The sequence below is a fragment of the Nocardioides sp. AX2bis genome (assembly GCF_902506435.1).
Taxonomy (GTDB): Bacteria; Actinomycetota; Actinomycetes; order Propionibacteriales; family Nocardioidaceae; genus Nocardioides.
Genome location: NZ_LR733215.1, coordinates 1 through 50,131 on the forward strand (window position 1 = coordinate 1; position 50,131 = coordinate 50,131).

The 50,131-nt window shown below is 74.4% G+C and carries 47 protein-coding genes and 1 pseudogene; 29 read left to right on the forward strand and 19 right to left on the reverse strand.

Features of this window, described 5'->3' with window-relative positions:
• Positions 1 to 216: 216 nt before the first annotated feature.
• The 8 genes from rpmH (at position 217) to GV155_RS00040 (ending at position 5,686) form a co-directional block, all read left to right on the forward strand.
• Positions 217 to 354: a 50S ribosomal protein L34 gene (rpmH, locus tag GV155_RS00005; RefSeq protein WP_160004090.1), complete on the forward strand. Its 138-nt coding sequence runs from the start codon at positions 217 to 219 to the stop codon at positions 352 to 354.
• 31 nt (positions 355 to 385) lie between these two features.
• Positions 386 to 751, forward strand: a complete 366-nt coding sequence (rnpA, locus tag GV155_RS00010; RefSeq protein ID WP_160004092.1) for a ribonuclease P protein component — start codon at positions 386 to 388, stop codon at positions 749 to 751.
• Positions 748 to 1,041, forward strand: a complete 294-nt coding sequence (yidD, locus tag GV155_RS00015; RefSeq protein ID WP_160004094.1) for a membrane protein insertion efficiency factor YidD — start codon at positions 748 to 750, stop codon at positions 1,039 to 1,041. The genes rnpA and yidD overlap by 4 nt, the downstream gene beginning before the upstream one ends.
• A gap of 6 nt (positions 1,042 to 1,047) precedes the next feature.
• Positions 1,048 to 2,121, forward strand: coding sequence for a membrane protein insertase YidC (gene yidC / locus GV155_RS00020; protein ID WP_160004096.1), 1,074 nt, complete (start codon positions 1,048 to 1,050; stop codon positions 2,119 to 2,121).
• On the forward strand, positions 2,118 to 2,720 hold the full coding sequence (locus tag GV155_RS00025; protein ID WP_201299994.1) for a Jag family protein: 603 nt from the start codon (positions 2,118 to 2,120) through the stop codon (positions 2,718 to 2,720). The genes yidC and GV155_RS00025 overlap by 4 nt, the downstream gene beginning before the upstream one ends.
• Before the next feature lie 47 nt (positions 2,721 to 2,767).
• On the forward strand, positions 2,768 to 3,508 hold the full coding sequence (rsmG, locus tag GV155_RS00030; protein ID WP_236553733.1) for a 16S rRNA (guanine(527)-N(7))-methyltransferase RsmG: 741 nt from the start codon (positions 2,768 to 2,770) through the stop codon (positions 3,506 to 3,508).
• Between the two features lie 199 nt (positions 3,509 to 3,707).
• Positions 3,708 to 4,646, forward strand: coding sequence for a ParA family protein (locus GV155_RS00035; RefSeq protein WP_160004100.1), 939 nt, complete (start codon positions 3,708 to 3,710; stop codon positions 4,644 to 4,646).
• Positions 4,643 to 5,686 carry a ParB/RepB/Spo0J family partition protein gene (locus GV155_RS00040; protein WP_160004102.1) on the forward strand — a complete coding sequence of 348 codons (1,044 nt, stop codon included), beginning with the start codon at positions 4,643 to 4,645 and terminating at the stop codon, positions 5,684 to 5,686. The genes GV155_RS00035 and GV155_RS00040 overlap by 4 nt, the downstream gene beginning before the upstream one ends.
• A 399-nt stretch (positions 5,687 to 6,085) precedes the next feature.
• Here GV155_RS00040 and GV155_RS00045 read toward each other — a convergent pair whose 3' ends face one another.
• Together GV155_RS00045 and GV155_RS00050 are read right to left on the reverse strand one after the other, a co-directional pair.
• The gene (locus tag GV155_RS00045; protein ID WP_160004104.1) at positions 6,086 to 6,850 is read right to left on the reverse strand and encodes a lysophospholipid acyltransferase family protein; all 765 of its coding nucleotides are present in this window, start codon (positions 6,848 to 6,850) and stop codon (positions 6,086 to 6,088) included.
• Between the two features lie 60 nt (positions 6,851 to 6,910).
• Entirely contained in the window at positions 6,911 to 8,125 is a 1,215-nt protein-coding gene (locus GV155_RS00050) for a pyridoxal phosphate-dependent aminotransferase (protein ID WP_160004106.1), read from the reverse strand.
• A 47-nt stretch (positions 8,126 to 8,172) separates the two neighbouring features.
• On the opposite strand from GV155_RS00050, the gene GV155_RS00055 reads away from it, so the two are divergent.
• Positions 8,173 to 8,859, forward strand: a complete 687-nt coding sequence (locus tag GV155_RS00055; protein WP_160004108.1) for a GNAT family N-acetyltransferase — start codon at positions 8,173 to 8,175, stop codon at positions 8,857 to 8,859.
• A gap of 18 nt (positions 8,860 to 8,877) precedes the next feature.
• Here GV155_RS00055 and trxA read toward each other — a convergent pair whose 3' ends face one another.
• The 6 genes from trxA to GV155_RS00085 form a co-directional block, all read right to left on the reverse strand.
• Positions 8,878 to 9,195, reverse strand: coding sequence for a thioredoxin (trxA, locus tag GV155_RS00060; protein ID WP_160010568.1), 318 nt, complete (start codon positions 9,193 to 9,195; stop codon positions 8,878 to 8,880).
• 121 nt (positions 9,196 to 9,316) lie between these two features.
• Positions 9,317 to 10,324 (reverse strand): thioredoxin-disulfide reductase, encoded by a 1,008-nt coding sequence (gene trxB, locus GV155_RS00065; protein WP_160004110.1) that lies wholly within the window; start codon positions 10,322 to 10,324, stop codon positions 9,317 to 9,319.
• A gap of 121 nt (positions 10,325 to 10,445) precedes the next feature.
• Positions 10,446 to 11,279, reverse strand: a complete 834-nt coding sequence (locus GV155_RS00070; protein WP_160004112.1) for a hypothetical protein — start codon at positions 11,277 to 11,279, stop codon at positions 10,446 to 10,448.
• Positions 11,266 to 12,327 carry a protein kinase family protein gene (locus GV155_RS00075; protein WP_160004114.1) on the reverse strand — a complete coding sequence of 354 codons (1,062 nt, stop codon included), beginning with the start codon at positions 12,325 to 12,327 and terminating at the stop codon, positions 11,266 to 11,268. The genes GV155_RS00070 and GV155_RS00075 overlap by 14 nt, the downstream gene beginning before the upstream one ends.
• Positions 12,328 to 12,406: 79 nt before the next feature.
• A complete protein-coding gene (murJ, locus tag GV155_RS00080) occupies positions 12,407 to 14,173 on the reverse strand; it encodes a murein biosynthesis integral membrane protein MurJ (RefSeq protein WP_236553734.1) in 1,767 nt (588 codons plus the stop codon).
• Positions 14,170 to 16,677 (reverse strand): DUF6049 family protein, encoded by a 2,508-nt coding sequence (locus GV155_RS00085; RefSeq protein WP_160004116.1) that lies wholly within the window; start codon positions 16,675 to 16,677, stop codon positions 14,170 to 14,172. The genes murJ and GV155_RS00085 overlap by 4 nt, the downstream gene beginning before the upstream one ends.
• Before the next feature lie 132 nt (positions 16,678 to 16,809).
• Here GV155_RS00085 and GV155_RS00090 point away from each other — a divergent pair, with 132 nt between their 5' ends.
• Both GV155_RS00090 and GV155_RS00095 read left to right on the forward strand, forming a co-directional pair.
• Positions 16,810 to 18,255, forward strand: a complete 1,446-nt coding sequence (locus GV155_RS00090) for a CCA tRNA nucleotidyltransferase (RefSeq protein WP_160010572.1) — start codon at positions 16,810 to 16,812, stop codon at positions 18,253 to 18,255.
• Positions 18,252 to 19,415, forward strand: a complete 1,164-nt coding sequence (locus GV155_RS00095) for an FUSC family protein (protein ID WP_160004118.1) — start codon at positions 18,252 to 18,254, stop codon at positions 19,413 to 19,415. Before GV155_RS00090 ends, GV155_RS00095 begins: the two co-directional genes overlap by 4 nt.
• Positions 19,416 to 19,651: 236 nt before the next feature.
• Here the strand turns inward: GV155_RS00095 and GV155_RS00100 are convergent, their stop codons facing one another.
• Both GV155_RS00100 and GV155_RS00105 read right to left on the reverse strand, forming a co-directional pair.
• Positions 19,652 to 20,737, reverse strand: coding sequence for an inositol-3-phosphate synthase (locus tag GV155_RS00100; protein WP_160004120.1), 1,086 nt, complete (start codon positions 20,735 to 20,737; stop codon positions 19,652 to 19,654).
• 25 nt (positions 20,738 to 20,762) lie between these two features.
• Positions 20,763 to 21,344 (reverse strand): PadR family transcriptional regulator, encoded by a 582-nt coding sequence (locus GV155_RS00105; RefSeq protein ID WP_160004122.1) that lies wholly within the window; start codon positions 21,342 to 21,344, stop codon positions 20,763 to 20,765.
• Between the two features lie 502 nt (positions 21,345 to 21,846).
• Between GV155_RS00105 and GV155_RS21025 the strand changes: the two are divergent.
• A pseudogene (locus GV155_RS21025) lies at positions 21,847 to 23,346 on the forward strand (transglycosylase domain-containing protein); the annotation flags it as partial.
• 104 nt (positions 23,347 to 23,450) lie between these two features.
• Here GV155_RS21025 and GV155_RS20580 read toward each other — a convergent pair.
• Positions 23,451 to 23,804, reverse strand: coding sequence for a hypothetical protein (locus GV155_RS20580; protein ID WP_236553736.1), 354 nt, complete (start codon positions 23,802 to 23,804; stop codon positions 23,451 to 23,453).
• A gap of 74 nt (positions 23,805 to 23,878) precedes the next feature.
• Here GV155_RS20580 and GV155_RS00115 point away from each other — a divergent pair, with 74 nt between their 5' ends.
• Positions 23,879 to 25,321, forward strand: a complete 1,443-nt coding sequence (locus tag GV155_RS00115) for an ABC transporter substrate-binding protein (protein ID WP_236553738.1) — start codon at positions 23,879 to 23,881, stop codon at positions 25,319 to 25,321.
• Positions 25,318 to 27,084, forward strand: coding sequence for an ABC transporter permease subunit (locus GV155_RS20585; RefSeq protein WP_160010576.1), 1,767 nt, complete (start codon positions 25,318 to 25,320; stop codon positions 27,082 to 27,084). Before GV155_RS00115 ends, GV155_RS20585 begins: the two co-directional genes overlap by 4 nt.
• Here the strand turns inward: GV155_RS20585 and GV155_RS00125 are convergent.
• Both GV155_RS00125 and GV155_RS00130 read right to left on the reverse strand, forming a co-directional pair.
• Positions 27,056 to 28,903: a sensor histidine kinase gene (locus GV155_RS00125; protein WP_160004124.1), complete on the reverse strand. Its 1,848-nt coding sequence runs from the start codon at positions 28,901 to 28,903 to the stop codon at positions 27,056 to 27,058. The two genes, GV155_RS20585 and GV155_RS00125, sit on opposite strands and share 29 nt — an antisense overlap.
• A gap of 106 nt (positions 28,904 to 29,009) precedes the next feature.
• The gene (locus GV155_RS00130) at positions 29,010 to 29,753 is read right to left on the reverse strand and encodes a tyrosine-protein phosphatase (RefSeq protein ID WP_160004126.1); all 744 of its coding nucleotides are present in this window, start codon (positions 29,751 to 29,753) and stop codon (positions 29,010 to 29,012) included.
• Between the two features lie 74 nt (positions 29,754 to 29,827).
• On the opposite strand from GV155_RS00130, the gene GV155_RS00135 reads away from it, so the two are divergent.
• The 4 genes from GV155_RS00135 (at position 29,828) to GV155_RS00150 (ending at position 34,099) form a co-directional block, all read left to right on the forward strand.
• Entirely contained in the window at positions 29,828 to 31,033 is a 1,206-nt protein-coding gene (locus tag GV155_RS00135; RefSeq protein ID WP_236553740.1) for an SLC13 family permease, read from the forward strand.
• 9 nt (positions 31,034 to 31,042) lie between these two features.
• On the forward strand, positions 31,043 to 31,891 hold the full coding sequence (locus GV155_RS00140; RefSeq protein ID WP_160004128.1) for a patatin-like phospholipase family protein: 849 nt from the start codon (positions 31,043 to 31,045) through the stop codon (positions 31,889 to 31,891).
• Positions 31,892 to 31,976: 85 nt separating this feature from the next.
• On the forward strand, positions 31,977 to 32,891 hold the full coding sequence (locus GV155_RS00145) for an alpha/beta fold hydrolase (RefSeq protein WP_201299995.1): 915 nt from the start codon (positions 31,977 to 31,979) through the stop codon (positions 32,889 to 32,891).
• A gap of 44 nt (positions 32,892 to 32,935) precedes the next feature.
• Positions 32,936 to 34,099 (forward strand): PQQ-dependent sugar dehydrogenase, encoded by a 1,164-nt coding sequence (locus tag GV155_RS00150; protein ID WP_160004130.1) that lies wholly within the window; start codon positions 32,936 to 32,938, stop codon positions 34,097 to 34,099.
• A gap of 21 nt (positions 34,100 to 34,120) precedes the next feature.
• Here GV155_RS00150 and GV155_RS00155 read toward each other — a convergent pair whose 3' ends face one another.
• Entirely contained in the window at positions 34,121 to 34,843 is a 723-nt protein-coding gene (locus GV155_RS00155) for a maleylpyruvate isomerase N-terminal domain-containing protein (protein ID WP_201299996.1), read from the reverse strand.
• A gap of 169 nt (positions 34,844 to 35,012) precedes the next feature.
• Between GV155_RS00155 and GV155_RS20355 the strand changes: the two genes are divergently transcribed.
• From GV155_RS20355 to GV155_RS00180, 5 genes are all read left to right on the forward strand, one after another.
• On the forward strand, positions 35,013 to 35,423 hold the full coding sequence (locus tag GV155_RS20355) for a hypothetical protein (RefSeq protein WP_201299997.1): 411 nt from the start codon (positions 35,013 to 35,015) through the stop codon (positions 35,421 to 35,423).
• Positions 35,420 to 35,863, forward strand: a complete 444-nt coding sequence (locus GV155_RS00165) for a phage holin family protein (RefSeq protein WP_160004134.1) — start codon at positions 35,420 to 35,422, stop codon at positions 35,861 to 35,863. Before GV155_RS20355 ends, GV155_RS00165 begins: the two co-directional genes overlap by 4 nt.
• On the forward strand, positions 35,856 to 36,122 hold the full coding sequence (locus tag GV155_RS00170) for a DUF3618 domain-containing protein (protein WP_201299998.1): 267 nt from the start codon (positions 35,856 to 35,858) through the stop codon (positions 36,120 to 36,122). Before GV155_RS00165 ends, GV155_RS00170 begins: the two co-directional genes overlap by 8 nt.
• A 2-nt stretch (positions 36,123 to 36,124) precedes the next feature.
• Positions 36,125 to 37,207: a YihY/virulence factor BrkB family protein gene (locus tag GV155_RS00175; RefSeq protein WP_160004136.1), complete on the forward strand. Its 1,083-nt coding sequence runs from the start codon at positions 36,125 to 36,127 to the stop codon at positions 37,205 to 37,207.
• 67 nt (positions 37,208 to 37,274) lie between these two features.
• The gene (locus tag GV155_RS00180) at positions 37,275 to 38,627 is read left to right on the forward strand and encodes a cytochrome P450 (RefSeq protein ID WP_201299999.1); all 1,353 of its coding nucleotides are present in this window, start codon (positions 37,275 to 37,277) and stop codon (positions 38,625 to 38,627) included.
• On the opposite strand, the gene GV155_RS00185 is transcribed toward GV155_RS00180, so the two are convergent.
• From GV155_RS00185 to GV155_RS00195, 3 genes are read right to left on the reverse strand one after another with little or no spacing between them, the layout of a single operon-like run.
• Positions 38,590 to 39,057, reverse strand: a complete 468-nt coding sequence (locus GV155_RS00185) for a limonene-1,2-epoxide hydrolase family protein (RefSeq protein WP_160004138.1) — start codon at positions 39,055 to 39,057, stop codon at positions 38,590 to 38,592. The genes GV155_RS00180 and GV155_RS00185 overlap by 38 nt on opposite strands.
• 41 nt (positions 39,058 to 39,098) lie before the next feature.
• A complete protein-coding gene (locus tag GV155_RS00190) occupies positions 39,099 to 39,953 on the reverse strand; it encodes an ABC transporter permease (protein WP_160004140.1) in 855 nt (284 codons plus the stop codon).
• Positions 39,950 to 40,954, reverse strand: a complete 1,005-nt coding sequence (locus tag GV155_RS00195) for an ATP-binding cassette domain-containing protein (protein WP_160004142.1) — start codon at positions 40,952 to 40,954, stop codon at positions 39,950 to 39,952. Before GV155_RS00195 ends, GV155_RS00190 begins: the two co-directional genes overlap by 4 nt.
• Positions 40,955 to 41,071: 117 nt before the next feature.
• Between GV155_RS00195 and GV155_RS00200 the strand changes: the two genes are divergently transcribed.
• Genes GV155_RS00200 through GV155_RS00210 form a run of 3 tightly spaced genes read left to right on the forward strand, consistent with a single transcriptional unit; the run spans position 41,072 to position 44,783 of the window.
• Positions 41,072 to 41,998, forward strand: coding sequence for a carbohydrate kinase family protein (locus tag GV155_RS00200; protein ID WP_236553742.1), 927 nt, complete (start codon positions 41,072 to 41,074; stop codon positions 41,996 to 41,998).
• Positions 41,995 to 42,927, forward strand: coding sequence for a pseudouridine-5'-phosphate glycosidase (locus GV155_RS00205; RefSeq protein ID WP_236553743.1), 933 nt, complete (start codon positions 41,995 to 41,997; stop codon positions 42,925 to 42,927). Before GV155_RS00200 ends, GV155_RS00205 begins: the two co-directional genes overlap by 4 nt.
• A 44-nt stretch (positions 42,928 to 42,971) precedes the next feature.
• Entirely contained in the window at positions 42,972 to 44,783 is a 1,812-nt protein-coding gene (locus tag GV155_RS00210) for a DUF429 domain-containing protein (protein ID WP_160004144.1), read from the forward strand.
• A gap of 27 nt (positions 44,784 to 44,810) precedes the next feature.
• On the opposite strand, the gene GV155_RS00215 is transcribed toward GV155_RS00210, so the two are convergent.
• Both GV155_RS00215 and GV155_RS00220 read right to left on the reverse strand, forming a co-directional pair.
• A complete protein-coding gene (locus GV155_RS00215) occupies positions 44,811 to 45,797 on the reverse strand; it encodes a TIGR03557 family F420-dependent LLM class oxidoreductase (protein ID WP_160004146.1) in 987 nt (328 codons plus the stop codon).
• 65 nt (positions 45,798 to 45,862) lie between these two features.
• Positions 45,863 to 47,173, reverse strand: a complete 1,311-nt coding sequence (locus GV155_RS00220) for an MFS transporter (protein ID WP_160004148.1) — start codon at positions 47,171 to 47,173, stop codon at positions 45,863 to 45,865.
• A gap of 236 nt (positions 47,174 to 47,409) precedes the next feature.
• On the opposite strand from GV155_RS00220, the gene GV155_RS00225 reads away from it, so the two are divergent.
• The 3 genes from GV155_RS00225 to GV155_RS00235 are packed head-to-tail and all read left to right on the forward strand — an operon-like array spanning position 47,410 to position 50,127.
• The gene (locus tag GV155_RS00225) at positions 47,410 to 48,819 is read left to right on the forward strand and encodes a glutamine synthetase family protein (protein ID WP_160004150.1); all 1,410 of its coding nucleotides are present in this window, start codon (positions 47,410 to 47,412) and stop codon (positions 48,817 to 48,819) included.
• Positions 48,807 to 49,580 (forward strand): DUF6885 family protein, encoded by a 774-nt coding sequence (locus GV155_RS00230; RefSeq protein WP_160004152.1) that lies wholly within the window; start codon positions 48,807 to 48,809, stop codon positions 49,578 to 49,580. The genes GV155_RS00225 and GV155_RS00230 overlap by 13 nt, the downstream gene beginning before the upstream one ends.
• Positions 49,581 to 49,620: 40 nt before the next feature.
• Positions 49,621 to 50,127, forward strand: coding sequence for a DUF427 domain-containing protein (locus GV155_RS00235; protein WP_160004154.1), 507 nt, complete (start codon positions 49,621 to 49,623; stop codon positions 50,125 to 50,127).
• Positions 50,128 to 50,131: the final 4 nt, after the last annotated feature.

A 50,131-nucleotide genomic window follows, 5' to 3' on the forward strand; every position in this document is an offset into this window, starting at 1 on the left:
GTGCGCGAGGGGCGGTGGGACCGGGGCGTCGGCGGGGCCGGTCGTGGGTTTGACCCCCTTGCGCCGCAGCGCGTACCGTTTGTTGGTCATCCGAGGTCGGCGGGTGCCTGCCCGCAGCTTCTTGCGGGGCGTACGGCACCGGCCGAATGCCCGCTCCCGTGCCTGTTCGAGGCCGGGGGTGTTGGGCTCCGACCGCAGCAACCGAAAGAGACGACCGTGAGCAAGCGTACGTACCAGCCGAACAACCGTCGCCGCCACAAGACGCACGGCTTCCGCCTGCGCATGCGCACCCGCGCCGGCCGCGCGATCCTGAACGCGCGACGCCGCAAGGGCCGCAAGGAGCTCGCGGTCTGAGCCGCCCGGCGGACCCGAGACCGACCGACTTGTGCTGCCCGCCGCCCACCGCCTGACCGACGCCACGAGCTTTCGCCGCGTCCTCCGGCGTGGGCGGCGTCGTGCTTCCCGGACGATCGTGGTCAGCGTGCTGCTGCCCGAGGGCGCCGGTCCGACGCCCGCCTCGTCCACGGTGGGGCTCGTGGTCTCCAAGGCGGTCGGCGGCTCGGTGGTCCGTACCCGGGTCAAGCGCCGGCTGCGCCACCTGAGCGCCGCGCGCCTGGCCTCGCTGCCCGTGGGCACCGAGATGGTGCTCCGCGCGTTGCCGCCGGCGGCCACCGCGAGCAGCTCCGAGCTGGGCACCGACCTCGACCGCTGCCTGCGCAGCCTGGTGCCGACCGAGCAGGTGAGCGCGTGAAGCAGCTGCTCGTGCTGCTGCTGCGCGGCTACCGCGCGGTGGTCAGCCCTCTCTACGGCCAGGTCTGTCGCTACTACCCTTCGTGCTCGGCCTACGCTCTGGAGGCAGTGGAGCGCCACGGTGCGGCCCGCGGCACCTGGCTGACGGTCCGCCGGCTCGGTCGGTGCCACCCGTGGGCCGAGGGCGGGGTCGACCACGTCCCCGGTCACGAGGCAGCCGCCGAGAACGACCCGTACGACGTGCACGACCACCAGACCGCCGGGACCCGTCCCGACACCCAAGGAGCCTGACGAGCCGTGGAAGCACTCTCCGACTTCGGGAACTTCATCCTGACGCCGCTGTACTACGTGATCTCGGCGATCATGATCGGGTTCCACGAGTTCTTCAGCCTGTTCCTGGACCCCGCGGGCGGTCTCGCCTGGGCCCTGTCGATCATCGGGCTCACGGTGGTCATCCGGATCTGCCTGATCCCGCTCTTCGTGCGGCAGATCAAGTCCAGCCGGAACATGCAGCTGATCCAGCCCAAGGTGGTGGAGCTGCGCAAGAAGTACGGGCACGACCGGCAGCGCATGGCCGAGGAGACCATGAAGCTGTACAAGGACGCGGGCACCAACCCGTTCGCGTCCTGCCTGCCGCTGCTGCTGCAGATGCCGATCTTCTTCGCCCTGTTCCGCCTGCTCGACCAGGCCGCCGACGGGACCCCGCACGGCTTCATGACCGCGGCGCGCGCGGAGGCGTTCGGCACCTCCGACATCTTCGGCTTCGTGCCGATCTCGGACACCTTCTGGCAGTCCCGCACCTGGGGCCCCACTCCCGACCTCAGCGTGATGCTCGTGGCGCTGGTGCTGGTGCTGGCGATGACCGCCACCACCTTCATCACCCAGCGCCAGCTGATGAGCAAGAACATGCCTGCCGACGCGCTGAAGGGCCAGTACGCCCAGCAGCAGAAGCTGCTCCTCTACGTCCTGCCGGTGGCCTTCGGCCTCGGTGGTGTGGCCTTCCCGATCGGCGTGCTCCTCTACTGGACCACCTCCAACCTGTGGACCATGGGCCAGCAGTTCTACGTCATCCGCAACAACCCCGCCCCGGGCACGCCGGCGATGGACGCGAAGCTCGACCGCGACAGGGCGAAGGCGATCCGCAAGGGCGAGGTCGTCGAGTCCGAGCCCGAGGTGCTCCCGGTCGCCGAGTCGCGTGCGGCCACGCGGCAGCAGCCGAAGCGGCAGACTCGTCAGCAGCGCCAGCAGGGGTCGCCCCGACCCAGCACGGGGGGGACGTCCGGGTCCCAGAAGCGGCCCGCGGGCCAGCGCCCGTCCGGGCAGCGACCCGGGGGCGGACCCAAGCCAGCGAACAAGAAGGGGAAGAAGTGAGCGAGCAGATCGACGAGCGGGACCAGGCCGGGACCGAGGCGCAGGTCGAGGAGGTCGCCTCCGGGGACGACCGGCCCGACCCGTCCGTGGAGGGCGGCGCGAGCGACGCGTCGACCGCCGACGAGGGCACCGAGGACCGGGTGAGCCAGCTCGAGCAGGAGGGCGACATCGCCGCCGACTACCTCGAGGAGCTGCTGGACATCGCCGACCTCGACGGGGACCTCGACATGGACGTCGACGGAGACCGTGCGGCGGTCTCGATCGTCGGCGCCGACCTCGGTCAGCTGGTGGGCAAGGACGGCGAGGTGCTCGACGCGCTGCAGGAGCTGACCCGCCTCGCGGTCTACCGGGAGACCGGTGAGCGCTCACGCCTCATGCTCGACATCAGTGGGCACCGGGCCGAGCAGAAGCGCCGCCTGGAGGAGCTCGCCGCACGGACCATCGCGGAGGTGCGGGAGTCGGGTTCGGCTGCCTCACTGGACCCGATGAGTCCGTTCCAGCGCAAGGTGGTCCACGACGCCGTGGCGGCCGCTGGGCTGTCGTCGGAGTCTGAGGGCACCGAGCCCCGTCGCTACGTCGTGGTGCTTCCCGCCGGATGAACGACGTTTCACGTGGAACACCCCCCGTCCCGGACACGGCGCGGGGGGTGTTCTCGTCCGCGGCCCTGCCGGTCGTGGAGCGCTACGCGGCGCTGCTGGCGACGGAGGGCGTGGTGCGCGGGCTGATCGGCCCGCGTGAGGTCCCCCGGTTGTGGGACCGGCACCTGGTGAACTCGATGGCTCTCGCCCCGGCGCTCGCCGACGGCGCCCGGGTCTGCGACGTCGGGACCGGCGCCGGACTGCCCGGTCTTGTCCTGGCCATCGGCCGGCCCGACCTCACCGTGACCCTCGTCGAGCCGCTGCTGCGACGGACGACCTTCCTGAGCGAGGTCGTCGAGGACCTGGGTCTGGAGAACGTCACCGTACTGAGGGCCCGGGCCGAGGAGGTACGGGGATCGAGCACCTTCGACGTGGTCACCTCGCGCGCGGTCGCCCCCCTCGGGCGGTTGCTGGAGTGGTGCATGCCGCTCACGTCGGCCCACGGACACGTCCTGGCCCTGAAGGGCTCGAGGGCGGCCGAGGAGATCCGCACCGTCCGCCCCCTGCTGGGGCGGAACGGATGGGCGCCGCCGGAGCTGGTGCAGGTGGGTCCGGACGGGGTGCTGCTCCTCGACGGGACGACCACGCCGAACGAGGATCCATCCACCGTGCGCGCTGTGCGTGTTCGCTGGGCCGATCCCGCACGGGTATCGTCATCGGTCGGTCGGGCAGGCAGCTCGGGGCCGGGTACGACACCCGGGCCTGGGCGGCGTGGGCGAGGCAGCGGCAGGCCCCGCCCCGGTCGTTGAGGCGTAGGTCCGGCGATGACGGCGTGAGAACGCTGAACCGTCGTGGTCGTCCCCGTGCACCGGGCTCGATGAGTTATCCACCGTTCAGGAGCACCCGCTGAGCGTGGTTGTCCACAGTTTTCGTTCTTTCTCCACAGGAGGCCCCGTGCCGGACGATCGCCATGTTTCACGTGGAACGTTGAATCCCACCGGCAGCGGCGTGCGCACAGCCGCCGAGCTCGCTGAGCGCGACGCCGGGTTCGAGGACCAGCTGACCCCGCTCGCCCGGGCCGCCCAGCACTCGCTGCTGGCGCGTCGGACCGCGGAGTCCCGCCCGCCGGCCGAGCGGCCCGCGTCGACTCGGGTGTTCGTGGTGGCGAACCAGAAGGGCGGCGTCGGCAAGACGACTTCCACGGTCAACATCGCTGCCGGGCTGGCCCAGCTGGGGCAGCGGGTCCTGGTCATCGACCTGGACCCGCAGGGCAACGCCTCGACGGCGTTGAACATCGACCACCGCCGAGGGACCCCGGGCACCTACGACGCGTTGGTGGACGGCGCAGCGTTGGCCGACGTGGCCAGCCCGTGCCCGGAGGTGGACGGGCTCGACGTGGTCCCGGCGACGATCGACCTGGCGGGAGCCGAGATCGAGCTGGTAAGCGTGGTCGCACGGGAGAGCCGCCTGAAGAAGGCGATCGCGGCGCACCCGCTGGTGGGGACGGCGGAGCAGGTCGGGGACGCGCGCTACGACTACGTGATCGTGGACTGTCCCCCGTCGCTGGGCCTGCTGACGCTGAACGCGTTGGTGGCGGGCGAGGAGATGATGATCCCGATCCAGGCGGAGTACTACGCCCTGGAAGGTCTGGGCCAGCTGATCGAGACGGTCGAGATGGTCAAGGCACACCTGAACCCGTCGCTGTCGGTCAGCACCATCCTGCTGACCATGTTCGACGCCAGGACCCGGTTGGCGGCCGGTGTCGCCTCCGAGGTGCGTGAGCACTTCGGCGAGCAGGTGCTCCGGACCAACATCCCGCGCTCGGTGCGCGTCAGCGAGGCCCCGTCGTACGCCCAGACCGTGATGACCTACGACCCCGGCTCGCCAGGCGCGCTCAGCTACCTCGAGGCGGCTCGCGAGATCACCGAGCGTGCGGTGACGGCATGACGGGCGCGCGGCCGGGCCCGCGTCGCGGTCTGGGGCGCGGTCTGGGCTCCCTGATCCCCACCCAGGCGCCGGTGGTCGAGCCGGAGTCGGATCGGGAGGCCGGCACCCCAGACACCCCGGGGGGCGCCGACGGTGCAGTCGGAGGCGTCGTCCAGGCAGCCGCGGAGGCGCCTGACGTCTCGGTGCCGGCTGACGTGCGTCCCGGCCTGGAGGACCTGGCGCCGGTCGAGGGTGCGTACTTCGTGGAGCTCCCGCCCGAGCAGATCCGGCCCAACCGGGTCCAGCCGCGGTCCTCCTTCGACGAGGAGGCGATGGCCGAGCTCGTGCACAGCGTGCGGGAGATCGGCCTGCTGCAGCCCATCGTGGTGCGTCGCACCGGCCCGGAGTCCTACGAGCTGGTCATGGGTGAGCGCCGCTGGCGCGCCAGCCAGGCTGCGGGTCTGGAGCGGATCCCGGCGATCGTCCGGGAGACCGAGGACACGGACATGCTCCGTGACGCGCTGCTGGAGAACCTGCACCGCTCGCAGCTCAACCCGCTCGAGGAGGCGTCGGCCTACGCGCAGCTGCTGGAGGACTTCGGCATCACCCACGAGGAGCTGGCCCAGCGGATCGGACGCTCGCGACCCCAGATCAGCAACACGCTGCGGCTGCTGAGGCTCAGCCCTGCGGTGCAGCGGCGGGTGGCGGCCGGGGTGCTGTCGGCGGGCCACGCCCGGGCGCTGCTCTCGGTCGACGACGCGGACCTCCAGGACCGCCTCGCGTCACGGATCGTGGCGGAGGGCATCAGCGTGCGGGCGCTCGAGGAGATCGTCGCCGTCGGTGACCAGGGCACACAGCGCCGGTCCCCCGGGCGTCGTCGTCCCTCGGCCCCGGGGCTGTCCGAGATCGCCGACCGGTTGTCGGACCGCTTCGAGACAACCGTCAAGGTGGACCTGGGCCGTTCCAAGGGCAAGATCACCGTCGACTTCGCGTCGCTGGAGGACCTGCAGCGGATCCTCGAGGTCATGGACCCCCGGAACCGCACCGACCGCCCCGTCTGACCGCGTCCGGCCCGGTGTCCGGCCCGGGACGGACGTTTCACGTGGAACCCGCAGGTGGGCCGCACGGTCGGAACTGCGCAATTGCGTAGTTTCGACACATGAGAACGGCTCTTCCCGGTCGTGTCGGCGCAATTGCGCTGTTGCGACAGAAGTGACCGTGCCGACGTGCCATGTTCTTCGTCTGCTGCGCACGGGGTGACACGACATGTCGCAACGGCGCAATGGCGCTGTTTCGACTGCAGTAGCGCTCACTTTCCAGTCATATCGGCGCAACTGCGCCGCTACGACAGCAGCCGGCAGCAGTCCGCACCGCCCCGAGGGCGGCCGCGTACGCCAGCATTGTCGACAAAACGACATGTTGCCAGATCGACCTGTCGATCTGGCGACACATCGATCTGGCTACTTCTTGCGGGCCGCGCGGCGCTTCTCTGCGCGGCGTCGCTTCTCCTCGGCGTCGAGGCGGAGGGCCTCGTCCGGGGTGGGGGCGCTGCCGCCGTACGACGCGGGCAGCCACCAGCTGCCCGGGGGCTGCTCGGGCTCGGGGTAGGCCCGGATCGTGCTGTCGAGCATCTGCGACATCCGCTCCTTCAACGCGCGGGTCTCCGCGGCCGGGTCGGCGCCCGTGGGGTGCAGGGGCTCGCCGACGCTGATCGCGATCGTCTTGCCGCGGGAGAAGTCCTTGTCGTGGTCCTTGGTCATCATCCGCTGGGTGCCCCACAGGATGACGGGCAGCAGCGGGACGCCGGCCTCGGCCGCGATCCGGACGGTGCCGGTCTTGAAGTCCTTGAGCTCGAAGGAGCGGGAGATCGTGGCCTCGGGGAAGATGCCGACGGCCTCGCCGGCCCGGAGGTGGTCCACCGCGGTCTGGAAGGACTGCACGCCGTCGCCCCGGTCGACCTCGATGTGGTGCAGCGAGCGCATGAGCGGGCCGGTCCACCGGTGGTCGAACAGCTCCCGCTTGGCCATGAAGCGCACCTTGCGGCCCGAGGGGTTGGCCGCGAGGCCGCCGTAGACGAAGTCGACGTACCCGATGTGGTTGTAGGCCAGCAGGACCCCGCCGGAGCGCGGGACGTGCTCGGTGCCGGTCATGGCGAACCGCTGCCCGAGCAGCCGGAACGCCGTCTTGGCCGTGACGATGATCGGCGGGTAGGTCAGGTCACGCACGGTGGTTGCTCCTGTGGTGTGGGCGGGGCGGGGTGTCGGACGGGGCGACGAGCGGCGGCACTAGCGTCGGCCGGCCAGGAAGTCGGCGATCCGGCCGATCGCCTCCTCCAGCACGCCCACGTCGGGCAGCGTGACCAGGCGGAAGTGGTCGGGACGGACCCAGTTGAACCCGGTGCCGTGGGTGACCAGGATCTTCTTGGCGCGCAGCAGCTCGATCACGAACGCCTCGTCGTCCTCGATCGGGTACACCTCGGGGTCCAGCCGCGGGAAGCAGTACAGCGCACCGCGGGGGCGTACGGAGCTGACCCCGGGGATCTCGTTGAGCATCCGGTCGGCCAGCATCGACTGCTCGTAGAAGCGCCCCCCGGGCACGATCAGCTCCTCGATCGACTGGTAGCCGCCGAGCGCGGTCTGGATGGCGTGCTGGGCGGGCACGTTGGCGCACATCCGCATGTTGGCGATCAGGGTGAGACCCTCGATGAAGTCGGTCGCGACCTCCTGGGGGCCCGAGATCAGCACCCAGCCGGCCCGGTAGCCGCAGACCCGGTAGGCCTTGGACAGGCCGCTGAAGGTCAGGCACAGCACGTCGTCGCCGGCGGCGAGCGCCGCGTGGTGGTGCACGGCGTCCTCGAACAGGATCTTCTCGTAGATCTCGTCGGAGAACACGACCAGCTCGTGGCGCCGGGCGATGTCGACCAGGCCCTCCACGACCTCCCTGCTGTACACCGCACCCGTGGGGTTGTTGGGGTTGATGATGACCAGGGCCTGGGTGTGCTCGGTGATCTTGGCCTCGACGTCGGCGAGGTCGGGGTTCCAGCCGTCGGCCTCGTCGCACTCGTAGTGCACCGGCACACCCCCCGAGAGCGTCACCGCGCCGGTCCACAGCGGGTAGTCCGGTGCCGGCACCAGGATCTCGTTGCCGTCGTCGACGAAGGCCTGGAGCACCATCGAGATCAGCTCGGAGACGCCGTTGCCGATGAAGACGTCGTCCACGACGGCGTCCCGCAGCCCCTGCTGCTGGTAGTACTGCGCGACCGCGGTGCGGGCGGGGTAGATCCCCCGGGAGTCGCTGTAGCCCTGCGCCTCGTGCAGGTGGTGGTGCATGTCGGCGAGGATCGCCTCGGGCGCCTCGAAGCCGAACGGGGCCGGGTTGCCGATGTTGAGCTTCAGGATCCGGTGGCCCTCCGCCTCCAGCCGCTGGGCCTCGACGAGGATGGGTCCTCGCACGTCGTAGCGGACGTTGTGGAGCTTGCGGCTCTGGCGGATCTGGCGCACCGCGTCATCCTCGCAGGTGGGCGGGGGCGCGGCCTACGATCGGTGCTGTGACCCGCCGGATCGTGCCGCTCACGCCCGACCGCCTCGCGGCGATGCCCGGGCCCTGCTCGACGTGCGTGGCGTGGGAGTGCTCCCCGGCCGACGCCGGCCGGCTCGACCACGACGCCGAGCAGCGCTGCGTGGAGAAGCTGGCGTGGGTCTCGTCGGTGCTGCGCGAGTGGGGCTCCTGCGGTCGGGTGGTGCTCGACGACGAGCGCCCGGTGGGGTACGTCGTGTACGCCCCGCCGGCCCTCGTGCCGGGCGCCGGCCGCTTCCCCACCTCACCGGCCTCGCCCGACGCCGTGCTGCTCACCAACCTGTGGGTGGCGCCGTCGCACACCGGCGTGGGGCTGGGGCGGCAGCTCGTCCAGCACCTGGCCCGCGACCTGGTCGACCGTGGCGGCTACCGGGCGGTCGAGGCCTTCGGCACCGCCGGTCCGCCGGTCTCGCCGCTCGGGTGGTCGTCCTGCGCGCCGCCGGCGGAGTTCCTGGCCCGGGTCGGGTTCGCCACCCAGCGCGAGCACCCGCGCCACCCGCGGATGCGGATGGACCTGCGGTCCCTGCTGCGCTGGCGCGACGAGCTGGAGGCGGCGGTCGAGCGGCTGCGGGGGGCGGTGCGCCCACCCGTACCGGTGGCGAGCCCCACCCGGACGCACGAGACGCGCCCCGCCGTGCGGCGGGACGCGTCTGCGTGAGGTGGTGCGACGACAGGCTCAGGCCAGGAAGTCGTCGAGCTCCTTGAGGATCGCTGCCTTCGGGCGGGCGCCGACGATGCTCTTGACGACCTCGCCGCCCTGGTAGACGTTGATCGTCGGGATGCCGGTGACCCGGTACGAGCTCGGGGTGACCGGGTTCTCGTCGACGTTCATCTTCAGGAAGGTGATCTTGTCGCCGTGCTCCCCGGACAGCTCGTCCAGGATCGGCGAGACCTGGCGGCACGGGCCGCACCACTCGGCCCAGAAGTCGACGAGGACGGGCTTCTCGGACTTCAGGACCTGGGACTCGAACTCGGCGTCGGTGACGGCGGCCATGTTGCTCACGATGACGTTCCTTCCATGCTGCAGGGGTCGGGGTGACCGGCGGCTCTCACCGCTGCGGTCAGGAGGAGAACGCCCCTCGCCCGGCCTTTGTTCCGGGCAGGGGGCCTCGGCCTCAGCCGGCGCTGCCGGCGCCCGCGGTCTGGACGATCTCGGCGACGGTCTCCGGGGAGGTGCCGCTGGTGACGGCCACGTGGTCGATCTCGGCGATGTAGCGCTCCGCGTCGAGCGCCGCGGCACAGCCGGTGCCGGCCGCGGTGATCGCCTGGCGGTAGTGGTGGTCGACCAGGTCGCCGCAGGCGAAGACGCCGGCCGCGTTGGTCGCCGTGCCCGGGTGGGTGACCAGGACGTAGCCGTTCTCGTCGAGGTCGATCTGGCCGTGCAGGAGCTCCGAGCGGGGGTCGTGCCCGATCGCGATGAACAGGCCCGTGGCGTCCAGGGGGCGGGTCTCGCCGGTGACGGTGTCCTTCAGCGTCAGCGACTCCAGCCGGTCCTCGCCGTGGATCTCCTCGACGGCGGCGTTCCAGATGATCTCGAGCTTCGGGTCGGCGAACGCGCGCTCCTGCATGATCTTCGAGGCGCGCAGCTCGTCGCGCCGCACGATCAGCGAGACCTTGGAGCCGAAGCGGGTCAGGAAGGTCGCCTCCTCGATGGCGGAGTCGCCACCGCCGACGACGGCGATGTGCTGCTCGCGGAAGAAGAAGCCGTCGCAGGTGGCGCACCACGAGACGCCGCGGCCGGACAGCTCGTCCTCGCGGGGCAGGCCCAGCTTGCGGTAGCCCGAGCCCGTGGCCAGGATCACCGACCGGGCCTGGTAGGTCTCGGTGGCGGTCGTGACGGTCTTCAGCGCGCCGGTGAGGTCGACCTCGGTCGCGTCGTCGGGCAGCAGCTCGGCGCCGAACCGCTCCGCCTGGGCGCGCATCTCATCCATCAGGGCCGGGCCCATGATGCCGTCGCGGAAGCCCGGGAAGTTCTCCACCTCGGTGGTGTTCATCAAGGCGCCGCCGGCGGTCACCGAGCCCTCGAGGACCAGCGGGTTCAGGTTGGCGCGCGCGGCGTACACGGCGGCGGTGTAGCCGGCCGGTCCCGAGCCGATGATGATCACGTTGCGGGGGTCGCTCATGACAGGCGTCTCTCTCCTCGACTGGTACGGCAGGCGCGGCGCCGCGGGGAGCGGGCCGTCGCTGGTCCCAACCGATCGTAGGGCCCGGGTGTTCCCGCGCCGGTCCGGCCGGGAGCAGGGCTCAGCGAGGCAGGGTGACGGACCTGACGACCTCGCCGGTGCCGCACTCGACGAGGTCGGCGACCTGGGTGGCCCGCGTGGGGGGTCGCAGCAGGAGCACGGCGGGTGCCTCCTGGTAGCGCACGGCCACCGGCCGACCGGCGCCCAGGTCGGTCCGGGCGCAGGTGAAGCCGGGCGCCGGGTCCCGCGGTGCCAGCTCGGATCCGTCCCCGAGCGCGGACGAGGACCGCTCGCGGCGCTCGGCCTGCTGCAGCGCGCGCACCCGCCGCACGTCGCGGGCGAACCGGGTCTCCCGGACGGCTGGGGGGTCGGCGACGAGCGCGAGCCGTTCCACCGCCAGCCCGCCACCGAAGGCGCGGGCGGCCCCGTCGCGGCGCGCCAGCTCGGACAGCGTGTCGGCCGCGGCGGAGCGCTCGGGCGCGTTCTCCTGGTCGGCTCCCGCCCGGTCGGGAGGGGTGTCCCGGGCGGCGCTGCCGGCGCTGTCGGACTGCGCGCTGCCCGACGCCTGGTCGGACGCCGGGCGGAGGACCTGGCCGAGGCCGATGCCGACGACCACGACGCTGACCGCCGCGACGAGCAGCGCGGTCGCGGCCCGGCGGCGCCGGTGGTGGTCGGCGCCGCCACGCGCCGCGGTCCCGGTCGTGGCGGTCCCGGTCCGAGCGGCCTCGGTCGGGGTGGTCCCGGTGGGTGCGGGCTCGTGGGCGGCGCCCAGCGACGCCAGGGTCTGCTCGGTCCGTGCGGCGACCTCGGGCGGCACGGGTCCGTCGTGGCGCGCGTCTCGCAGCAGGCGGCGCAGGGCCGCCTCCTCGCGGGGCGTCGGGTCACGGTCGGGCACGGGGTTCCTTCGGTCGGGCTCGGGAGGGGGACGGCCCTCCGCTGCTCGCGCCCCCGGCGCCGGTGCCCGTACCGGTGCCGGTGTCCCCGTCGTCGTCGTAGGCCGGCAGCGCGGCCTCCGTGGGCAGGTCCGCGACCGCGGTCGTGGAGGCGGTGGGGGTTTCGTCCGCGGGCACCGGCGCGGGGGGGTCCGGACGGGCCGGGATCTCGGGCACCGGGGGCAGCGACGTCGGGAACCGCTCGCGCACCGGAGGCAGCGTCGCGACCAGCGAGTCGGGGAGGCCGGCCTCGTCCCCGACGAACTCCGTCAGCCGCTCGGCGATCCCGGCTGCCGTGACGTCGAGGCGGCCGCGGGTGTCGGCGTGGGGGTGGAGGACCAGGTCGCAGAGCTGGTCGAGGGGCCGCGGCACGCCGGCCCGGACGCGGCGCGGCCGCAGCACGTGCCCGTGGTCGACCGGGGCCGCACGGACGTCGGAGCGGGACGCACCGGCCCAGCTCGCGGTGAGGGCGCAGTAGAGCAGGCCGGCCAGGTCGGTGACGTCGGTGGAGGTGCGGTCGTAGGCGACGCCGTGGAGCGCGGCGTCGACGCACATCCCGATCACGCGGACCTGCCCGTGCTGGTCGACGAGGACGTTCTCCGGTGCCAGCCGGCCGTGGCCGATCCCGGCGGCGTGGGCGCGGGCCACGCTGTCGGCCACCTGCGCCACGACCCATGCGGCGTGGCGGGGGGCGAGCACCTGCCCACCGCCGACCAGGATGTCCAGGGAGACCCCCGAGCCCCACTCGTTGACGACGTAGCAGACGTCGCCGTCGACGGCGGCGTCGAGCACCCGCAGCAGGCGCCGGTCGGCGACGGCGGTCGAGGCCCGCGCGGCGTCGAGCAGCGCCTGCGAGCGGGCGTCGTCCGCGGCGATGGTGTGCAGCGCCACGTGCCGGTCGAGCACGACGTCGTGCGCGCGCCAGAAGCGGCCGCTGCCGCTCTCGACCAGCAGGTCGACGAGGCGGTAGCGGCGTGCGAGGACGTCGCCGGGACGGAAGGCGCCGGTCACGGTCGTCGTGGTCCTCCCTGCGGTGCCGCTGGTGCCCTCGTCGTGCGCGAGGTCCTGGGGAGGCCCATCGTAGGCCCGCTCACCGGTGGCGTCCCGGGACCAGGCGCGACGGCAGCCGGGAGGTCACCAGCCCGGTGATCGCCGTGACCTCCTCGATCCGCAGCAGCCGGGCCAGCAGCAGGAACGCCACCACGTCGACGCCTCCCCCGACGAGCACGTGCACGGCCGAGAGGGTCCAGGGACGGTCCGGGCTCAGGGCGTCGAGACCCACGACGACCGCGAGCGCGAGCCCGGTCGCCAGCACGGCGGCGAGCCCGAGACGGGCCCCGAAGGCCAGCAGCCGTCGCGTCCCGAGGCCCCCGAGCAGGTGGCGCAGGACGGTGTAGGAGACCAGGGAGCCGACGGCGTACGCCGCGATGTAGGCCACCACCAGCGCCGGCGAGGTCTGCGCGGGGTCGGTCCGGGTCACCAGCGCGACGGCGACGGCGATGTTGGTGCCCGAGACCGCGCACTGGATCCAGAACACCGTCCGGGTGCGCTCGACGGCGTAGAACCCGCGGAGCATCAGGTAGTGCAGGGTGAAGAAGACCAGCCCGATCCCGAGCAGCGCGAGCGTCGGGGCGTAGCGCGGCCAGGTGTCGGCCGTCGCGCCGTGGCCCCACACCACGTGGGAGATGTCGCGGGCCAGCACCGGCAGCAGCAGGCCGAACGGCAGGATGACCACCAGGGCGGTCCGCAGGGTCGAGGCCAGCCCGGTCGCGAGGTCCGGCAGCCGTCCCTCCGCGGCGTGGGCGGAGAGCCGCGGGAGGATCGCGGTGGCCAGCGAGACCGTGACCACCGAGTGCGGCACCATCATGATCAGCATCGCGCTGGAGTAGACGGTGATGCCGGTGCCCTCGGGGCTCTGCGCGGTGCCGCCGGAGGCCAGCCGGACCACGACGGTGTACGCCAGCTGGTTCACGATCACGAACGCGACCGTCCAGGTGCCCAGCCGCAGGGTGTGGCCCAGGCCGGTGCCCCGGAAGTCGAAGCGGGGGCGGTAGCGGAAGCCGGCCGAGCGCAGGTACGGCACCAGGATCACCAGCTGCGCCACGATGCCCAGCGTGGACCCCACGCCCAGCAGCAGCTCCTGGCCCGGCGAGAACGGCCCGGACTGCTCGGCGGTCGTGGCGGGACCGTTGAGGAGCAGGTAGGCGGCGAGCACGGCGACCGCGAGGACGTTGTTGGCGATCGGCGCCCACATCATCGGCCCGAACCGGCCCCGGGCGTTGAGGATCTGACCGACCAGCACGAACATCCCGTAGAAGAACACCTGCGGGAGGCAGTAGCGGGCGAAGTCGATCGCCGAGCTCCGCTGGGCGGCGAGCTCGGGCTCCCCGAACTCGGAGCCGAGCAGGACGTCCATCACCAGCGGGGCCGCCACGACCAGACCGATCGTGACCAGGAGCAGGAAGATCCCGGCCAGGGTGATGATCCGGTTGGTGTAGGCCTCCCCGCCGTCGGGGTCGCCCTTCATCGAGCGCACCAGCTGCGGGACCAGGACGGCGTTGAACACCCCGCCGGCCAGCAGGATGTAGAGCATGTTCGGCACGGTGTTGGCGATCGTGAAGAGGTCGGCGTGGAGCCCGGCGCCCAGCGCCGCGGCCAGCAGCGCCGTGCGCACGAACCCCGACATCCGCGACACCACGGTGCCGGCGGCCATCACCGCGCTGCTGCCGAGCAGGCTCTTCTGGTCCGCCGCGGCGGCCTCCGCGGCGGCGACCCGGGAGGCGGACTCCGCCTGCTCCGCGGTGGGGGTGGCGTCCTGGGCGGCGTCGGCCCCGGTCCCGGTCTCGGCCCCGGTCACGGTGGGCCGTCCGCAGCGACCTCGGGCGAGCGGCCACGCCCGCGGACCCGGCGTACGGCCCGCAGCAGGACGGCCACGACCAACAGGCCGACCCCGGTGGCGATGATCACCCAGATCACATTGCTGACCTGGGCCGACCGGATCGGGACGGTGTCGCTGGAGGGCAGCGCGCGGCCGTCGACGTCGACCACGCGCAGCTCGACGTTGTGCACGCCGGGGCTGGTGTCGGAGGTCTCGATCAGGACGGTCGTCCGCGCGTCCGGGCCGATCTCGACGGGCTCGGGGGTGCGGACGGTGATCCCGCCGTCCACGACGGCCTCCACCCCGACGGTGACCGGCTGGTCGAGGCCGTTGACCACCGTGGCCGAGAAGTCGCCGGTGCCGCCGGACAGGGTGATCCCCGGCGGGGCGTCGACGGTCACCGCTTCCAGCCGCTCGCGGATCCACCCGGTGGAGGCGCGGGCGTGGTCGCGGGCGGTCTCGGGGTCGACGCGCCAGTCGTACCCCAGGGTGGTCAGGGCCTCCCCGGCGACGACCGAGGCCACCCGGGAGTTCCTGGTCAGCAGGTTCTGCAGGGTCTCCCCGCTCCGCCGCAGGGCGCTCGCGGCGGAGAACACTCCACCGTCGAGGGGGGTCGGCGTGCTCTCGGGGGGCTCGACCAGCTCGTCGGCCCGCACCGAGACACCGTCCTGCTCGGCGGCCCCGGACAGCGGGGTCAGCTCGAGACCCGCGTCGGTGAGGCCGTCGAAGAAGCTGCGGCCGCTCTGGGCGACCCAGTCGTCGGGCATGACCACGACCAGGGGCTCGGGCTCCACCGCCGGTCCGGGTTCCGGGGCGCCGGTGAGCTCGGTGTCGGCCCGACCCGGGCCCGCCGAGGGGTCGGGCGAGACGGCCGTGTCGTCGGTGGCCGCCTCGGCGGTGGCCGCGAGCTCCGCGGTGGCCTCGTCGGCGTCGACGAGGCGCAGCGCGGCCTCGGCCAGGATCCGCTGGCGCAGCGCCAGGCTGGTCAGCGCCTCGGTGGGACCGGGACCGCCGGAGCTCGCGCCGGCGGAGGCCAGCACCACGGGCCGGCCCTCGACCGTGGCGAGGCTGGGCGCGACGCCCTGGACCATCTCGTCGCTGCCCAGCAGCAGCGAGGCGGGGTCGCGGTCGTCGAGCTCCGCGATCTCGGCGGCGGTCAGGAAGCCGTCGGGGGGAGCCACGACCGGCACCGGGTCGTTGCCACCCAGCACCGACCTCAGGGCCGCGCTGGTCCTGCGGCGCGCCTCGAGGTAGGTGCGCGGCTCGCGCTCGAGGGCGGCGGCGACGTCGACGTCGCCGTAGGGCAGGGCGAGCACCTCGTCGCCACCGGTGCCGTCGCGGAAGCGGTCGAGCCAGGCCAGGGCACGCTCGGCGGCCTCCGTCGTGCTGGTGTCACCGGTGTCCGGGGGGACGGCCCCGGGCTCCTCCGAGGCGTCGGGGTCCTCCGAGGGGATCGCGCTCGCGTCGTCCGCGGGGTCCGGCGCCGGGACCGTCGTCGCGGAGTAGCCGAGGTCGCCCTCGGTGCCGTCGGTGCCGTCGGGGTCCGTCGGCGGCTCCTGGCTCGCGTCGTCCGAAGGGGCCTCCGCGTCGTCGCCCTGGCCGTCCTCGCCCCCGTCGTCCGGTGCCACGTCGGTGGGGGACAGGTCGCGCGGGGGGTTGGCCACGGCGAGCTGCGTGACGGCCTCGACCACGGCCGGGTCGAGGAGCCAGCTGACCGGGTCGCTGCCGGCGGCGGCACCGAAGTCGAGACGGTCGCGCAGGGACCCGCCGAGCCCGAGCCGTTGCGCCCAGCTGCCGGTGTCGGCCACGGAGCCGTCGGCGGTGTAGGAGACCGGGGTGCGCAACGGGACCACCAGCGACAGCGGGAGCGGGCTGGCGACCTCCTCGGGCATCAGCGGCAGGAAGGTGCGGGCCCTGCCGTCGGTGAACTCGTCGCGTCCCTCGGGGCTCTCGCCGAGGGCGTGGACGCCGAACCAGTAGACGCCCGGCTCCGGCTCCGCGGCCCCGTTGGCGGCCTCCTCGAGCAGCAGCCGGCTGGGCACGGACAGCGAGAAGGACGCGCTCTCACCCGGCTCGAGGACCTCGACCAGGTCCGTGGCCGTCTCGTCGAGCACGCGGTCGCCGACCAGCAGGTCCTCGGGCGCCAGCGCCGCCTCGTCGAGCTCGGCGACGTCGTCGATCGGGTCGGCGCCGATGAAGGTGTAGAGCTTCACCTGGCGCCACGCCACCTCGTCGGCGTTGGTGACCGAGCCGGTGACCTGGACCCGCCCGCTGCGGGGCAGCTCGCCGGGCACGATGTCGTCCAGCTCGACGGCCAGGGGCGTGGTCGGGGTGGCCGCGGCGGCGGCCACGGCGGGGGCGGCGACGCCCGGGACGACACCACCGGCCACGCACGCGACCAGGCCTCCGAGCAGGCCCGCGGCCGCCGCACGACGGGTCGCCGAGCGGGCGCGCGCGTCGATGCGTCGTCCCTGGCGGCCCACCCGGCGAGCCTAGGACATCGCCCGCGAGGTCCACCGGCGCCGCGACCGGGGACCCGGGCGAGGGGTACGTGCCGCTCGCCGCAGCCCGTAGACTGCTCGGCCGTGCCCGACCCCGTTCCCGCCCCCCTGCAGATGGTCGAGGTGCAGCGCACCGCCGACGCGGAGCTGGACCGGCTCCGGCCCGTGCTGGACGGCCTCGGCGAGGCGTTCGAGGACGCCGGCCACGAGCTCGCCCTCGTCGGCGGGCCGGTGCGCGACGCCATGCTCGGCCGGGCCCACACCGACCTGGACCTGACCACGTCGGCGCTCCCGGACGAGACCGAGCGGATCCTCAAGACGTGGGGCGACGTGACGTGGGACGTCGGGCGTGCCTTCGGCACGATCGGCTGCCGCAAGGGCCCCTGGCAGGTCGAGGTCACGACCTACCGCACCGACGTCTACGACGCCGACTCCCGCAAGCCCGAGGTCGCCTACGGCGACACCCTCGCCGGCGACCTGGGCCGACGGGACTTCACCGTCAACGCGATGGCGGTGCGGTGGCCCGGGCGGGCGTTCGAGGACCCGTACGGCGGGATCGCCGACCTGGCGGACCGGGTCCTGCGCACCCCCGTCACCCCGGAGCAGTCCTTCTCCGACGACCCGCTGCGGATGATGCGTGCGGCCCGGTTCGCCTCGCAGCTCGGGTTCGAGGTGGCGCCCGAGGTGGTCGCGGCGATGACCGAGATGGCCGACCGGATCGACATCGTCTCGGCCGAGCGGGTCCGCGACGAGCTGGTCAAGACGATCTGCGGACGCTGGCCCCGCCGCGGCCTGAAGCTGCTGGTCGAGACGGGCCTGGCCGACCGGGTGCTGCCCGAGCTGCCGGCCCTGGCGCGCGAGCGCGACGAGCACCACCGCCACAAGGACGTCTACGAGCACACGCTGACGGTGCTGGAGCAGTCGATCGAGCTGGAGGAGCGGCTGCCCGGTGGCGGGCCGGACCTGGTCTCGCGGCTGGCGGCGCTGATGCACGACGTCGGCAAGCCGCGCACGCGCAAGTTCCTCGACGACGGGACGGTGACCTTCCACCACCACGACGTCGTCGGCGCCAAGCTCACCCGCAAGCGGATGAAGGCGCTGCGGTTCTCCAACGACGAGACCGACGCGGTGACGCAGCTGGTCGAGCTGCACCTGCGCTTCCACGGCTACGGCTCCGGGGAGTGGACCGACTCGGCGGTGCGCCGCTACGTCCGCGACGCCGGGGACCAGCTCGAGCGGCTGCACGTGCTGACCCGGGCCGACTGCACGACCCGCAACCAGCGCAAGGCGGCCCGGCTGCGGCGCACCTACGACGACCTCGAGGAACGGATCGCGCGGCTGTCGGAGGAGGAGGAGCTGGCGTCGCTGCGACCCGACCTCGACGGCAACGAGATCATGGAGGTGCTCGGCATCGGGCCCGGTCGCGAGGTGGGCCTGGCCTACCGGCACCTGCTCGACCTGCGTCTCGAGGAGGGCCCGAAGACGCCCGAGGAGGCCCGGGCGGCGCTGCGGTCCTGGTGGGCCGACCAGCAGGGCCCCGACGACCAGGCACGGGGATGAGCACGCACGGCAAGGACGTCACCACCTCGGAGGTCGGCCGGCGCACGCCGCACGTCTGGTCGACGCAGTGGTGGCGCGCGCGGATGCACGACGCCGTCTTCTGGACCGACGTCACCCAGCTGGCCAAGACCGTCCTGGCCGCGACCCTGGCGTGGGTGCTGGCCACCAGCGTCTTCCGGCTCGAGCAGGCCTTCCTGGCCCCGTGGGCCGCCCTGCTGGTGGTGAACTCCACCGTCTACCGGACGCTGTCCCAGGGCGGTCGGCAGGTCGCCGCCACCGTGCTGGGCGTGCTGGTCGCCTCCGCCGCGGGCCAGGCGCTCGGGCTGGACGTGGCGAGCGTGGCGATCGCGATGGCCGTGGGCCTGGCGATCGGCTCGGTGGCGCTGCTGGAGGGCCAGGAGACCACCGTGGCGGCGACCGCCCTGGTGGTGCTGACCACCGGGTTCTCCGACGACGACAGCGTCCTGCTCGCCCGGCTGCTCGACACCGGGATCGGGATCGCGGTCGGGATCGGGGTGAACCTGCTGGTCTGGCCGCCGCTGCGCCGGCGGACCGCGATCGCGGCGATGGACGCGATCGACGACGCGATCGGCGGCCTGCTGGTCGACATGGCCGACGGCGTGCGGCGCGGGGTCACGACGACCGACACGACGGCCTGGGTCGAGCGGACCCGCGACCTCGACGACGACCTCGACGCCGCGTGGGCGCTGGTGCGCCAGGCCCGCGAGAGCGCCCGGCTCAACCCGCGTCGCTCGGCGCGGGGCTGGCGCGACCCCGCCGAGTGGCACGGCCTGCTCAAGCGGATGGAGCAGGCGATCGCGGAGTGCCGCAGCCTGGCCCGGACCCTGTCGCTGAGCGTCGAGGGCGGCTCGGACTGGGACGACGACTTCCGCGCCCGGTTCGTGACGCTGCTGCACGAGAGCGGCAAGGCGGTCGAGGACGCCGACCACCAGCCGCTGGTGGAGATCCGCGAGCGCCTCGACGGCCTCGTCGACGAGCTCACCGAGGCCGGGCTGCCCGCGCGCCTGTGGCCGGAGTACGGCGGGGTGCTCATCAACCTGCGCAACGTGCTGGCGGCGATGGACGAGGTGGCCAAGGCCAACCCGCTCGGCCAGCCCCCGCTGCCGTTCCGGCTGCGCCCCCCCGCCCCGCCGAGATGACGCTCGCGGACAGCCGAGATGACGCTCGCGGCGCCTCGAGGTGACGGTTGCGGACACCCTGGGACGCAGCGAGGGCCCCGACGCGATCGCGTCGGGGCCCTCGTCGTACGACGGGTCGTCGTGGGGTGGTGCTCAGTCGGTGCCCTGGTCTCGTCACGCCCGTCGCGGGCTCGTTCCTAGCCCGCGGGGCTGCTCGACCCGCGGGCTAGGACCGACCAGGCACTCGTCCCTCGTGACTAGTCGGTGCCCTTGATGAAGGCCTCGACGCGTCGGCGGCCCTCCTCGTCGTTGAGCTGCACCGGCGGGGACTTCATCAGGTAGGACGAGGCCGACAGCACGGGGCCGCCCTGACCGCGGTCCTTGGCGATCTTCGCCGCGCGGACCGCGTCGATGATGATGCCGGCGGAGTTCGGGGAGTCCCAGACCTCGAGCTTGTACTCGAGGTTGAGGGGGACGTCGCCGAACGCGCGACCCTCGAGGCGGACGTAGGCCCACTTGCGGTCGTCGAGCCACGGGACGTAGTCCGAGGGGCCGATGTGGACGTTGCGGTCGTCGATCTTGTCCTTGAGCTCGCCCTCGAGGTTCGAGGTGACGGCCTGGGTCTTGGAGACCTTCTTGGACTCCAGGCGCTCGCGCTCGAGCATGTTCTTGAAGTCCATGTTGCCGCCGACGTTCAGCTGGAACGTCCGGTCGAGCGCGACGCCGCGGTCCTCGAACAGCTTGGCCATCACGCGGTGCGTGATGGTGGCGCCGACCTGGCTCTTGATGTCGTCGCCGACGATCGGGACACCCGCGTCCTCGAACTTCTTGGCCCACACGGGGTCGGAGGCGATGAAGACCGGCAGCGCGTTGACGAAGGCGACGCCCGCGTCGATGGCGCACTGCGCGTAGAACTTGTCCGCCTCCTCCGAGCCCACCGGCAGGTAGGAGACCAGGACGTCGGCCTGGGTCTCGCGGAGCACGGAGACCACGTCGACCGGCTCGGCGCCGGACTCGGAGATGGTCTGGCGGTAGTACTTGCCGAGACCGTCCAGGGTCGGGCCGCGCTGCACCTCGATGCCGAGGGTCGGGACGTCGGTGATCTTGATGGTGTTGTTCTGCGAGGCGTTGATCGCCTCCGACAGGTCCTTGCCGACCTTCATGTCGTCGACGTCGAACGCGGCGACGAACTCGACGTCGGAGACGTGGTACTCACCGAAGACGACGTGCATGAGACCGGGGACTACGGCCTCGCGGTCGGCGTCCTTGTAGTACTCGACGCCCTGGATCAGGGACGTGGCGCAGTTGCCCACGCCCACGATGGCTACTCGAACCGATCCCATGGGGACTTCCTCTCGTTTCTTCACTTCACTGCCCCGGATCTGTCGGGGCCGGGTCTGGGGTGCGGACGACGCCACGCTCGGCGTCGATCAGGTCGGACAACCAGCGCACCTCGCGCTGGACCGACTCCACGCCGTGCCTCTGGAGCTCGGCGGCGTAGCGGTCGACCTCGGCCTGGGTCATGGCGAGCTCGCCCTGGACCCGGTCGAGACGCTCCTGGAGGCGGGTGCGACGTCCTTCGAGGACGCGCAGCCGGATCTCCATGTCGGTCGAGGAGAAGAAGGCGAACCGGATGTCGAAGTTGTCGTCCTCCCACGCGGTCGGACCCACCTCCGACATCAGACGCTCGAACTCGGCGGTGCCGGCGGGCGTCACCTCGTAGACGATCTTCGGCCGGCGCGAGGTCGCTCCGGCCGCGCTGATCGCGGTCTCCTCGATGAGCTGGTTGCGCAGCATCTTCTTCAACGCCGGGTAGAGGGAGCCGTACGACAGCACCCGCCCCCACCCGAGCATCAGGTTCAGGCGCTTGCGCAGCTGGTAGCCGTGCATGGGTCCCTCGTGCAGCAGTCCGAGGACTGCCAGCTCGATGGTCTCTCCACGACGTGCCACGCGATGCATCGTAGCGATATATCCGCGCACTCGAAACCACCGATAGGTCACACCAGAGGGTGAACAGGTGTGCTCCGGCTCACGTCGGGAGCGCCCAGGGAGCGCGACCCTGCCTCTACAGTGGAGCGGCCCTCCGCCCCCGGTGGGGCCGCGGAGCACGATCCCCCTAGGTGACGGAGACGAGAAGTTGGCTGGCAAGCGCCGGGCCCAGGGCCCCGCCTCCACGCGGTCCGAGGGCCGCACGAGCCGTACGAGCACCGCGGCGTCGCCCCCTCGGTCCTTCCGCAGCCGCCTGTGGCGGGTGGGCCGCTGGTTCCTGGCCCTCGGCCTGGTGGGGGCGCTGGTGGGGGTGCTGGCCTTCGTGGCCGTCTACCGCGCGATCGACATCCCGGACCCGAACGCCGACTTCCTCACCGAGACCTCCTACGTCTACTACGCCGACGGGGAGGACGAGATCGGGGAGTTCGCCACCCAGGACCGCGACTCCATCCCCTACGAGCAGATGCCCGAGGCGGTGCGCAACGCCGTGGTCGCCGCGGAGGACCAGACGTTCTGGACCAACCAGGGCATCGACCCGCGCGGCATCGTGCGTGCGGCGTTCAACAACGCCCAGGGCGGTGACACCCAGGGCGCCTCGACGATCACCCAGCAGTACGTCAAGATCCTCTACCTGACCCAGGAGCAGAGCCTGGAGCGCAAGGTCAAGGAAGCGATCCTGTCGTTGAAGGTCCAGCGCAGCCAGTCCAAGAAGCAGGTGCTGGAGGGCTACCTCAACACCATCTACTTCGGGCGTGGCGCCTACGGGATCGAGGCGGCCTCCGAGGCGTTCTTCGCCAAGCCCGCGGCCGAGCTCGACCTGCGCGAGTCGGCGGTGCTGGCCAGCGTCATCAACAACCCCACCCGCTTCGACCCGGCCAACGGCAAGGACAACCGCCGCGAGCTGCTGGGCCGCTACCAGTACACCCTGGCCAACATGGCCGAGGTCGGCGACATCAGCCAGCAGGAGGCCGACGAGGCCGCCCGCCGGCTGCCCGAGCTCCCGGCCATCGAGGCCGACGACGCGTACGGCGGCCAGTCCGGCCACATGCTGCGCCTGGTCCGCAACGAGCTGCAGTCCCTCGGGTTCAGCGAGTCCGAGATCGACGGCCAGGGGCTGCGGGTCACCACGACCTTCACCCCGCAGGCGATGCAGGCGGCGGAGGAGGGCGCGCTGGAGGCCCGGCCGGAGGGCTTCGGCGACGAGCAGCTGCACATCGGCGTGGCCTCGGTCGAGCCCGGGACCGGGGCGCTGCGCGGCTTCTACGGCGGCCAGGACTTCCTGGACTCCGAGATCAACTGGGCCGCGACCGGCGGCATGATCGGCTCGACGATGAAGCCGGTGACGCTGGCCACCGCGCTCGAGAGCGGCTTCTCGCTCACCGACACCTTCGAGGGCAACTCGCCCTACGAGTTCCCCGACGGCCTCGCGGTCCGCAACGAGGGCACCGGGCCCGACGGGCTCGGCGAGGACTACGGCTCGGCGATCGACGCGGTCGCGGCGCTCGAGGACTCGGTGAACACCGCCTTCGTCGACATGAGCGTGCGGATCCCCGACGGCCCGGCCACGATCCTCGACACCGCCAACCGCGTCGGCATCCCGCCCAGCCAGGCCTCCAACCAGTTCCCCGGGATCCCGAGCACCTCGGTCGACCTGACCGACGAGGACACGCTGCTGACGCTGGGCCGGGCCCGGGTCAGCCCGGTCAACATGGCCAACGCCTACGCCACCTTCGCCAACCGCGGGCAGGAGGCGGACGTCCACGTCGTCGAGAGCGTCACCGACGCCGACGGCCAGGAGCTCTACGCCCACCGCACCTCCACGGAGGAGGCGGTCGACCAGCCGATCGCCGACGACGTCTCCTACGCCATGCAGGAGGTCGTCGCCGACGGCAGCGGCCAGACCGTGCTGCCGCTGGGCCGCCCGGCCGCCGGCAAGACCGGCACGGCCACCAACGACGACGACGAGGTGTCCTCGGCGTGGTTCGTGGGCTACACGCCGCAGCTGGCGACCGCGGTGATGTACGTCCGGGGCGACGGCGACGACGCCCTCGACGGGTGGCTGCCGACCTACTTCGGCTCCGGGTACCCCGCCGAGACCTGGCTCGCGGTCATGCAGCGGGCGCTCGAGGGCACGGCCGTCGAGGAGTTCCCGCCGCCGGCAAACGTGGACGGTGACGCGCCCGACGGCACCGACGACGTCGTCACCCCGGCGCCCGAGCCGGTGCCGACCACGACCGCGCCGCCGGCGCCGCCGCCGACCACGTCGCAGGCGCCGCCCCCGCCGCCGTCCCCGACCCGGACGCCGACGCAGCAGCCGACCCCGACGCCGACGCCGACCCCGACGCCGACCCCGACGACGCCGCCCCCCAGCACGTCGCCGCCGACGTCCGCGCCGCCGAGCTCGCCGCCGCCGACCCTCATTCGCCCGGACCCCCGCCGCCCTGATCGGCCTCGCTCTCCTGGTCTCGGCCTGTGCCGGTGCGCCGGGCGGGTCCGTGGGCGGGGAGCAGGAGGGCGAGGGCGACCGGCTGGGCGTGGCGATGCTGCAGCCACCGCGCTCGGGCCTCTCCCCCTTCAGCGACGACGCCTTCAAGCTCGCCCGCTGGAGCACGGCCGAGACGCTGGTCGTCCTCGACGACGCGGGCGACGCCGAGCCCGCCCTGGCGACCTCGTGGGAGCAGGTGGAGCCACGACGGTGGGTGCTGGAGCTGCGCCCCGACGTGGTGTTCCACGACGGCACGGCGCTGAGCGCCGACGTCGCTGCGGGCTCGCTGACCCGCGCGACGCAGGCCAGCCCGGTGCCGCGGATCCTGGACGGGGTCGAGCTCGACGTGAGCGCCACCGGGCCGCTGACCCTCGAGGTCGTCACCGGAGACGTCGACCCCCTGCTGCCGCAGCGCCTGTCCAGCCCCCAGCTGTCCGTGCTGTCCCCGGCGGCCTACGAGGACGGCGGCGCCGACCCGGAGGGCCACGGCACCGGGGCCTTCGAGCTGGTCGACGTCGACGGCACCCGCGGCGCGACGCTCGACCGGTTCGAGGGCTACTGGGGCGGCCCGGCCGCCCTGGCCGGGATCGACGTGGACTACGTGCCCGACGGCACCGCCCGTGCGGCCGCCCTGCGCACCGGCGAGGCCGATGTCGTCGAGGCCGTGCCCGTCGGGCAGGTCGCCGGCCTCGACCCCGCCCTGGTCCACGAGGTGCCGATGCCGCGCACGAACACGCTCTACCTGAACACCGGGGACGGCCCGTTCGCCGACCCCGCCGTGCGCGCAGCCGCCCGGGCGGCGCTCGACCGCGACCGCCTGGTGGCCGACGTCTACGAGGGCCGTGCCGACGAGGCCACCGGGCTGCTGGGCCCGGCCGTGCCGTGGGCGGCCGGGCGGCGCGACGCGGAGGCGTACGGGGAGGTCCTCGCCGACCGCGCGGACCCCGCGCCGGTCGACGGCGTCCCGATCACGCTGGGCACCTTCACCGACCGCGCCGAGCTGCCCGAGGTCGCCGTGCTGCTGGAGCAGCAGCTCGAGGCCGCCGGGTTCCAGGTCGAGCAGGAGGTGCGGGAGTACCAGTACATCGAGGCCGACGCGCTCGACGGCGCCTTCGACGCCTTCGTCCTGTCCCGCGCGACCGCGCTGGACTCCGGCGACCCGGTCGCCTACCTGGTCAGCGACTTCGGCTGCGACGGCTCGTTCAACATCAGCCAGCTCTGCGACGCCGACGTCGACCGGCTCCTCGACCGTGCCGCGCGCACCCCGGCCGGCGACGCCCGTCGCGACGCCACGATGCTCGCCGAGGCCGCGGTCCTCGGGACCGACGCCGCCCTGCCGCTGCTGCACGAGCGGGTCCTCCAGGGCGAGCAGCCCGGTGTCGTCGGAGTCGCCCGGGACCCGCGCGAGCGGGCGCTGGTCCTTCCCGGGACCACGCTGGGCGACGACGGATGACGCGCGGCCCCGGGGTGGTGGCCCTCTCGCGCGCTGTCGCCGTCGGGGGAGTCCTGGTCGTGGTCGGGCTGCTGCCGTGGCTCTCGGGGCGCGACGCCGCCTACACGGTGCTCCGGGCGCGGTACGCCGACCGGGAGGCCACCCCCGAGGCGCTCGCGGCGGTCCGGGCCGAGCTGGGCCTCGCCGAGGGCCCGTGGTCGCTGCTCGCGACCTGGCTGGGGGGCCTGCTCCGCGGCGACCTGGGCCGGTCCTGGACCAGCGGTGACCCGGTCGCGCCGGGCCTGGCGGCTGCGTCGGCGGTCTCGCTGACGCTGACCGGTGCCGCCGTGGTCGTGGCCGCGACCGTGGCCGCGCCGGTGGTGGGCCTGGCGCTGCGGCGCGGGCTCGCGGGCCGTCCGGCGGCGGGTCCCGGGGTGGTCGCGACGACGCTGACCGCACTGCCGGAGCTGGTCACCGCGCTGGTGCTGCTGATGGTGCTCGGGGTCTGGCTCGGCTGGCTGCCGCCGTACGGGTGGGACTCCTGGGCCCACGTCGTGCTGCCGGCGCTCGCCCTCGGCGTGCCGGCCGGCGGCCTGGTCGGCCGGCTGCTCGCCGAGGCCGTCTCCGCGACCACGGCCGAGCGGTGGGTGGCGACCTGGCGTCGTGCGGGGTGCCGCGACCGGGAGCTGGTCGCCGGGGTCCTGCGGCGGGCGGTGCCGTCGGTCGTCGGACAGCTCGCCCTGGTCGTGGTGGGCCTGACCGGCGGTGCGGTGGCGGTGGAGGAGGTGTTCGCGGTGCCCGGCCTGGGGCGGCTGACACTCGGTGCCGCGTCCGCCCAGGACCTGCCGGTGCTCCAGGGCGGCGTGCTCGCGCTGCTGCTGCTCGCGGTCGGCGCCGGCCTGGTGGCGGCTCTGGCCCGACGCCTGATGCTCGGGCGGGGGATACGGCTGGGCGCGCTCGCGGTGCCGGTGCCCGTGGCGCTGCGCCGGCGCCGGGACGTCGCGGTGCCGGTGGTGTGCCTGGCCGTGCTCGGGGTCGTGGTGGTGGCCGGGATGCTCCGTGACCCGTACGCCTCCGCCCATCCCCGGCTGGCCCGGCCCGGCCCCGGCCTCCCGCTGGGGGCCGACGCCAGCGGGAGGGACCTGCTGGCCCGTGTCGGTCACGGAGCGCTCGCCACCGTGGGGAGCGCAGCGGCCGTGGTCGCGCTGTGCCTCCTGGTCGGTCTCGTGGTGGGGCTGCTGCCGCGCCTCGCAGTCGGTCCCGTCGAGGTCGCCAACGCCGCGCCCCCGGTGGTGGTCGGCCTGCTGGTGGCCGCGGTCCAGGGGCCGTCCGCAGCCGGCGCCGCGGCGGCGGTGGCGCTCGTGTCGTGGGCCCCGCTGGCCGCGCACACGGCGGCGCTGCTCGAGGAGGCGCGCGCCCGTCCGCACGTGGCGGTCCTGCCGACCCTCGGGGTCAGTCGGGCGCGGTTGCTGCTGGTGCACCTGTGGCCCGCGGTGGCCGGGCCGGTGGCGCGGCACGCGGCGCTGCGGCTGCCCGGCGTCGCCCTCGCGCTGGCCGCGCTCGGGTTCCTGGGCCTCGGCCCCCGTCCTCCCTCCCCCCAGTGGGGCCTGCTCCTGGCCGAGGGAGCCGGCTACCTCGAGCGGGCCCCCTGGACCGTGCTGGCCCCGACCCTCGCGCTGGCGGCGACCGCCGTGCTCGCGGTGGCGGGCGCGAGCCTGGCGCGTACGACGCCCGTGCGTGCGCCGGGTGGGCGGGTCAGCCGGCGGGCGGCAGCCGCACGGTGAAGGTGCTGCCCCGACCCGGGTGGGAGCCGACCTCGATCCGGCCGCCGTGGCGCTCGGCCACGCGGCCGGCGATGGCCAGGCCCAGGCCGCTGCCCGGGCGGCGCCGCGCCTCGGGGTCGGTGCCCCGGTCGAACTCGGTGAACAGCCCCTCCTGGTCCTCGGGGGAGATGCCGATGCCCTCGTCGACCACCCGCAGCACCGCCCGTCCCTGAGGCCCCGACTCCCTCACCAGCTGCAGGCGCACGGAGTCGCCGGCGTCGCTGAACTTGATCGCGTTGGAGGCCAGGTTGAGCACGAGCTGCTCGAGCTCCTCGCCGTCGCCGAGCACGCGCACCCCGGGCAGCGCACCCGAGAGGTCCAGGTCGACCCCGGCGCGCTCGGCCTGGGCGACCAGCTGGTCGGCGACGGTGAGGACGACCCCGGTCAGGTCCACCGGCACGTGCTCGACCGTCGCCGGGTCGCGCAGCCGGGCGAGCGTCAGCATGTCCTGCACCAGCCGCAGCATCCGTTCGCCGCTGGCCTGGATCGCCTGGTGCGCGCGGGCGGTGACGGCCGGGTCGTCTCGGACCATCTCGAGGTTGCCGAGGATGGCCGCCAGCGGGTTCTTCAGCTCGTGCACGACGGTCGTGATCACCTCGGTGCGGTGGGCGTCGAGCCGCTCGAGGCGCTGCAGCACCTCGTGCTCCCGCAGCCGGACCCGGGCGGTGCCGATCACCCGGCCGAGCTCGCGCGCGACGTCGAGGGCGGCGTCCTCCTCGGCCTCGGTCCACGCACCGGCCTCCCCGGTGCGCGTCAGCACGACGTACCCCAGGCACTGGCGCGCCGACCCCAGCGGGACCATCACGAACTGCGCGTGGCCCAGGGCCCGCAGCCAGTCGACGATGCGCCGACGGCTCGTCGCCGGGACGACGTCGTCCCCCTCGGTGCGGTGCTCGTCGATCACCACGGTGCGCCGGTCCGCCCAGCAGGCCCCGGCGACCCGCCACGCGGAGGCGAACGCGCGCGCCTCGTCGAGCGCGGGCCAGCCCTGGTCCTCGGCGGCGGAGTGGTGCATGGTCCGCCCCAGGTCGGCGGGGTAGTTCACCGCCTCCCACGCGCCGCCGTCGTCGGCGAAGAGGCGGATCCACGCCTTCTCCGCGCGGAAGCCCTCCAGCAGCGGCGGGACGCAGGCCGGGAGCACCTCGGCGAGCTCCAGGGAGTCCGAGGCGGTCGAGACCAGCCGGCGCACCGCCGCGGAGAGCCGGACCCGCTCCTCCAGCCGCTCACGCTCCCGCGCCTGACCCACGGCCAGGCCGATCTGCACCGCGTAGATCTCCAGGATGGCCCGGGCCTCCGGGCCCGGCCGACGACCGTCGGCGGGCAGGTCCAGACCGAGCACTCCGAGCAGGTGGCCGTCGGCGCCGCACAGCGGGGCGTAGAGGGCGTCGTCGGGCTGCCAGGCGTCCGGCTCGTCGATCGCGGGCTCGTCGGTGCGCCACACCACGGCGTCGTCGGGCAGGACATAGCGCCCGGCCGGCACGAACCGCAGCAGGCCCCACCGGTCGGCGGTCTCGAGCTCGGCCTCGACGTCCTCGACGCGGTGGCGGCTCCCGCTGACCGCCTCGGCGCCCGGCCCGACCGCGACCACGGTCTCGAAGAAGCCGCAGGCGCTGAGCAGGTTGACCGCGACCCCGCCGAAGCCGAGCACGTCGCGCACGCCCTCGGCGGCGGCGCGCAGCACGTCGTCCAGGCGACCGCCGCTGTTGACCAGCAGCAGCACGCGGTGCAGGTCGCGGAGCGCGGCGGCCTGGGTGGGTGGCGGCGTCGGGGTGGCAGGCATGGGGGTGGTCCTCGGGGCGTGGGTGCTACGAAGGGTAGGCGGGGCCGGGGACACCCGTCTGCGTTTCCGTCACCCGCTCCCACCCGTCCGGACCAGCGGGTGCGGGTCAGCGGCCGCGGTCCGCGAGCCGGGTGCGCAGGCTGACGAGCGCCGACGCCGGCACCCCGGCGGCCAGCAGCACGGCGGGGACGTCGGTGCCGAGCAGGTAGGCCCGCGCGGCCGGCAGCCGGTCGGCGACCCGGTGCTCGAGCTCGGCGGCCGTCGGGACCGGGTCGGTCCGGGTCACCCAGGAACCGGTGGCGCCGTCCCACGCCAGTCCGTGCCCGGGGTGCGTGGCCGCCCCGCGGAACCCACCGGCGTAGTCGCCCACGACCGCGTCCGTCTCGACGCCCACGGCAGCCAGCAGCAGGGCCGAGAGCATCCCGGCCCGGTCCCGCCCGCCCTGGCAGTGCAGCAGCACCGGACCCGGCGCCTCGACGACCGCGACGACCGCGGCGGCGACCAGGTCCGGGAAGCGCCGCACCGTGGCTTCCCAGCCGTGCGGGTGGTCGAGCCAGGGACCGACCTCCTCGAGGTACGCCGCGTCGTGCGGGTCCTCCAGCGGGGCGTGGACGACCTCGACCCCCACCGCCCCGCCGGGGTGCCGGCCGCCCTCCCGTTCCTCGGCGTTGCGCAGGTCGACGACCCGCGCCAGCCCTGCGGAGGCGGCCTCGCGCCACCCGCGGTCGGTCATCGTCGTCGGTGCCGCCGACCGGAACACCTGACCACCGCGGGTCCGGCCCCCGCCGGCCAGGGGCAGGCCCCCGAGGTCGCGCAGGTTGCGGGCACCGTCCCACCGTGGCGTCGTCACGGGCCGATCCTGGCAGGGCGTCGTAGGCTCCGCGGCGGTCCTGCGGGACCCCGGGCCGGGGGGAGGGAGGGCGCGTGCGAGGTCGGACGGCGGCACCGCTGTGGCTGCTGAGCGCCGTGGCCGGCGTCGCCGTGGTCGCCACCGGCCTGCTCGCCCCGACGTCGGCGGAGGCGGTGCTGGCCCGGGTCGGTCCCGTGCTGGTCTTCCTGGTGGCGCTGACCCTGCTCGCCGAGCTGTGCGAGAGCGCCGGCCTGTTCGACCTCGCCGCCGACCTCGCGGCCCGGCTGGCCGGCGGCCGTACGTGGCTGCTGTTCGGGGTGGTCGTCGCCCTGGCCACCACGACCACCGTGCTGCTCAGCCTGGACACGACCGCGGTGCTGCTGACCCCGGTCGTGCTCACCCTCTGCGCCCGCCTGGGGCTCCCGCCGCTGCCGTTCGCGATGGCCACCGTGTGGTTGGCCAACACCGCCAGCCTGCTGCTGCCGGTCTCGAACCTGACGAACCTGCTGGCGCTGCGCACCCTGGGCCTGCACCCGGCCGAGTACGCGGCCCGCGCCCTCGCGCCGGCGGTCGCCGCCGTGGTCGCGACCGTCGTGGTGCTCGCGGTGCGGCACCGGCACGAGCTGCGCGGGTGCTACGTCGTCCCCGCACCCCGGCCGGTCGAGGACCCCGTCCTGCTGGGGGCCGCCCTGGCGGCGGTGCTCGGGTTCGCCACGGCCGTGCTCGCGGGCGCCGACGTGCCGGCCGCGGCCGTGCTGGCCGCCTGCGCCCTGGCGGCGGTCGCGGGCGTACGGCGTCGCGCGCTGCCCTCGCGCAGCACCTGGTCGCGGGCGCTGCCCTGGCGCCTGGTGCTCACCGTGACAGGCCTGTTCCTGGTGGTCGCGGCGGCCGACGAGCGCGGCCTGGGGCGGGTGACGGCCGCCGTGGCCGGCGAGGGCGGCGGGTTCACCGACCTGCTGCGGTTGGCGGCGACGTCGGCCGGCGCGGCCAACCTGGTCAACAACCTGCCCGCGTACCTCGCCCTGGAGCCGGCCGCCGGCGACGCCGTGCCCCGGCTGCTCGCCGTCCTCGTCGGCGTGAACGCCGGGCCGCTGGTGCTGGTGTGGGGGTCGCTGGCGACGCTGCTGTGGCGCGAGCGCTGCCGGGCACGGGGGCTCGAGGTCACCGCCCGGTCGTTCGCCGTCTCCGGGCTGGTGCTGGTGCCGGTGGTGCTGGTCGCGGCGACCGCCGCCCTGGCCCTGGTCGGTGGGGGCGTGGGGGGTGGTGGGGGCGGTGGCTAGCCTCCTGCGGTGACCAGACGCGCACTCGTCCTCGGCGGCGGCGGCATCACCGGGATCGCCTGGGAGCTCGGCCTCCTGCACGGCCTGGCCCGTGCCGGGGTCGACCTCACCGACGCCGACCTCGTCGTCGGGACCTCCGCCGGGTCCGTCGTCGGGTCGCTGGTGCGGTGCGCCCCGGCGGCCGGGACCGACCTGGCGGCCCTGTACGCCTCCCAGCTCGAGCCGCCGGAGCCGGGCCCGACGGCCCGGATGGGGCTGTCGACGATCGCGCGGCTGGCCCCGCCGTTCCTGCTGCCCGGCGACGCCGAGCGCAAGCGCGCCCGGCTCGGGCGCCTGGCGATGCGGCACCCCGGCGACGGCGAGGAGCGGGTCGAGGTCCTCCGCGGCATCGTGCCCTGGGAGGAGTGGCCCGAGCGGGCGCTGAAGGTCACCGCGGTCGAGGCCGAGACCGGCCGGTTCACCGTCTTCGACCGCTCGGCCGGCGTCAACGGCGTGCCCCTGGTGCGTGCCGTCTCCGCCAGCTGTGCCGTCCCGCTGGTGTGGCCGACCGTGGTGGTGGGCGACCGGCACTACCTCGACGGCGGCTTCCGCTCGACCGCGAACGTCGACCTCGCCGCCGGGTACGACGACGTCGTGGTCGTCGCCCCGCTGCCGCGCGCGTTCTCGCGGGCGACCTCGATCCCGGCCCAGCTCGCGCGCACCGGCTGCACCCGCTCGGCGGTGGTGGTGCCGGACGCGCAGGCGCTGACCGACATCGGCCGCAACGTCCTCGACTTCGCCCATCGCGCCGACGCCGCGCGTACCGGGCTGCGCCAGGCGGCCGACGTGGTCGAGCGGGTCGGCGCCGCCTGGGGCTGAGGGGCGTGGCGGGCCCGGCGGGGCGCGCCGGCGCCGGACTGGGTGGGCGTGGCGGCACCACGCGGGCTGACCTAGGTTCGCCGTCGTGACCGATCACGAGCTGCCCGGTGCCGACGCCCTCCTCCCGGGGCTGGACCCGTTCACGGTCGAGGTGGACGGCGCCACGGTCCGCGGCCGGTCGTCCCACATGACGCCGGGGACCCGGGGCGTCGTGCTCCTCCTGCACGGCTACCCCCAGACCGGCGCGATGTGGCACCACGTCGCGCCCGCCCTCGTCGCCGACGGGTTCACGGTGGTCGCGCCGGACCTGCGCGGGTACGGCGCCTCGGCCTGCCACGACGGCGACATGACCTTCCGCGCGATGGCCGGCGACCAGCCCCGGGTCCTCGAGGCGCTGGGTCTCGACCCGGCCGGGGTCCACGTCGTCGGGCACGACCGGGGGGCCCGCACCGCCCACCGCCTGCTCCTCGACCACCCGGGCCTGGCCCGGTCGGTCGCGCTGCTCGACATCCTCCCCACCCTGGACGTCTGGGAGCAGATGGACGCCTGGCTGGCCCGGCGCTACTTCCACTGGACCTTCCTGATCCAGGGCGGCGGCCTGCCCGAGAGGCTGATCGACGCCGACCCGCAGGCCTGGCTCGACCACGCCCTGGGGGCGCTGGGCGGCACCGACGGGATGACGCCCGCCGCGCTGGCCGAGTACGCCGCCGCAGCCCGCGTCCCGTCGGTGGTCCACGCCTGGTGCGAGGACTACCGGGCCGGTGCGCGCGCCGACCTCGAGCACGACCGCGCCGACCGCGGACGCACCGTCGACCTGCCGGCGCTGGTGCTGTGGGGCGACAAGGGGGTCGTGGGCGCCCGGGCCGACCCGGTCGAGGTGTGGCGGTCGTGGTTCCCGGCCGCGGTCGGCCACGGCGTACCGTCCGGGCACTTCCTCGCCGAGCAGCGGCCCGAGGACGTGCTGGCCGCGCTGCGCACGCACCTGGACGCCGCGGGCTGACCGGCCGCACCCCCCGCCTTGGCGGGTGTCGGCACGCTGGGTCCATGAGCCTGCCGCGGAGCCGCACCACCCGTCGTACGAGCGGCCTCGCCGCCGCCGCCCTCGGTCTGGGGCTGCTCGCGGCCTGTGGCGACGACAGCATCACCTCGGGCGGCGACCCCGACACCGCGGGCCGCGCGAACGCGCCGTCCGGCGCCGTCGCGACCGGCTCGCCCGAGGACGCGGCGACCGACGAGCTGGCCGTGGCGGAGGTGGCGACCGGGATCACGAGCCCGTGGGGCGTCGTCGAGCTCGGCGACGGCGACCTGCTCGTCGCCGAGCGGGACACCGCCGAGATCCTGCGCGTGGACCGCGCGACCGGCGAGCAGACGACGGTGGCGACGGTGCCCGGCGTGGTGACCGGCAGCGAGTCCGGCCTGCTCGGTCTGGCGATGCCGACCGACCAGGACCGGCTGCTGGCCTACTACACCGGCGAGGAGGACGCCCGGGTCGTGTCGATGACCTGGGACGGCGAGCGGCTCGGCGACCCGGAGCCGGTGCTGACCGGGATCCCGACCGGTGCGGGCTACCACCAGGGCGGCCGGCTGCTGGTCGGGCCCGACGACCTGCTCTACGTCGGCACCGGCGACAACGGTGACCCCGCGAACGCCCAGGACCCGGACTCGCTGTCCGGCAAGGTCCTGCGGGTCACCCTCGACGGCGAGCCGGCGCCCGGCAACCCCGGCGGGACCGAGGTCTACAGCTCGGGCCACCGCAACGTGCAGGGCCTCGCGCTCGACGACGAGGGCCGGCTCTGGGAGGCCGAGTTCGGCGACGCGGCCTGGGACGAGATCAACCTCGTCGACGCCGGTGGCAACTACGGCTGGCCCGAGGTCGAGGGCAGCGGCGGCGAGGACGTCGCGGGCGAGGACTACCTCGACCCCGCCGCGGTCTGGCGCACCGGGGACGCCTCCCCGTCCGGGCTGACGGTCTGGGACGGGTCGCTGTGGCTGGCCTCCCTGCGCGGGGCGATCCTGTGGGAGGTCCCGCTCCCGCCCGCCGACGGCGAGCCGGTCGGGCAGCCCGTCTCCCACGTGGCGGGCGAGTACGGCCGGCTGCGCACCGTCCTGCCCAGCACCGACGGCGGCCTGCTGCTCACGACCTCCAACACCGACGGCCGCGGCGACCCGGCGGCCGACGACGACAAGGTGCTCGCGCTGAGGCGCTGAGGGTCGGTTGCGCCGGCGGGGCTACTCCGGCAGCGGGGTGACCGGCAGGTCGCCGAGCCCGGCGAGGGCGGGGAGGTAGGCCCCCACGTCACCGCGCACGGTCCACGACCGCAGCTGCGCCTCGGTCCGCCGCGACGACAGCGCCCGCGCCAGGTCGAAGTCGTCGGCCTCCAGCCGGGTCGGTGCCTCCTCGACCGTGCCCGCGTTGACCCAGGTCCAGCCGGGTCCCACCAGGGCGATCGGTGGCAGGTCGACCACCGTGCCGGCGAACCGGTCGGCCATCCTCTCCCGCACGATCGTCAGCTCCGGGGTGTCCCGCGCCCCCGGCCGGTCGAGGGCGCCGCGCAGGTCCTGCTCGTGGATCACCACGTCGTTGAGCGGGCGGGAGCCGTTCTCACGCATCCACGCCACCAGGCCGTCGGCGTGCGCGCGCCACTCCTCGACGAGCTCGGTGACGTCGCGGTCCTTGCGCCGGGCCACCTGACGGTCGGTCCAGCCTGGGTTGTGGTCGTCGGGCTCGTCACCGTCGAGGACGTCGGTGGCCAGCCCCACCATGTGCGACAGCAGGTCCCGCGCGGTCCAGTCAGGGCAGGCCGGCACGTGCCGTTCCAGGACGGCGGGGGTCTCGGAGGCGACGGCCAGGACCAGGTCACAGACCCGGTCGGCCGCCGCGCGCCAGCGCAGCACCGGGTCGGGCTCGGGGGAGGACGGCACGTCGGGGGTCGGGAGCACGGGGTCGGTCACCCGTCTCATCCAAGTCTGCTCGTCGGGCCCGATCCACCCCCAGGCAGGTGGTGGGCCGGTCCAGACCGCTGCGACCGTAGGGATTCGGCGCGGACCGCGACCCGACGCAGGCGCACTCCGCCGCCCGGGGCGCGCCCTGGTCCCGCCCCCCGATGAGAGGAACAGCCCCATGGGCAAGTTGACGATGCTGGCGGCCGGAGCCGCCGGGTACGTGCTCGGCGCCCGCGCCGGCCGTGACCGCTACGACCAGATCGCCGCCACGGCCGGCAAGGTGTGGCGCGACCCGCGCGTCCAGACCCGCAAGGACCAGGCCGCCGACGTCGCCAAGGACGCGGCCTCGACGGCCGCCAGCCAGGCCGGCGACCTCGCCCAGCAGGCGGCGGGCAGCGCCAAGCAGGCGGCGGGCTCCGCGAAGGCCGGGGTCCAGGACACGCTGTCGTCCAGCGACGACGAGACGACCTCGGCCGGTCCGGTCATCCCGTCGACCGACGCGGTCCCCGACTCCGGCGTCACCCCCGGTGACGTCGCGCCCCCGGCCTTCCCGGCCGACCCGGGCCAGCCGGACGGACCGACCCGATGAGCGGCACCACCGGCCCGGGCAGCACCTCGCTCGGCAGCACCGGCTCCCCCGCCGGCGGTGAGCCCACCACCGGCCGGCTGGTCCACGACCTGACCGAGCAGACCCGCGAGCTCGTCCGCGGCGAGGTGGCGCTGGCCAAGGCCGAGCTCGGCGACACCGTCAAGCACGTCGGCATCGGTGCCGGCCTCTTCGGCGGCGCCGGGCTGATCGCGCTGTACGGCGTCGGTGCGCTCGTGACCGCCGCGATCGCCGGGCTCGCCGTCGTCCTCGACGTGTGGCTCGCGGCGCTGATCGTCGGCGTCGTGCTGCTCGCCGTCGCCGGCGTGGCTGCCCTGCTCGGCAAGAAGCAGGTCACCCAGGCCACCCCGGCCGTGCCCGCCACCCAGCGCGGCGTCCAGCGTGACGTCGCCACCCTCAAGGAAGGCACCCACCGTGGCTGACCAGAACCCCACCGGCGACGACCAGTCCGCCGCGAAGCCGACGAGTCCCGAGGTCGCCCGGATCGAGGCCGACCTCGAGCAGACCCGCGAGCGCCTGGCCGAGACCGTCGACGCCCTCGGCGCGAAGCTCGACGTCAAGACCCGCACCACCGAGAAGGTCACCGAGCTCCGTGAGGAGCGCGGCACCGAGATCGCGGTCGCCGCCGGCACGGTCGTGGCCCTGCTCGTGGTCCTCGTCGTGTGGCGCCGGCGCCGCTGACGATGGCGGACCGCACCGGCACCACCACGGCACCCGACCCGGAGAGCCCGGCCAAGCCCGACGACCCCACGGACCTGACGAAGCCGTCGAAGAAGTACGTCCTGCGCGCCTCCCTCCGTGAGTTCGGCGAGGACCAGTGCACCGACCTCGCGGCGGCGCTGACCTACTACGCCGTGCTGGCGCTGTTCCCCGGCCTGATCGCGCTGCTGTCCCTGGTGGGGCTGGTGGGTCGCGGCCCGGACACCGTCGACGCGATCCTGCAGGTCCTGCGCGACGTCGGGGCCGGGTCCGTCGTGCCGACGATCCAGCCGATCCTGGAGGGCCTGGCCACCGCGCCCGGCGCCGGGGTCGCGCTCGTGGTCGGCCTGGCCACCGCCCTGTGGTCGGCGTCGGGCTACGTCAACGCCTTCGGCCGCGCGATGAACCGGATCCTCGAGGTCGAGGAGGGTCGTCCGGTCTGGAAGCTGCGCCCGGTGATGCTCCTGGTCACCGTGGTGACGGTCGCCCTCGCGGCGCTCGTGCTGCTCGCGCTGGTCCTCACCGGGCCGGCAGCCTCCGCCGTCGGCAACGCCCTCGGGCTCGGCGAGTCGGTCGTGCTGATCTGGAACATCGCCAAGTGGCCGGTGATCCTGCTGGTCGTCGGGGCGATCGTGGCGCTGCTGTACTACGCCACGCCCAACATCAAGCAGCCCCGCTTCAAGTGGATCTCCGTCGGGGCCGGCGTCGCGATCCTCGTGTGGGTGCTCGCCTCGGCCGCCTTCGGGTTCTACGTCGCCGGGTTCTCCAGCTACGGCAAGACGTACGGCTCGCTGGCCGGCGTGATCGTCTTCCTGCTCTGGCTCTGGATCACGAACCTCGCGCTGCTCCTCGGCGCCGAGATCGACTCCGAGCTCGAGCGGGCCCGCCAGCTCCAGGCCGGCATGCCGGCCGAGGACGAGCTCCAGCTGCCCGCCCGCGACACCCGGAACATCGTCAAGGCCGAGCGCAAGCGCGACGGCGACCGGCGACGGGCCCGCGAGCTGCGGCTCACCGGCGGACGGTCCCTGGACCCCGGCGAGGACCCCGGACCGGACTCCCGGCACTGACGCACGATCGGCACCGGTCCCGGGGGGTCTGACCTCCCCGGGGCCGGAGCCGTGATGCACTAGGCGCGTGCGGATCCCCAGCACCCTGTCGCGCACCGTCGGACCGCTGCTGCTGCGGCGGGCCGGGCGGAACGGCATCGACCTCCGGACCCTGCGCTTCCTGCCGGCCTCGATCACGCTGCCGGTGCGCCGCGTCGGGGTGGACCCCCTCCCGGCCCTGGGTCGGATCCGCGAGGAGGAGCCGGTACGCCGGCTGACCACCCTCTTCGGCAAGGGCATCTGGCTGGTCAGCGGCTACGACGAGGCCCGCACCGTGCTCGGGGACGCCGCCTCGTGGAGCAACGACCTCGGCCAGTTCGTCTCCCAGGACGGGCGCGGCGACTCCGAGCAGATCGGCGGGCTCGGGATGACCGACGCGCCGCTGCACACCGAGCTGCGCCGCTGCCTGACCCCGGAGTTCACCCGCCGGCGTCTTGCCCGGCTGGCGCCGCGCATCGACGAGATCGTCGAGGCACGTCTCGAGGCCGTGGCCGCGGCCGGCCCCGAGGTCGACCTCGTCGCCGAGTACGCGTTCCCGGTGCCCTTCGAGGTCATCTGCGAGCTGCTCGGCCTGCCCGTCGAGGACCGGGACGCGTTCCGCGCCCTCGGCGCGGCCCGCTTCGACCTGACCCAGGGCGGGGCCGGGGTGTTCGGCGCGGCCGCCGAGACCCGCGAGTTCCTCATCGACGCCGTCGCCCGGCAGCGCGCCGCGCCCGGCGACGGCCTGATCGGTGCCCTGCTGCGCGACCACGGCGACCGGCTCGACGACGTCACCCTCGGCGGCATGGCCGACGGGGTCTTCCTCGGCGGCTACGAGACCAGCGCGTCGATGATCGCGCTGGGGGCCTACCTGCTCGCCGGGTCGCCCGAGGCCCTGCAACGGCTGCGCGGCAGCGACGACGACGTCGACGCGGTCGTCGAGGAGATGCTGCGCCACCTCACCGTGGTGCAGATCGCCTTCCTGCGCTTCGCCCGCCACGACCTCGAGCTGGGTGGCCGCACCATCCGCGAGGGCGACTGCGTCGGGGTGTCCCTGCTGGCCGCCGACCGGGACCGGCGCCTCACCGGAGGCGACGACCGGTTCGATCCCGCCCGCGAGCCGGGGCGGCACCTCGCCTTCGGCTGGGGCATGCACCGCTGCCTGGGCGCGGAGCTGGCCCGGATGGAGCTGCGCGCAGCGCTGCGCGGGCTGGCCCACCGGTTCCCCGACCTCGCGATCGCCCAGGACGCGACGACCCTGCCGTGGCGGGACCTCTCGGCGGTCTACGGCGTGGACGCGCTCCCGGTCCGGCTGTGGCCGGCCGACCCGGTCCCGCAGGCACCGGCCGCCGCCCGCAGTCGGCTCAGCGTCCGGGCCGCAGCCGGCGCGCTGCGCCGCTGACGCCACCGACCAGGCCGGCCAGCGCGCCGCCGACCGCGCCCGCGGTCGCCAGTCCGACCGAGCCCCAGGTGAAGTGGTCCTCCCAGAGCACGATCCGGCCGCGGCGCACCCGGAAGGTGCCCTGCACCGGGAAGCTGGTGGCCAGCGGCCCGGTCCGGATCGTGTCGACCCGGTCGGTCAGCACCACGTCGCCCGCGGTCGCGATGTGGCGCATCACGACCTCGACCGCCACCCCGCGGGCGTCCAGGCCCTCCAGCACGGCCCCGACCCGGCGCCCGCGCAGGGTCGGCAGGCCGGTGTTGCGCCACACGACGTCCTCGTCGAGCAGGGCCACCGCGCCGGCCGTGTCACCGGTCTGCAGGGCGATCCAGAAGCGCTGGACGACGTCGAGGGGCGCGACCTCGGTGGCGGTGTCGGCGGGGGAGACCATGGACCCAGCCTAGGAGGGCCCGGCGGGCCCGCTCGAGGTGGTCACTTCGAGCTGGCCCGGGCGTACTGCCGCACCGAGAGCGGCACGAAGACCGCCAGGATCAGCACCACCCACAGCAGCGTGTAGAGCGCCGGGTGCTGCAGCGACCACACGTCGGGTGCGGGCACGGTCGGATCGATGTTGCCGAACAGCTCGCGGGAGGCCTGGGTCAGCGCCGAGACGGGGTTCCACTCCACGAACACCCGGAGCCCGCTGGAGAACGACTCCAGGGGGACGAAGGCGTTGGAGACGAAGGTCAGCGGGAAGATCACGATGAACGAGGCGTTGTTGATCACCTCGACGCTGGGCACCAGCAGGCCGACCCAGGCCATCACCCAGCTGATCGCGTAGGCGAAGACGAGCAGCAGCAGGAAGCCGGCCAGCATGTCGACCACGCCCTCGCGGGCCCGCCAGCCGACCAGCAGCCCGGTCAGCGCCATGATGATCAGCGACAGCACGTTGTAGACCACGTCGGAGGCGGTGCGGCCCACCAGGACCGCCGAGGGCGACATCGGCAGCGAACGGAACCGGTCGATGATCCCCTTCTGCATGTCCTCGGCGATGCCGGCACCGGTGAAGGTGGCGCCGAAGACGACGGTCTGGGCGAAGATCCCGCCGATCAGGAACTCGCGGTACGGCACGTCGCCGCCCGGGTCGATCGCCCCGCCGAAGACGTAGGCGAAGAGCAACACGAACATGATCGGCGAGATCAGCACGAAGACGAGCACCTCGGGCACCCGCTTGATCTTGATCAGGTTGCGCTTGGCGACCACCCACCCGTCGGAGGCGGCGCGGGCCGGGCCGCCCCGGCGCGGTGGGGTCGGGGTGCTGCTGCCGGTGCTGGTCACGGTGCTCATCGGGAGGCCTTCTCGTGCTCGGTGGTGCCGGTCTGCTTGTCGTCCGTCGTGGCCTCGTCGTCGGCGCTGGAGCGTCCGGTCAGGGTCAGGAAGACGTCGTCGAGGGTCGGTCGGCGCAGCCCGACGTCGAGCAGGTCCAGCCCGGCGGCCTCGAAGGCCTGCAGGACCCGCGTGAGCGACCGGGTGCCGCCGTCGACCGGGGCGACGAGGCCACGGCCGTTGTCGCTGTCGCGCACCTCGCCGATCGCCACCTCGCCGAGGAGGCGGTGCGCCTCGGCCCGCCGCGACGTGTCGGCCAGGACCACCTCGACCCGCTCCCCGCCGGTCTGCGCCTTGAGCTCGTCGGCGGTGCCGCGGGCGATGGCCGTGCCGTGGTCGATCACCACGATGTCGTCGGCCAGCCGGTCGGCCTCCTCGAGGTACTGCGTGGTCAGCAGCAGGGTGGCGCCGGAGCCCACGAGCTCGCGGATCACGTCCCACATCTGCTGGCGGCTGCGGACGTCCAGGCCGGTCGTGGGCTCGTCGAGGATCAGCACCGGTGGGGCGGCGACCAGCGCGCCGGCCAGGTCGAGGCGTCGGCGCATGCCGCCGGAGTACGTCTTCGAGGGCCGGTTGCCGGCGTCGGCCAGGGCGAAGCGCTCCAGGAGCTCGGTCGCCCGGCGCCGTGAGGCCGCCCGGCCGAGACCGTAGAGGCGCCCGACCATCTCGAGGTTCTCGAACCCGGTGAGCTGCTCGTCGACCGCGGCGTACTGCCCGGACAGCCCGATCCGCGCCCGCACCCCGTCGGGGTCCCCCACCACGTCGATCCCGGCCACCTCGGCGCGGCCGGAGTCCGGCTTCTGCAGCGTCGCCAGCAGCTTGACCGCGGTCGTCTTGCCGGCGCCGTTGGGGCCCAGCAGCGCCAGCACGGTCCCCTCGGGGACCACCAGGTCGAGGCCGCGCAGGGCCTTGACCTTGCCGTAGCTCTTGACCAGGCCCTCGGCCCGGATCATGTCGGTCATGGCTCTCCTCGGTGGTTCGTCGGCGCCTCGTGAGAGGTACGGCAAGCGTAGGGACCGCCGCCGACACCCGTACTCATCGGCGGCCCTAGGGTGACCCGGGTGGACCGTCGCGGGGTAGTGGTTTTCGGGGGAGCCAACCTCGACGTGCTGGCCCGCAGCACGACCCGGGCCGTGGCCGGCACGAGCAACCCCGGCCGGGTGACGCGCACGCCCGGCGGCGTGGGCCGCAACGTGGCCGAGAACCTCGCCCGCCTCGGCACCCCCGTGCGGCTGGTCGCCGCCGTGGGCCAGGACGACGGTGGTGCCCGTCTGCTCGAGCAGACCCGGGCGGCCGGGGTCGACGTCGACCTGGTGCGCCGGGTGGGCGCCGCCACCGGCAGCTACACCGCGGTGGTCGACAGCGACGGCGAGCTGGTGGTCGCGGTCTCGGACATGCGCGCCACCGAGCTGCTCGGGCCCGCGGACGTGGCCGCGGCCGCCGCCGCGGTGGCCGGCGCCGCCCTGGTCGTCGTCGACGGCAACCTGACCGCGGCCGCCGTCGAGGCGGCGCTGGGGCTCGCCGCGCAGCACGGCACCGCGGTGGTGCTGGAGCCGGTCAGCGTGCCGAAGGCGCGCGTGCTCGCGCCGGTGCTCGACCGGTGGCCGGTGCGCACCGTCACCCCCAACGTCGCCGAGCTGGCCGCCCTGACCGCCCGCTCCGACGACCCCGACGACCCCGACGACCCCGGCCCGTCCGGCCTGGAGGAGCAGGTGGCCTCCCTGCACGCCCGGGGCGTGGCGCAGGTGTGGGTCCGGATGGGCCCCGAGGGGTCCCTGCTCAGCACGCCGGACGGGGTGACCCACCACGCGTCGGTCGACGTCGAGGTCGTCGACGCCACCGGCGCCGGCGACGCCCTGCTCGCGGCCTACTGCCACGCCCTGCTCGCGGGCGCCGCGCCCGAGGAGGCGGCGGCGTACGGGCAGGCTGCCGCGGCGCTGACCGTCGCCGGCCCGCACACCGTGCGCCCCGACCTGTCCGACGCGCTCGTGAGGAGCCTGCTGTGACCACCCCCGTGACCGCCCCGCACCCGATGCTGACGCTCTCCGACGAGGTGGCCGCCGCGCTGGCGGCCGGCCGGCCCGTGGTCGCGCTGGAGAGCACGATCATCAGCCACGGGATGCCGTACCCGCGCAACGTGGAGATGGCCGTCGAGGTGGAGGGCATCGTCCGCGACGCCGGTGCCACCCCGGCCACCGTGGCCGTGCTCGGTGGGCGTCCGCGGGTCGGGCTGACGCCCGAGGACCTCGAGCTGCTGGCCAGCGACCCGCACGTGACCAAGGTGAGCCGGCGGGACCTGCCGTACGTCGTGGCCCGCGGGCTGCACGGCGCGACCACGGTGGCGGCGACCATGCGGCTGGCGGCGCTGGCCGGCGTGCGCACCTTCGTCACCGGCGGCCTGGGCGGCGCCCACCGCGGGGCGCAGCAGACCTTCGACCTCTCGGCCGACCTCACCGAGCTCGCCGTCACCGACGTCGCCGTCGTCTCGGCCGGGGTCAAGAGCATCCTCGACATCGGGCTGACCCTCGAGGCGCTGGAGACGCTCGGGGTGCCGGTCCTGGTCGAGGGCAGCGACGAGTTCCCGTCGTTCTACTCCCGCAGCAGCGGGCACGGCGCCCCGATGCGCGTCGACGGCGCCGCCGAGGTCGCCGCGGTGATGCGCGCGAAGTGGGACCTCGGCCTGTCCGGCGGGGTCGTGGTCGCCAACCCCGTGCCGGTCGCCGACGAGATCCCGGCCCACGAGATGGACGGCGTGATCACGCGCGCCCTCGCCGACGCCGACGACCGGGGGCTGCGCGGCAAGGACGTCACGCCGTACCTCCTCGGCCGGATCGTCGAGCTCACCGACGGCGCCAGCCTGACCACGAACATCGCGCTCGTGCGCCACAACGCGCGTCTGGGCGCCGCGATCGCCCGGGAGTACGCCGCCTCCTAGGACGTGTCGGCCGCCCTGTCGGCGGGGTAGGGCAGGGTGTGGCCGTGCACTTCGTGGGCGTCGACCTGGCCTGGGGCGAGCGGAACCCCACGGGGCTCGCCGTCCTCGACGCCGACGCGCGCCTGCTGCACGTCAGCACGGTGCGCACCGACGACGAGGTGGCCGAGGCCCTCGCGCCGTACGTCGAGGGTCCCTGCCTGGTCGGGATCGACGCCCCGATCGTCGTGGTGAACCCGACCGGCTCGCGGCCGGCCGAGCAGGCGCTGGGCCGTGACTTCCGGCGTTTCGAGGCCGGCGCGCACCCGGCCAACACCGGCAAGCCCGAGTTCGCGGCCGGCACGCGCGCCGCCCGGGTGTCCAAGCGGCTCGGGCTGGACGTCAACCCCCGCAGCCGCCGCGCGCGCCGCGCGATCGAGGTCTACCCGCACGCCGCGAGCGTGGCGCTGTTCGGGCTCGAGAAGACCCTGAAGTACAAGGCCAAGCCGGGCCGTGACCTGGACCTGCTGCGGCGCGAGCTGCTCCTGCTGGTCGGCCACGTCGAGACCGTCGTCGAGGTCGACGAGACCTGGGCGACCCTTCGCGGCCAGGTCGAGACCGCCACCCGCAAGAGCCAGCTGCGGGTGGTCGAGGACCAGGTCGACGCCGTCGTGTGCGCCTACGTCGCCTGGTTCGCCGAGCACCACCCGACGAGGACGACGACCTACGGCGACCTCGAGACCGGCACCATCGTCACCCCCGCGCTGCCGCCCGACCGGCTCCCGGCCCCCGACGGGGCGGCTGCCGGGGCCGGGTCGACCGGCGCGCGGACCTGGCGCCTGGAGGACCCCGTCCGTGCGGCGGTCCAGGAGTACGCCCAGCGCCGACCCGCCCTGGTCGAGGCCGGTCAGGCGTTCGTCGAGCTGGTCACCTCGGTGCTCGACGAGGCCGGGATCAACTACCTCTCGGTCACCGGCCGGACCAAGAGCGTGGCCTCGTTCGCCGAGAAGGCCGAGCGGCGGGTGGACGGGGCCGCGGCGTACCCCGAGCCGCTGCACGACATCACCGACCAGCTCGGGGTCCGGGTCGTCACCTACGTCCGGGGCGACGTCGCCGCCGTCGCGGACCTCCTCGACGACCAGGTCGTGGTCAAGGACGACCGCGACATGGGGCTGGCCACCGCCCGGGAGGGCCGGTTCGGCTACGCCAGCCGGCACCTGCTGATCGGTCTCGACGCGGCCCGGGAGAGCCACCCGCAGTGGGCGCTGCTGCGCGGCCTGGTCGCCCAGGTGCAGGTGCGGACGGTGCTGCAGCACGCCTGGGCGGAGTTCGAGCACGAGGCCCGCTACAAGGGCAGCGTGCCGCCCGAGCACGCCAGCGACCTGGACCGGCGCTTCACCCTGGCCGCGGGGCTGCTGGAGCTCGCCGACCAGGAGTTCTCCACGATCCGCGACCGGTTGCGGACCCCCGTGCCCGTCGCGCCCGACCTGCTGGCGGGCGGTGCTGACGGGGCACCCGTCGCGGGGACGGTGGCGGTGGAGCCGGACGACCCGCGGCTGGACCCGCGCGAGCTCGCGGCGTTCCTCGCCGGGCAGTACGACGACGCCGGCTGGTCGCGCACCGACCACTACGCGTGGATCTCGGGGCTGCTCCTCGAGCTCGGGGTCACCCGCTTCGACGAGCTCGGCGAGGTGCTCCGCGACGGTCGCCTCGAGGGCCTCAACGAGCGCCTGGGCTACCGCTTCCCGCCGGGCGCGGTGCGGCGGCTGGACGACGCGCTGCTCGCGGCGTACCAGGAGCGCTACGTCGACCTGACCGGCAACGCCCGACGGCGCGACCTGCTGCGCCAGCGCCTGGAGCGGATGACCGACCCGGCCTGAGGGCGCGCGCTGCGGCTCCCCGGCGGGTCAGGGGGCGGCGGCGCGGAGCTTGTCGAGCAGCGGTCCGGCGACCTCGGCCAGGAACTGCTCCTGGCGGGCGTCGCCGACCTGGACCAGCGCAATGTCGGTGAACCCGGCCTCCCAGAAGGCCGAGACCGACTCGACGATCTTGTCGAGGTCGGGACCGCAGGGGATGTTGGCCGCCACGTCCTCCTCGCGGACGAACTGGGTGGCCCCGGCGAAGCCCGCGGGCGTCGGCAGGTCGGCGTTGACCTTCCAGCCGCCGGCGAACCACCGGAACTGCTCGTGGGCGACCCGGGTCGCCTCGGCCTCGTCGGGGCCCCAGCAGATCGGGATCTGGCCGATGGCGCGGGCGCCGTCTCCGATGCGGGCGCAGCCCTCGGTGGCGTTCCAGGTCTCGATCAGGCTCGGGAACGGGTCGGTGGAGATCAGGTGGTCGGCGACGGGTCCGAAGGTCGCGATGCCGCGCGGGCCGGCGGCCGCGACACCGATCGGGACGCCCTGCTCGGGGACGTCCCACAGGTGGGCGGAGGCGACGTCGAAGTACTCACCCTTGAAGTCGACGACCTCCCCGGTGTGCAGCGCCCGGATGATCTCGATCGCCTCCTCGAGCATCTCGAGCCGCTGCTTGACCGCGGGCCAGCCCTCGCCGACGACGTGCTCGTTGAGGTTCTCCCCGCTGCCGAGGCCCAGGGTGAAGCGGCCCTCGGCGAGCAGCTGCAGGGTCGCGGACTTCTGGGCCACGATCGCGGGGTGGTAGCGGATCGTCGGGCAGGTCACGTAGGTCATCAGCCCGACCCGCTCGGTGGCCTGCGCGACCGCGCCGAGCACGGTCCAGGCGTGCGGGGCGTGCCCCTGCTCCTTGAGCCACGGCGAGAAGTGGTCGCTGCTGACCTCGAAGTCGAACCCGGCCTCCTCGGCGCCCACGGCGTAGCGCACGAGCTCCCGCGGGCCGCTCTGCTCGGTCATCAGGGTGTAGCCGAAGTTCGTCATGCTCCGACGCTAGGGAGTCGACAGGGTGGGGGCCCCACCCGGGGAGGTGGCGCGACGTCGTGCCGTCACGACGGCCGGTCGACCACCGGCGCCCGGGTGATCCGGTAGCGCACGAACGACGGGACCGCGAGCGAGGCGAGCACGGTCCCCACGACCACCAGCAGGCCTCCGCCGGCCGAGGCCACCGCGGTGCCGACCGCCGCCGCCGCGACGCCGTGGCCGACGTCGGCGATCCGCGGTCCGCCGGCCACGACCACGATGAAGATCCCCTGGAGGCGCCCGCGCACGGCGTCGGAGGCGGCGCTCTGCAGCATCGAGCTGCGGAAGGCCGAGGAGGCCATGTCGGCCGCCCCGCCGACCACCAGCATCAGCACCGCGGCCACCAGCATCGGCCGCTGCCACCCGCCGCCGAGCCCGGCGACGCCGACGGCGACGCCGAAGCCGGTCATCGCCGCGCCCCACACCAGGATGCAGACCACCACCGCCCGGCCCTGGGCCTCGACGCGCGAGACCCACCCCGAGAACACCCCGCCGACGACCGCCCCGATCGGGATCGCGGCGAAGAGCAGCGCGAAGGCGAGCCCCCCGCCGGCCGGTCCACCGAAGGACTCGTCGGCGATCTGGGGGAACAGCGCCCGCGGCATCCCGAAGACCATCGCGATGACGTCGACGACGAACGACATCATCAGCACCGGCTGCGAGCGCAGGTAGACCACGCCCTCGACGACCGAGCGCAGCCCGGGGGTCCGCGCCCGCCCCGCCCCCTCCTCGCGCGCGATCGGCAGCGGCGGCAGGCGGACGACCGCGGACAGCGTCGCGAGCAGGGTGATCGTGTCGACCAGGTAGAGCCAGGAGAACCCGACGACCGGGATCAGCGTGCCGGCCACCAGGGGCCCGGCGATCGCGCCGGCCTGCATGACCGTCATGTTCAGCGAGTTCGCGGCCGGCAGCAGGCCGGGCTCGAGCAGCCGTGGCAGCACCGCGCTCCGCGTCGGCTGGTTGACCGCGAAGAACGCCTGCTGGACCGCGAACAACGACAGCAGGAGCCACACGTCCGTCGACCCGAGCGCGGCCTGGAGGTAGAACAGGCCGCTGGTCACGATCAGCCCGGTCGTGGTGATCACCAGCAGCGTGCGGCGGTCGAACACGTCGGCCAGCGCCCCGCCCCAGAGTCCGAAGACCACCAGCGGCACGAGCCCGAAGACCCCGGTCAGCCCGACGTAGGCCGACGAGCCGGTCTGGGCGTAGATCTGCGCCGGCACCGCCACGACCGTGAGCTGGGCACCGACGACGGTGATGATGTTGGCCAGCCACAGCCGCCGGAAGTGGTCGTTGCGCAGGGGGCGGGTGTCGGCCACCAGTCCACGGAGCTGCACGACGAGGGAACCTACGCCCGCTGCCCCGCGGCCGACGAGCGGGGCGGCTCGGCCCCGGGTCGGTGTCGTCCTGCGTAGTGATCGGGACCGGTGCTCGGGGGCGCGTGGCGTCCTCGCAGGTCAGCGGTGTCCCACCCCCGGTCCGGCGGCGCCGCGTCGGCGATCGCTACGCAGGACGCACCGCATGTCGGCCCGAGGTCGTGGCTCCCCGCGCCGGCTGTGGGTAGTTTCGCCGCATGACGCCTCCCGTCGCCGCCCCGCAGCCCCCCGATGCCGCCTCCCTCGTCGCCCGGCTGGACGGGCTCGGCGTCCTCGGCGTCAGCATCGGCTGGGTCGACAACAACGGCATCGTCCGCTCGCGGGTCGTCCCGCTGGAGCAGCTGCCCTCCGCACTCGTGAAGGGCGTCGGGATCACCGCGGCCTTCGGCGTCTTCGACTCCCACGACGGCATCACCTTCGCCCACGACGGCCTGGCGACGCCGTCGGGGGACGTCCGGCTCGTGCCGGTCGTCGAGGACCCCGACAGCATCGTGGCGCTGGCCGGCCAGCCCGGCCTGGCGTGGGTGCCCGGCCGGCAGCTCTCCGCCGACGGCGACCCGTGGCCGTACGACCAGCGGGCCGTGCTGGAGCGTCAGGTGGCCGCGGCCGCCGCGGCCGGGTTCGAGGTCCGGGCCGGGTTCGAGGTCGAGATGGTGCTGACCCACGACACCGACGACGGCGGCTGGCACCCGGCGCGGCGCGGGCCGGCGTACTCCGCCAACGCGGTTATCGACGTGCACGACTTCGTCGAGACGCTGCTGCGCGACCTGCGCGACAACGGCGTGCGGGTCGGCCAGCTGCACGCGGAGTACGGCGAGGCGCAGCTCGAGCTGTCCCTCGACGTCGCCGACGCGCTGGCGATGGCCGACGCGCAGGTGCTGACCCGCCAGACCGTGCACGCCGCTGCCCGCGCGCACGGCCTGCGTGCCAGCTTCGCGCCGCTGGCCAGCACCACCGGGGCCGGCAACGGCTGGCACCTGCACACCTCCCTGGTCGACGCGGCCACCGGGCGCAACGCCCTGACCGGCGACCCGGCCTCCGGCGGCGACGAGCACGGGCTGTCCGCGGTCGGGCGCGGCTACCTCGCCGGGCTGCTGCGCGAGCTGCCCGGCGTCACGGCGGTCACCGCACCGAGCACCGGCTCCCTGCTCCGGCGCCGGCCCGGTTACTGGGCGGGTGCGTACGGCTTCTGGGGCGTCGAGAACCGGGAGGCCGCGCTGCGCCTCGTGCCCGCGAGCCGGCTGCTGGGCACCGAGGTCACCAACGTCGAGCTCAAGGCCTGCGACGCCTCGGCCAACCCCTACCTCGCGCTCGCGGTGACGATCGGGGCCGGTCTGGCCGGCGTCCGCGACGGGCTCGAGCCCCCGGCGCCGGTCCAGGAGGACGTCGGCACCTGGGACGCCGCCCGCCGCGACGCCGCGGGCATCCGACCGCTCGCCACGTCGTTCGAGGAGCAGCAGGGCGACCTGCTCGGCAGCGACCTGGTGCGCGAGGTGCTCGGCGCCGACCTGCTCGGCGCCTTCGCGGCCTGCCGCGCCGCCGACGCCGCCTGGGCCGCCGACCGCGGCGTCGAGGACGTGGTGGCCTCGCTGCGGTGGCAGTACTGACCGGCGACGACCGGCGGCGCGCCCGCCCCGCCCCGGCCGCCCTGCTGCCCGGTGCCGACCGCGTCCTGGCCGCGCACCCCGCCGTGCTCCCGCAGCCGGACCAGCTCTGCGGACCGTTCGCGACCCGCTCGGCGCTCCACGCGCTGCTCGACCGGTCCGACGTCCCGGACCTGGGCGCGCTCGCCCTCGCGGCCGGGACCCACGTCTGGCCGCACGACGAGCCCGCCTGGCGACCGGCCGGGGCGCCGCTGCGTACGGACGCCTGGGAGGACCTGCCCCGGGTCGACGACCCCGACCGGAGCGGGACGGACGCGGCGCCGCTGGCTGCCGGCCTGCCCGGCGTCGCGCCGGTGGCGGTCGTCCCCGTCCCCGCGGTCCTCCCCGGTCCTGCCGTCCCCGCCGCGTGGGGCCGGCTGCTGGTCGCGCTGCGCGAGGCCGACCACCCGGTCGCCGTGGTGGCCAACCTGCGCACCGGCCCGACCTGGCCGCCCGAGCACCCGCTCGCCGGGTGGGACGTCGGGCACTTCGTCGTCCTGGTCTCCTTCGACGGCGAGGAGGTCGGTGTCGCCGACAGCTACGTCGAGGCCGGCGCGGACGGCTGGCCCCCGGGCTGCCGCGGGGTCCCCCTCGCCGACCTCGTGGCGGCCCTGGCCGCGCCTCCCGGCCGCGGGCTGCTGCTGCTCGCCCACCCCGCGCACGAGCAGGGCGTACGACGGCTGGTCGCCGAGGCCGGGCTCGTCGCGGCCGGCGCCGCCTGGTGACGAGCCGTGCGGGTGGGCGGTGCGGGGTAGCGTCCGCGCCATGAGCCGACCTGTGCCCGAGACCCCCGGACCCGGCCAGGAGTCGGTCTGGGACTACCCCCGACCGCCGGCGCTGGACCACAGCGCCGAGACCGTCGAGGTCGTCGTCGGCGGGCGCACCATCGCCACCACGACCCGGTCGCTGCGCGTGCTGGAGACCAGCCACCCGCCGACCTACTACGTGCCGCTCGACGACTTCGTCGACGGTGCCGTGCGTCCCACCGCCGGCTCCAGCTTCTGCGAGTGGAAGGGGGTCGCGGCCTACTTCGACCTCCTCGGAGGCGAGGACCTCGACGTCGTCGCCCCGCGCGCGGCGTGGACGTACCCCGACCCGACGCCCGGCTTCCGCGAGCTGCTCGGCACCGTCGCGGTGATGCCCGGCGCCGTCGACCGCTGCGTCGTCGACGGCGAGGTCGTCGAGCCCCAGCCCGGTGACTTCTACGGCGGGTGGATCACCGCCCGGGTCGTCGGCCCCTTCAAGGGGATCCCCGGCAGCCGGTTCTGGTGAGGGC

Bases quoted from the DNA above. Each gene is read 5' to 3' on its own strand.
- GV155_RS00195 (WP_160004142.1), bottom strand. From the start codon at position 40,954: ATGACCGACATGATCCGGGCCGAGGGCCTGGTCAAGAGCTACGGCAAG.
- GV155_RS00090 (WP_160010572.1), top strand. From the start codon at position 16,810: ATGGTCGAGGTGCAGCGCACCGCCGACGCGGAGCTGGACCGGCTCCGG.
- GV155_RS00215 (WP_160004146.1), bottom strand. From the start codon at position 45,797: ATGACGAACTTCGGCTACACCCTGATGACCGAGCAGAGCGGCCCGCGG.
- GV155_RS00190 (WP_160004140.1), bottom strand. From the start codon at position 39,953: ATGAGCACCGTGACCAGCACCGGCAGCAGCACCCCGACCCCACCGCGC.
- GV155_RS00175 (WP_160004136.1), top strand. From the start codon at position 36,125: ATGGCGGACCGCACCGGCACCACCACGGCACCCGACCCGGAGAGCCCG.
- GV155_RS00225 (WP_160004150.1), top strand. From the start codon at position 47,410: ATGACGCCTCCCGTCGCCGCCCCGCAGCCCCCCGATGCCGCCTCCCTC.
- GV155_RS20585 (WP_160010576.1), top strand. From the start codon at position 25,318: ATGACGCGCGGCCCCGGGGTGGTGGCCCTCTCGCGCGCTGTCGCCGTC.
- GV155_RS00040 (WP_160004102.1), top strand. From the start codon at position 4,643: ATGACGGGCGCGCGGCCGGGCCCGCGTCGCGGTCTGGGGCGCGGTCTG.
- GV155_RS00185 (WP_160004138.1), bottom strand. From the start codon at position 39,057: ATGGTCTCCCCCGCCGACACCGCCACCGAGGTCGCGCCCCTCGACGTC.
- GV155_RS00100 (WP_160004120.1), bottom strand. From the start codon at position 20,737: ATGGGATCGGTTCGAGTAGCCATCGTGGGCGTGGGCAACTGCGCCACG.
- GV155_RS20355 (WP_201299997.1), top strand. From the start codon at position 35,013: ATGGGCAAGTTGACGATGCTGGCGGCCGGAGCCGCCGGGTACGTGCTC.
- trxB (WP_160004110.1), bottom strand. From the start codon at position 10,324: ATGAGCGACCCCCGCAACGTGATCATCATCGGCTCGGGACCGGCCGGC.
- trxA (WP_160010568.1), bottom strand. From the start codon at position 9,195: ATGGCCGCCGTCACCGACGCCGAGTTCGAGTCCCAGGTCCTGAAGTCC.
- GV155_RS20580 (WP_236553736.1), bottom strand. From the start codon at position 23,804: ATGAGGGTCGGCGGCGGCGAGCTCGGCGGCGCGGACGTCGGCGGCGAC.
- GV155_RS00150 (WP_160004130.1), top strand. From the start codon at position 32,936: ATGAGCCTGCCGCGGAGCCGCACCACCCGTCGTACGAGCGGCCTCGCC.
- GV155_RS00125 (WP_160004124.1), bottom strand. From the start codon at position 28,903: ATGCCTGCCACCCCGACGCCGCCACCCACCCAGGCCGCCGCGCTCCGC.
- GV155_RS00235 (WP_160004154.1), top strand. From the start codon at position 49,621: ATGAGCCGACCTGTGCCCGAGACCCCCGGACCCGGCCAGGAGTCGGTC.
- GV155_RS00095 (WP_160004118.1), top strand. From the start codon at position 18,252: ATGAGCACGCACGGCAAGGACGTCACCACCTCGGAGGTCGGCCGGCGC.
- GV155_RS00165 (WP_160004134.1), top strand. From the start codon at position 35,420: ATGAGCGGCACCACCGGCCCGGGCAGCACCTCGCTCGGCAGCACCGGC.